The organism is Terasakiella sp. (genome assembly GCF_048267425.1).
Taxonomy (GTDB): Bacteria; Pseudomonadota; Alphaproteobacteria; order Rhodospirillales; family Terasakiellaceae; genus Terasakiella.
This window is the reverse complement of sequence record NZ_JBLWXN010000009.1, coordinates 57,672-115,342: the sequence shown is the minus strand read 5'-3', so window position 1 is coordinate 115,342 and position 57,671 is coordinate 57,672. Positions and strand designations below refer to the sequence as shown.

General features: G+C 48.2%; 57 protein-coding genes and 2 tRNA genes (2 of these 59 cut by a window edge). 39 read left to right on the top strand and 20 right to left on the bottom strand.

Going from position 1 to position 57,671, the window contains the following annotated elements; genetic code table 11:
* Positions 1-1,458 carry the 5' portion of an ATP-binding protein gene (locus tag ACN0VA_RS14160; RefSeq protein WP_417821784.1) on the bottom strand. Its footprint begins 654 nt before the window's first position, so the window shows 1,458 of its 2,112 coding nt (coding positions 1-1,458); it begins with the start codon at positions 1,456-1,458; its stop codon lies off the left edge, out of view.
* Positions 1,459-1,746: 288 nt separating this feature from the next.
* Here ACN0VA_RS14160 and rpsF point away from each other — a divergent pair, with 288 nt between their 5' ends.
* The 17 genes from rpsF to ACN0VA_RS14075 all read left to right on the top strand — a co-directional run bounded on the left by rpsF (position 1,747) and on the right by ACN0VA_RS14075 (position 18,250).
* Positions 1,747-2,112: a 30S ribosomal protein S6 gene (rpsF, locus tag ACN0VA_RS14155; protein ID WP_417821783.1), complete on the top strand. Its 366-nt coding sequence runs from the start codon at positions 1,747-1,749 to the stop codon at positions 2,110-2,112.
* Complete coding sequence (rpsR, locus tag ACN0VA_RS14150) at positions 2,106-2,345, top strand: 30S ribosomal protein S18 (RefSeq protein WP_229734246.1); 240 nt, start codon at positions 2,106-2,108, stop codon at positions 2,343-2,345. Before rpsF ends, rpsR begins: the two co-directional genes overlap by 7 nt.
* A gap of 51 nt (positions 2,346-2,396) precedes the next feature.
* Positions 2,397-3,374 carry a DUF2232 domain-containing protein gene (locus ACN0VA_RS14145; RefSeq protein ID WP_417821782.1) on the top strand — a complete coding sequence of 326 codons (978 nt, stop codon included), beginning with the start codon at positions 2,397-2,399 and terminating at the stop codon, positions 3,372-3,374.
* Positions 3,374-3,958 carry a 50S ribosomal protein L9 gene (rplI, locus tag ACN0VA_RS14140; protein WP_417821781.1) on the top strand — a complete coding sequence of 195 codons (585 nt, stop codon included), beginning with the start codon at positions 3,374-3,376 and terminating at the stop codon, positions 3,956-3,958. Before ACN0VA_RS14145 ends, rplI begins: the two co-directional genes overlap by 1 nt.
* 227 nt (positions 3,959-4,185) lie before the next feature.
* Positions 4,186-4,728, top strand: a complete 543-nt coding sequence (locus ACN0VA_RS14135) for a sugar dehydrogenase complex small subunit (RefSeq protein ID WP_417821780.1) — start codon at positions 4,186-4,188, stop codon at positions 4,726-4,728.
* On the top strand, positions 4,729-6,468 hold the full coding sequence (locus ACN0VA_RS14130) for a GMC oxidoreductase (RefSeq protein ID WP_417821779.1): 1,740 nt from the start codon (positions 4,729-4,731) through the stop codon (positions 6,466-6,468).
* A gap of 13 nt (positions 6,469-6,481) precedes the next feature.
* On the top strand, positions 6,482-7,969 hold the full coding sequence (locus ACN0VA_RS14125; protein ID WP_417821778.1) for a multicopper oxidase family protein: 1,488 nt from the start codon (positions 6,482-6,484) through the stop codon (positions 7,967-7,969).
* A 90-nt stretch (positions 7,970-8,059) separates the two neighbouring features.
* A complete protein-coding gene (locus tag ACN0VA_RS14120) occupies positions 8,060-9,724 on the top strand; it encodes a replicative DNA helicase (RefSeq protein ID WP_417821777.1) in 1,665 nt (554 codons plus the stop codon).
* Between the two features lie 18 nt (positions 9,725-9,742).
* Complete coding sequence (alr, locus tag ACN0VA_RS14115) at positions 9,743-10,786, top strand: alanine racemase (RefSeq protein WP_417821776.1); 1,044 nt, start codon at positions 9,743-9,745, stop codon at positions 10,784-10,786.
* A gap of 14 nt (positions 10,787-10,800) precedes the next feature.
* Positions 10,801-11,574: an MlaE family ABC transporter permease gene (locus tag ACN0VA_RS14110; RefSeq protein ID WP_188662172.1), complete on the top strand. Its 774-nt coding sequence runs from the start codon at positions 10,801-10,803 to the stop codon at positions 11,572-11,574.
* Positions 11,571-12,344, top strand: a complete 774-nt coding sequence (locus ACN0VA_RS14105; RefSeq protein WP_417821775.1) for an ABC transporter ATP-binding protein — start codon at positions 11,571-11,573, stop codon at positions 12,342-12,344. The genes ACN0VA_RS14110 and ACN0VA_RS14105 overlap by 4 nt, the downstream gene beginning before the upstream one ends.
* A 6-nt stretch (positions 12,345-12,350) precedes the next feature.
* Positions 12,351-12,947, top strand: coding sequence for a hypothetical protein (locus ACN0VA_RS14100; RefSeq protein ID WP_417821774.1), 597 nt, complete (start codon positions 12,351-12,353; stop codon positions 12,945-12,947).
* 204 nt (positions 12,948-13,151) lie between these two features.
* Positions 13,152-13,865 (top strand): substrate-binding periplasmic protein, encoded by a 714-nt coding sequence (locus tag ACN0VA_RS14095; protein WP_417821773.1) that lies wholly within the window; start codon positions 13,152-13,154, stop codon positions 13,863-13,865.
* A 73-nt stretch (positions 13,866-13,938) separates the two neighbouring features.
* Positions 13,939-15,324, top strand: coding sequence for a DNA repair protein RadA (gene radA, locus ACN0VA_RS14090; RefSeq protein ID WP_417821772.1), 1,386 nt, complete (start codon positions 13,939-13,941; stop codon positions 15,322-15,324).
* A gap of 27 nt (positions 15,325-15,351) precedes the next feature.
* Positions 15,352-16,029: a CvpA family protein gene (locus tag ACN0VA_RS14085; protein WP_417821770.1), complete on the top strand. Its 678-nt coding sequence runs from the start codon at positions 15,352-15,354 to the stop codon at positions 16,027-16,029.
* Positions 16,030-16,069: 40 nt separating this feature from the next.
* Positions 16,070-17,536, top strand: coding sequence for an amidophosphoribosyltransferase (purF, locus tag ACN0VA_RS14080; protein ID WP_417821844.1), 1,467 nt, complete (start codon positions 16,070-16,072; stop codon positions 17,534-17,536).
* Positions 17,537-17,539: 3 nt separating this feature from the next.
* Positions 17,540-18,250 (top strand): SDR family NAD(P)-dependent oxidoreductase, encoded by a 711-nt coding sequence (locus tag ACN0VA_RS14075; protein WP_417821769.1) that lies wholly within the window; start codon positions 17,540-17,542, stop codon positions 18,248-18,250.
* Positions 18,251-18,309: 59 nt separating this feature from the next.
* Here the strand turns inward: ACN0VA_RS14075 and ACN0VA_RS14070 are convergent, their stop codons facing one another.
* Together ACN0VA_RS14070 and ACN0VA_RS14065 are read right to left on the bottom strand one after the other, a co-directional pair.
* On the bottom strand, positions 18,310-18,585 hold the full coding sequence (locus ACN0VA_RS14070; protein ID WP_188662186.1) for a hypothetical protein: 276 nt from the start codon (positions 18,583-18,585) through the stop codon (positions 18,310-18,312).
* A gap of 181 nt (positions 18,586-18,766) precedes the next feature.
* Positions 18,767-19,528, bottom strand: a complete 762-nt coding sequence (locus ACN0VA_RS14065) for a FadR/GntR family transcriptional regulator (RefSeq protein ID WP_188662188.1) — start codon at positions 19,526-19,528, stop codon at positions 18,767-18,769.
* Between the two features lie 126 nt (positions 19,529-19,654).
* Here ACN0VA_RS14065 and ACN0VA_RS14060 point away from each other — a divergent pair, with 126 nt between their 5' ends.
* Positions 19,655-20,467 carry an N-formylglutamate amidohydrolase gene (locus ACN0VA_RS14060; RefSeq protein ID WP_417821768.1) on the top strand — a complete coding sequence of 271 codons (813 nt, stop codon included), beginning with the start codon at positions 19,655-19,657 and terminating at the stop codon, positions 20,465-20,467.
* Between the two features lie 8 nt (positions 20,468-20,475).
* Complete coding sequence (locus ACN0VA_RS14055) at positions 20,476-21,612, top strand: carboxylate-amine ligase (protein ID WP_417821767.1); 1,137 nt, start codon at positions 20,476-20,478, stop codon at positions 21,610-21,612.
* Positions 21,613-21,617: 5 nt separating this feature from the next.
* Here the strand turns inward: ACN0VA_RS14055 and ACN0VA_RS14050 are convergent, their stop codons facing one another.
* The 3 genes from ACN0VA_RS14050 to ACN0VA_RS14040 all read right to left on the bottom strand — a co-directional run bounded on the left by ACN0VA_RS14050 (position 21,618) and on the right by ACN0VA_RS14040 (position 23,932).
* On the bottom strand, positions 21,618-22,100 hold the full coding sequence (locus tag ACN0VA_RS14050; protein WP_417821766.1) for an RrF2 family transcriptional regulator: 483 nt from the start codon (positions 22,098-22,100) through the stop codon (positions 21,618-21,620).
* Positions 22,101-22,207: 107 nt separating this feature from the next.
* Positions 22,208-22,690, bottom strand: coding sequence for a carboxymuconolactone decarboxylase family protein (locus ACN0VA_RS14045; RefSeq protein ID WP_417821765.1), 483 nt, complete (start codon positions 22,688-22,690; stop codon positions 22,208-22,210).
* A 156-nt stretch (positions 22,691-22,846) separates the two neighbouring features.
* Positions 22,847-23,932, bottom strand: a complete 1,086-nt coding sequence (locus tag ACN0VA_RS14040) for a response regulator (protein ID WP_417821764.1) — start codon at positions 23,930-23,932, stop codon at positions 22,847-22,849.
* A 208-nt stretch (positions 23,933-24,140) separates the two neighbouring features.
* Here ACN0VA_RS14040 and ACN0VA_RS14035 point away from each other — a divergent pair, with 208 nt between their 5' ends.
* Together ACN0VA_RS14035 and ACN0VA_RS14030 are read left to right on the top strand one after the other, a co-directional pair.
* Entirely contained in the window at positions 24,141-24,386 is a 246-nt protein-coding gene (locus ACN0VA_RS14035) for a DUF2312 domain-containing protein (protein ID WP_188662202.1), read from the top strand.
* Between the two features lie 109 nt (positions 24,387-24,495).
* Positions 24,496-24,909, top strand: coding sequence for a GFA family protein (locus tag ACN0VA_RS14030; protein ID WP_417821763.1), 414 nt, complete (start codon positions 24,496-24,498; stop codon positions 24,907-24,909).
* A gap of 15 nt (positions 24,910-24,924) precedes the next feature.
* On the opposite strand, the gene ACN0VA_RS14025 is transcribed toward ACN0VA_RS14030, so the two are convergent.
* The 3 genes from ACN0VA_RS14025 to ACN0VA_RS14015 all read right to left on the bottom strand — a co-directional run bounded on the left by ACN0VA_RS14025 (position 24,925) and on the right by ACN0VA_RS14015 (position 26,324).
* Positions 24,925-25,860, bottom strand: coding sequence for a proline dehydrogenase family protein (locus ACN0VA_RS14025; RefSeq protein WP_417821762.1), 936 nt, complete (start codon positions 25,858-25,860; stop codon positions 24,925-24,927).
* Between the two features lie 152 nt (positions 25,861-26,012).
* Positions 26,013-26,138 carry a type B 50S ribosomal protein L36 gene (gene ykgO / locus ACN0VA_RS14020; RefSeq protein WP_069189558.1) on the bottom strand — a complete coding sequence of 42 codons (126 nt, stop codon included), beginning with the start codon at positions 26,136-26,138 and terminating at the stop codon, positions 26,013-26,015.
* Positions 26,139-26,247: 109 nt separating this feature from the next.
* Positions 26,248-26,324 (bottom strand) — tRNA-Val (locus ACN0VA_RS14015).
* A gap of 201 nt (positions 26,325-26,525) precedes the next feature.
* Between ACN0VA_RS14015 and ACN0VA_RS14010 the strand changes: the two genes are divergently transcribed.
* Both ACN0VA_RS14010 and ACN0VA_RS14005 read left to right on the top strand, forming a co-directional pair.
* Entirely contained in the window at positions 26,526-27,428 is a 903-nt protein-coding gene (locus ACN0VA_RS14010; RefSeq protein ID WP_417821761.1) for an N-formylglutamate amidohydrolase, read from the top strand.
* A gap of 178 nt (positions 27,429-27,606) precedes the next feature.
* Positions 27,607-29,184 carry an alkaline phosphatase gene (locus tag ACN0VA_RS14005; RefSeq protein ID WP_417821760.1) on the top strand — a complete coding sequence of 526 codons (1,578 nt, stop codon included), beginning with the start codon at positions 27,607-27,609 and terminating at the stop codon, positions 29,182-29,184.
* 119 nt (positions 29,185-29,303) lie between these two features.
* Here the strand turns inward: ACN0VA_RS14005 and ACN0VA_RS14000 are convergent.
* Together ACN0VA_RS14000 and ACN0VA_RS13995 are read right to left on the bottom strand one after the other, a co-directional pair.
* Positions 29,304-29,390: transfer RNA gene (locus tag ACN0VA_RS14000), tRNA-Leu, on the bottom strand.
* A 72-nt stretch (positions 29,391-29,462) separates the two neighbouring features.
* Positions 29,463-31,139, bottom strand: a complete 1,677-nt coding sequence (locus ACN0VA_RS13995) for a hypothetical protein (RefSeq protein WP_417821759.1) — start codon at positions 31,137-31,139, stop codon at positions 29,463-29,465.
* A gap of 180 nt (positions 31,140-31,319) precedes the next feature.
* Between ACN0VA_RS13995 and ACN0VA_RS13990 the strand changes: the two genes are divergently transcribed.
* Genes ACN0VA_RS13990 through ACN0VA_RS13975 form a run of 4 tightly spaced genes read left to right on the top strand, consistent with a single transcriptional unit; the run spans position 31,320 to position 34,489 of the window.
* The gene (locus tag ACN0VA_RS13990) at positions 31,320-32,123 is read left to right on the top strand and encodes a tetratricopeptide repeat protein (RefSeq protein WP_417821758.1); all 804 of its coding nucleotides are present in this window, start codon (positions 31,320-31,322) and stop codon (positions 32,121-32,123) included.
* Between the two features lie 7 nt (positions 32,124-32,130).
* Positions 32,131-33,261 (top strand): CaiB/BaiF CoA transferase family protein, encoded by a 1,131-nt coding sequence (locus ACN0VA_RS13985; RefSeq protein ID WP_417821757.1) that lies wholly within the window; start codon positions 32,131-32,133, stop codon positions 33,259-33,261.
* The gene (locus ACN0VA_RS13980; protein ID WP_417821756.1) at positions 33,254-33,769 is read left to right on the top strand and encodes a YdcF family protein; all 516 of its coding nucleotides are present in this window, start codon (positions 33,254-33,256) and stop codon (positions 33,767-33,769) included. Before ACN0VA_RS13985 ends, ACN0VA_RS13980 begins: the two co-directional genes overlap by 8 nt.
* A gap of 15 nt (positions 33,770-33,784) precedes the next feature.
* Complete coding sequence (locus ACN0VA_RS13975; protein WP_417821755.1) at positions 33,785-34,489, top strand: hypothetical protein; 705 nt, start codon at positions 33,785-33,787, stop codon at positions 34,487-34,489.
* Here the strand turns inward: ACN0VA_RS13975 and ACN0VA_RS13970 are convergent.
* On the bottom strand, positions 34,486-35,457 hold the full coding sequence (locus ACN0VA_RS13970) for a transglycosylase SLT domain-containing protein (RefSeq protein WP_417821754.1): 972 nt from the start codon (positions 35,455-35,457) through the stop codon (positions 34,486-34,488). The genes ACN0VA_RS13975 and ACN0VA_RS13970 overlap by 4 nt on opposite strands.
* 419 nt (positions 35,458-35,876) lie before the next feature.
* Between ACN0VA_RS13970 and ACN0VA_RS13965 the strand changes: the two genes are divergently transcribed.
* The 4 genes from ACN0VA_RS13965 to ACN0VA_RS13950 all read left to right on the top strand — a co-directional run bounded on the left by ACN0VA_RS13965 (position 35,877) and on the right by ACN0VA_RS13950 (position 39,235).
* On the top strand, positions 35,877-36,941 hold the full coding sequence (locus tag ACN0VA_RS13965; protein ID WP_417821753.1) for a saccharopine dehydrogenase C-terminal domain-containing protein: 1,065 nt from the start codon (positions 35,877-35,879) through the stop codon (positions 36,939-36,941).
* Complete coding sequence (locus ACN0VA_RS13960; RefSeq protein ID WP_417821752.1) at positions 36,942-38,447, top strand: aldehyde dehydrogenase family protein; 1,506 nt, start codon at positions 36,942-36,944, stop codon at positions 38,445-38,447.
* A gap of 84 nt (positions 38,448-38,531) precedes the next feature.
* Positions 38,532-39,080 (top strand): PhnA domain-containing protein, encoded by a 549-nt coding sequence (locus ACN0VA_RS13955; protein ID WP_417821751.1) that lies wholly within the window; start codon positions 38,532-38,534, stop codon positions 39,078-39,080.
* A 2-nt stretch (positions 39,081-39,082) separates the two neighbouring features.
* Positions 39,083-39,235 (top strand): hypothetical protein, encoded by a 153-nt coding sequence (locus ACN0VA_RS13950; RefSeq protein ID WP_417821750.1) that lies wholly within the window; start codon positions 39,083-39,085, stop codon positions 39,233-39,235.
* On the opposite strand, the gene ACN0VA_RS13945 is transcribed toward ACN0VA_RS13950, so the two are convergent.
* Positions 39,210-39,761: a DUF2493 domain-containing protein gene (locus ACN0VA_RS13945; protein ID WP_417821749.1), complete on the bottom strand. Its 552-nt coding sequence runs from the start codon at positions 39,759-39,761 to the stop codon at positions 39,210-39,212. The genes ACN0VA_RS13950 and ACN0VA_RS13945 overlap by 26 nt on opposite strands.
* Before the next feature lie 73 nt (positions 39,762-39,834).
* Positions 39,835-41,403: a helix-turn-helix domain-containing protein gene (locus ACN0VA_RS13940; RefSeq protein WP_417821748.1), complete on the bottom strand. Its 1,569-nt coding sequence runs from the start codon at positions 41,401-41,403 to the stop codon at positions 39,835-39,837.
* A 265-nt stretch (positions 41,404-41,668) separates the two neighbouring features.
* Here ACN0VA_RS13940 and ACN0VA_RS13935 point away from each other — a divergent pair, with 265 nt between their 5' ends.
* The 5 genes from ACN0VA_RS13935 (at position 41,669) to ACN0VA_RS13915 (ending at position 46,769) form a co-directional block, all read left to right on the top strand.
* A complete protein-coding gene (locus ACN0VA_RS13935; RefSeq protein ID WP_417821747.1) occupies positions 41,669-42,997 on the top strand; it encodes a substrate-binding protein in 1,329 nt (442 codons plus the stop codon).
* A gap of 92 nt (positions 42,998-43,089) precedes the next feature.
* Positions 43,090-44,106, top strand: a complete 1,017-nt coding sequence (locus ACN0VA_RS13930) for a branched-chain amino acid ABC transporter permease (RefSeq protein ID WP_417821746.1) — start codon at positions 43,090-43,092, stop codon at positions 44,104-44,106.
* A 4-nt stretch (positions 44,107-44,110) separates the two neighbouring features.
* On the top strand, positions 44,111-45,217 hold the full coding sequence (locus ACN0VA_RS13925; protein WP_417821745.1) for a branched-chain amino acid ABC transporter permease: 1,107 nt from the start codon (positions 44,111-44,113) through the stop codon (positions 45,215-45,217).
* A complete protein-coding gene (locus ACN0VA_RS13920; RefSeq protein ID WP_417821744.1) occupies positions 45,217-45,993 on the top strand; it encodes an ABC transporter ATP-binding protein in 777 nt (258 codons plus the stop codon). Before ACN0VA_RS13925 ends, ACN0VA_RS13920 begins: the two co-directional genes overlap by 1 nt.
* Complete coding sequence (locus ACN0VA_RS13915) at positions 45,990-46,769, top strand: ABC transporter ATP-binding protein (protein ID WP_417821743.1); 780 nt, start codon at positions 45,990-45,992, stop codon at positions 46,767-46,769. Before ACN0VA_RS13920 ends, ACN0VA_RS13915 begins: the two co-directional genes overlap by 4 nt.
* A 69-nt stretch (positions 46,770-46,838) precedes the next feature.
* Here the strand turns inward: ACN0VA_RS13915 and ACN0VA_RS13910 are convergent, their stop codons facing one another.
* Both ACN0VA_RS13910 and ACN0VA_RS13905 read right to left on the bottom strand, forming a co-directional pair.
* Entirely contained in the window at positions 46,839-47,486 is a 648-nt protein-coding gene (locus ACN0VA_RS13910) for a hypothetical protein (protein ID WP_417821742.1), read from the bottom strand.
* 156 nt (positions 47,487-47,642) lie between these two features.
* Positions 47,643-49,832, bottom strand: a complete 2,190-nt coding sequence (locus ACN0VA_RS13905) for an NADP-dependent isocitrate dehydrogenase (protein ID WP_417821741.1) — start codon at positions 49,830-49,832, stop codon at positions 47,643-47,645.
* A gap of 483 nt (positions 49,833-50,315) precedes the next feature.
* Here ACN0VA_RS13905 and ACN0VA_RS13900 point away from each other — a divergent pair, with 483 nt between their 5' ends.
* The 3 genes from ACN0VA_RS13900 (at position 50,316) to ACN0VA_RS13890 (ending at position 53,173) form a co-directional block, all read left to right on the top strand.
* The gene (locus ACN0VA_RS13900) at positions 50,316-51,542 is read left to right on the top strand and encodes an NADP-dependent isocitrate dehydrogenase (RefSeq protein WP_417821740.1); all 1,227 of its coding nucleotides are present in this window, start codon (positions 50,316-50,318) and stop codon (positions 51,540-51,542) included.
* A 134-nt stretch (positions 51,543-51,676) separates the two neighbouring features.
* A complete protein-coding gene (locus tag ACN0VA_RS13895; RefSeq protein WP_417821739.1) occupies positions 51,677-52,486 on the top strand; it encodes a substrate-binding periplasmic protein in 810 nt (269 codons plus the stop codon).
* Between the two features lie 249 nt (positions 52,487-52,735).
* Positions 52,736-53,173, top strand: a complete 438-nt coding sequence (locus ACN0VA_RS13890; protein ID WP_417821738.1) for a hypothetical protein — start codon at positions 52,736-52,738, stop codon at positions 53,171-53,173.
* Between the two features lie 42 nt (positions 53,174-53,215).
* On the opposite strand, the gene ACN0VA_RS13885 is transcribed toward ACN0VA_RS13890, so the two are convergent.
* From ACN0VA_RS13885 to ACN0VA_RS13870, 4 genes are all read right to left on the bottom strand, one after another.
* Positions 53,216-54,292, bottom strand: a complete 1,077-nt coding sequence (locus ACN0VA_RS13885; RefSeq protein WP_417821737.1) for a DUF6765 family protein — start codon at positions 54,290-54,292, stop codon at positions 53,216-53,218.
* A 143-nt stretch (positions 54,293-54,435) separates the two neighbouring features.
* Positions 54,436-56,304: an alpha/beta fold hydrolase gene (locus ACN0VA_RS13880; protein ID WP_417821736.1), complete on the bottom strand. Its 1,869-nt coding sequence runs from the start codon at positions 56,302-56,304 to the stop codon at positions 54,436-54,438.
* A 402-nt stretch (positions 56,305-56,706) separates the two neighbouring features.
* Entirely contained in the window at positions 56,707-57,036 is a 330-nt protein-coding gene (locus tag ACN0VA_RS13875; RefSeq protein ID WP_188661897.1) for a DMT family transporter, read from the bottom strand.
* On the bottom strand, positions 57,033-57,671 hold the 3' portion of the coding sequence (locus ACN0VA_RS13870; protein ID WP_417821735.1) for a LysR family transcriptional regulator. The gene runs 312 nt beyond the window's last position; only the last 639 of its 951 coding nucleotides appear in the window; the start codon falls outside the window, past its right edge — the gene reads right to left on this strand; it ends in the stop codon at positions 57,033-57,035. Before ACN0VA_RS13870 ends, ACN0VA_RS13875 begins: the two co-directional genes overlap by 4 nt.

The following is a 57,671-nucleotide window of genomic DNA, read 5'->3' as shown; positions in this document are numbered from 1 at the left end:
GACCCCCGTATCGGCAACAATGATTTTCAAGCAGTCCTCTTGAAGTTCCGTCGATATGCGGACTTCCCCTCCCGTTTTATTATATTTGATGCCGTTGGATAACAAATTCACCAAAACCTGACACAATCGCGTTTGGTCCGTTCTTAAATAAGGCAATGTTTCGGCTTGTGTCATATTGACAATCATCACCTTTTCGTCACGCGCGCGCGCCGACACAAAAGAAAGACTTTCCGCAAGCACCTCTTCAGCGCGCACGCAGTCCAGATCAATTTGCATCTCGCCAGCTTCAATTTTATTCAATTCCAGCAATTGATCAATTAACGCCAGAAGAAACTTGCCACCTGTGATAATCTGATCGACTGATTTCTTTTGTTTCTCCGCTAACGGAAACCGCCGCGATTGATTAAGCAACTGCGCAAAACCAAGAATCGCATTCAATGGCGTTCTCAGTTCATGGCTCATCGAAGACAAAAATTCAGATTTTGCAGCACTGGCCTGTTCAGCTGCTTCACGGGCTTCTTTCAAAGTCGCTGTGCGTTCTCGAACTCTTTGTTCCAGTTCGTTATTTGCCTCAATAACCTTGCGTTCGCTTTCTTCACGTTTTTCAATATTGGCCTTCAGCAAATCCAGCATGGTATTAAAGCGCCGTGCCAATATACTAAATTCATCATTTCCGCCAACAGGCAGTCGTTCATCAAGGTTTTCCGGTGAAATACGAGCCGTCAAATCACTTAAATCTTTTAGTGGCGATGTCATTCGCATGGCAATAATCACAGCAACGACACAAGCTAGAACAAAGGAGAAAGCAACAAAAAGAATTGTTATTTGTTCGGCTTGCAGCAATTCCTTTTCGAATGCATCACCTTCACGCTTGGACTCATTTAATGCGTCTTCGTGTAACTTAAACGCTTTGGCTTGAATCGTGCGAGATATCGGTTCCACATGTTCTTCAAAAAATTCATACAGTGTCGCCGGTGTTGCAACCTTGTCATTATACAGCACCATAAATTCATTGGTTGCTTTAATGAACTTGTCCGTAAGAAGCAATAAATGCGTCACTTCTGCCAATTCATCTTTTTCGAGATTTATTGCCTCTAAATCAGTATGATCATCGTGGCCAAGATTCTCCGATAGATCTTTTTCCACCACAGCGCGCCATTCGGCCCCAATTATCTGAAATTTTTCAAGATTCTGCTCAACTATTTGACTGGCCCGCGAAATTTCAACTTCTTTCGGATCAATCAATATTTCCAGCATCATTTCACGCAAATTGGATTTCACGCGTTGGACGGCGTAATTAAAGTTTGAAGAAAGCTCTACTTCCTTCACATTCACCTGAACCATTTTATCAATATGTTCACGGCTCGCCTGACTGGTCACCACCATTACTACAAATGGAAAACCCAAAATGCCGACCAAACATATAAAACTGATGATCAATTTGCTTCGAAGCTTCATATTTAACACTCGGTATTCTTATACGACGGCGTTCTTTATTCTTTTGATTAAGAGTATAACCATGTATATCCACAATTGAAAACAAAAGGAGGTACCAGCCTCAAAATTCTTACCTTCCTGCCCCGGCTGACCTGCGATTCATTTCCCTTGCATTCCCTACATTATTCTGTATATTCCCGCCTTTCAAACTGCCTCCTTGCCGGAATCTGTTGGTTCTGGCTATGCCTGCAAGAAATGCTCATGGGGAGTATTTTCAAGGGCTGAGACAATCCATAGGGAGTTATATCTATGGCGTTTTATGAAAGCGTGTTTATTGCACGTCAAGACGCTTCGGCTGCCCAAGTTGAGGGTTTGCAAGACTCTTTAGCGTCCGTTATCGAAGAAAACGGCGGTAAGGTCACGAAGCGCGAATATTGGGGCCTGCGCAACATTGCGTATCGCATGAAGAAAAACCGCAAAGGCCACTACGTTCTGTTCAACCTCGATGCTCCGTCTGCTGCTATTGACGAATTTGACCGTCAGCTGCGTCTCAATGAAGACGTGCTGCGTCACCTCGTTATTCGCGTTGAAGAACTCGAAGAAGAACCGTCTGTCATGATGCAAAAAGGTCGTGATGAGCGTCCGCGTCGCGGCAAAAAAGAGGGAGAATCCTAATGGCTGGTCGTCGTCCTTTCTTCCGTCGTCGGAAATCTTGCCCGTTCACAGGCGAAGGTGCACCGAAAATCGACTATAAAGATGTAAAGCTGCTTTCACGTTATACATCCGAACGCGGGAAAATCGTTCCGAGCCGTATCACGGCCGTTTCTGCAAAGAAACAACGTGAGCTGTCTCGCGCCATCAAACGTGCCCGTTTCTTGGGCCTGATGCCGTACGTCAGCAGCAACTAAGTTATTTAACTTGGTTTTTGCAAGGGCTCGTACCTTGCATAAAAGGAGCGCATGGAAATGCAACTCGGTGAAGATAAAAAACTCCCTTTCAATATGAAGGTCGTTTTCTTCGCTGTTGGCGGAGGCGCACTGAGCGCGATACTGGCTTTATCGCTGGTAACGGGTTCCGGTCTGGCTCTTATACTTGCATATCTGGCGCCTTTCCCACTGTTTTTGGTGGGATTGGGAAACGGAGGCAAACCTGCCGCCATTGCCGCCTTCGCGGGCATCGTATTTGCCATACTGCTGGGTGGTCCCTTATCGGGATCGGTTTTTGCAGTGATGAATACGCTTCCGTGTTGGCTTGCGATCAGGTTGGCTTTAACGTCCCGCACCCAAGATGGTCGTGAAGAATGGTTCCCGGTGGGCAACATTCTGGTGACTTTCGCGGGTTACGGCAGCGCGCTGTTTGTTATGGCTTTGATCTTTTTGATCACCCCGACAGACAGTATTGCACAAATGGTCAAAGACTTTTTGTCTACGCTCATTGGCACAGTCGCCCCTTCGCTTTCAGCGGAGCATAAAGAAGGTTTCGTCGATCAGATGAGCCTCTTCTTTCCGGCGATGGTCCTTGTTTCGTGGATGTTGATGACCACTATAAACGCCGTCCTGGCACAAGGTGTTTTGACCAAATCGGGCAAAGCGCTTCGTCCTTCCCCCAAATATGGGGAATTGACATTGCCGGACCTCGCATCCTGGGCGTTTGTGGCTTGTGCAACCGTTACTGTTGTGGCCAGCGGCGACATTGAATATGTCGCACGTAACCTGACAGTGGTAATGGCATTGCCGTTTCTGGCTTTGGGCCTGACTGTGGTTCACAAGCTGGTGCGCATGACCCGTTTTTCCGGTGCCTTATTGGCCGCCTTTTATTTGCTGTTGCTCTTATCCATATGGGTGGCGTTGCCAGTCATTGGATTGGGATTGATTGAACAATGGATCGGTTTGCGAAAAAGAATTCCTTCGCAGCCCCCATTTCAGGAGAATGACTAATGCAAGTTATCCTGCTTGAACGCGTAGAAAAATTGGGCCAGATGGGTGACCTCGTCACTGTTAAGCCCGGTTACGCTCGCAACTATCTGCTGCCGCAGAAAAAAGCGATGCGCGCTTCTGACGAAAACGTAAAATTCTTCGAAGCGCAAAAAGTACAATTGGAAGCCGCTAACCTGAAAGCCAAAGAAGAAGCAGAAGCTGTTGCTTCTAAACTTGACGGTCTTAAGGTTGCTGTTATCCGCCAAGCCGGCGATATGGGCCAGCTTTACGGTTCAGTGTCCACGCGTGACATTGCAACGGCCGTAAGCGCTGCTGGTTTCACCATCTCTCGTCAGCAAGTGACTCTTGATCGTGCACTGAAAACAATCGGCCTGCACGACGTTACTGTCAGACTTCACCCGGAAGTGGTTGTAACAGTTGTTGCAAACATCGCCCGTACAGAAGAAGAAGCAGCCATTCAGGCCGAAACAGGTTCTGTAAAAGTAGCTTCTGACGAAGACGAAGCGGAAGTCGAGGAAGTTGTCGAAGAAACTGCGGAAGACGCAGTAGAAGAGGCAGCGGCTGAAGAAGAAGTATCCGAGTAAGTTCGAATACTCTTTTCAAGGCTTTAAAAAAGTGCGTCCCTGATTTTATGGGGCGCGCTTTTTTTATTGGCCCGCCACACATCTAAAGGTTACATGCATTTATTTAGTGTAAAGAGAATTTATATAATAAATATTTGATATTATTTCACTTGCCTTCTTTCTTTTAATCTCTCCATAATAACCTAAAGTAATCAATAAAAGACAAAACTCAGGGAGGGATATTGCCAATGGCCTTGATCAGCCGTTCATTCACCTATTTATCACGTCGCCGTTTTATTCAGGGGATTGCAGGAACATCTGCTATCGCGCTGACAAGCGGTATTTCCGGCATTGCCCGCGCATCGGACATGATGCCTTTTTTAAAAGCATCCTCCCTTTTATGCGGGATCGAACTGGATCGTTCTTACATGCAATTGGGGGAGGATATATATCGTGCCCTCACGCAGGGAGCGACCCCACAAGACATCAAGAACTGGCACCGCCTTATTGACGTGCTTGCCAAACTACCCGCCAAAACAACAGAAAAACATCTTCATCAAAAACTGAAATCAATGGGGCCGCGTTATCTTGAAAAAGCGCGATTGCTCGCCCGTGTTTGGTACACCGGACGCATTGAACGCAAACCCGGGTCCTCGGCAGGCACATTCGAGGTCATCACCTATGACGAGGCCCTCGTCTGGCAAGCCTGTACCTTCACCAAACCACCTGTCACATGCGGTGGACATTTTGGATATTGGCAGCATCCCTATAGCGGGACGGGGAACATATAAATGAGCGATACAATGATCAAAGCGGATATCGAAGCCGATATCATCATCATCGGGGCCGGCCTGTTTGGCGGACTGATGACTTATGAACTGGCAAAAAAAGCAGACATACACAACAAAGACCTGAAGATTGCCATGATCGATTCAGGTCCGGTTGTCGACCGGGTTGAAGCCGTCCAACGCTTTAAAAAAAGCCCGATTAAAAGCGGGAACTCCCCTTATCCCAAAGAACCCTGGGCCCCCATTCCATCGGAAGAAGACCCAACCGATTATTATGTTCAGGATGGAAAAGGCGAAACCGATCCGCTGAAACGTGTTGCCTTTGGCGCACTTTATTTACGTAATGTCGGCGGAACATCCTGGCATTTCACCGGTCATGCCGAACGCATGTATCCACAGGATTTCAAACTGAAAACCGCCTATGGACGTGGTGAAGACTGGCCGATTTCCTATGAAACACTTGAACCCTATTACGCGCGTGTCGAACAGGCATGGGGAGTATCGGGCAATAACACGGTGGTGGCACCAAACCCGCATCCCTACCCCCTGCCCTATACGCCCTTAACCTATCTGGATCAGCAGGTCGATGTCGCCGCACAAAAGCTTGGGGATTCCGTCGGCCCCATGCCCCACTGTCGCAACGCCGTTCCCTATGACGGTCGCCCGCAATGTTGCGGCAATGCAAGCTGTCGCTTCGTCTGTCCCATCGGGGCAAAATACGATGGCAGTGTTCATGTGGAAAAAGCGCAAAACCTTGGGGCGAAACTCTATACCAATCACGTTGTGCGTCATATCGAAGTCGGCGCAGATCAACAGGTCGATCATATCCGCTTTCGAAATTATGAAGACCCGAACAACCCGGTGGACGGTATTGCCAAAGCCAAACTGTTTATCCTTGCGGCCCACGGCATTGAAAGCCCCCGCCTACTGTTAATGTCCAAAAATGAACATGCCCCGCATGGGGTCGCCAATTCCAGCGATCAGGTCGGGCGCAATTTAATGAGCATGGTCGGCATCAACGCGGGCGGTTATGCCCCGATGCCGGTTTACCCCTATCGCGGTCCCGTCAATGCAACAGGGGCTTTTTGGCAATTGCGCAACGGGGAATTTCGCAAAGATTTCGCCAGTATCGCCACCATCATCATCAATGGCGGGTTTGACCCGACCAACGGCCCCCTCAATGAGGCGGACCGCGCCATTAAAGAAGGCCGCTTCGGAACCGCTTTGCGCAATCAGGTCTTTAACGCGACGGCAACTCAGGTCTATTTCGACAATTCCGTCGAAGTTTTGCCCGACCCTGAAAACCGTATGACATTGGCATGGGATGAACGCGATGATACCGGGCTGCCACGTCCAAAAATCAGCTATAAAATCGACGAATATTCGGTCGAAGGCGTTTATATTTCATGGAAACGGGCATGGGATATGCTGTGGGCGTTGGGGGCCAAAACCGATATGTATGGTGATCCCCTGACCAAACCCACCCGCAAAGCCTTTGATGCTTATGTTGCCAAACACGGCATTGCCAGCGGTGCAGCCATGATCGCCGGAACCACACGGATGGGGAATGATCCAAAATCATCGGTAGTGGATCCCTATTGCCGCAGCCACGATCACAACAACCTGTTTATCGTCGGGACCGGCACGTACGTCACCAGCGGATCTGTTTCCCCCAGCCTGACGGCTGCGGCCATCAGTGTACGCAGTGCCGATCACATTTTCGAAACATTCCAGCAAGCATAAGGGACAAGGTACCATGAACGATAAACATACTTCATTCCTGAACATGCCGCGTCGCCGTTTCTTGCAAGGAATCGGTGGCGCCGGGGCAACTGCTATGGGGCTGGGGGCGTGTACAGCGACCCCCGGATGGATTTATACCGGTGAACCCTTGCGCCAGCCCAAAGTCGAACAATCCAAAGACGGAGAACTCAATACCAAAGTCATTGCCCGGATGGGGAATTTCAAGCTGGCAGGTAAAGACGTTTTCTTACGCTGCTATAACAACAAACCGTTGGGCAATACACTGGATGTGCGCGCAGGCGATACGTTAAAGCTCAGACTACGCAACGACCTGCCTTTCAGTCCCTATGACGGCCTATGCCTGACCAAACCCGACCCCAGTATCGACAACACACCACGCGGATTTAGCGTCACCAACATGCACTTGCATGGGCTGCATGTCTCCCCCAAAAAACCTGCCGACGATATCTTTATCACCCTACAATCAGGGGAACATTTCGATTACGAATACCATATTCCCAAGACCCATCCGCCGGGCACCTATTTCTATCATGCCCATGTTCATGGCTCGACCGCCATGCAGGTTGCCAGCGGTATGGCGGGTTGTCTGATTGTACGTGGTGAACTGGACGATATCCCGGAAATCAAGGCCGCGGAAGAAAAAGTCATTTTCATCCAGACCCAACGTTTTGACAAAGACGGCAAATGTGAAAGTTTCAGCATCTTAAACAACGAAGACAAGGCCTATATCAACGGGCAATATCAGCCTGTTATCCGCATTAAAAAAGGCCAAGTACAACGTTGGCGTCTGGTCAATGCCAGCCATATGGTGCCGTTCAACCTATCTATCCAGACTTATCGCTATACCACAACAATGCCGATGACATTGCTGTGTCGTGATGGCAACCCACTGCCCGCCACCAAAGAAATCGAAAGCCTTTATATGGTTGCGGGTAACCGGGCCGATGTGTTGGTCAAAGGGTTCGATCCCGGCACCTATTTTCTGGTGGGTGGCCCCGACTATGGCACACTGGCAACTGTAATTGTTGAAGACGAAGCCGTTCCCGATATGTCGCTATACGCAGGCCCCTTGCCCACCGCGCCGGAACTGGCCCCGATCCCGGAAAGTGAAGTTGCTTTCGGGCGCCGTCTTGATTTTGATTTTGTCTATGGAGAGCATCCCAAATTCACCATCAATAACCAGCCTTTTTCCTGTGACGATACATGGAAAGTTCCCCTGAATGCGGTGGAAGAATGGGAAGTTTACAACCATACTGCCTACCCCCACCCCTTCCATATCCATGTCAATCCGTTTCAGATTGTTTCCGGCGGCGGCATTGATCCGGGCACATGGTTGGATACGATGGAATTCCCGCCTTTCCAACGCATCAAGTTCAGAACCCGTTTTCTGGATTTCACAGGTAAGTATGTTTTCCATTGTCACAACCTGATGCATGAAGATATGGGCATGATGCAAGGGGTTGAGGTTATAGAAACCTGAAAACCGTTTTCTCAAAAAATCGTCGTCGGAAATGACAAACTCATGTAACAAATATATTCACTCTGTGAACAAGCATGTTATAACGTGACCATGACACATTCCGACGACGATATTCCTTTTGGCGGGGCTGACGAGCCACCGCTGGCCGATCCCGACGACTATGCCGCCGGTCCAGATGAAATGGGCCCGCAGGATGCGCCCGTTGACACCCCGGATATAGATCGCGATATCCAGTTGGCGGAGGCTGAAATCCAGCCACCAGCCACCCAGACGGAATGGCTGCCCGCACGTAAGAAAAATGTGCTGGAAATCGAAGGTTTCCGCACACCACCTTGTAACTTTGAAGCCGAAAAAGCCCTGCTCGGTGCCTTGATGGCAAACAACAAGGCTTATGATAAAGTCTCGGAATTTTTACGCCCGGAACATTTCGCCGACCCCATCCATACCAAAGTCTTTGCCGCCTGTATCGCATTGATGGAACGCGGACAAATCGCCGACCCGATCACACTGAGTAACTTCTTTGATCGGGATCAGCAACTCAGTGAAATCGGCGGGAACGAATATCTGGTGGAACTGGCGGCCTCTGCCGTAACCATCATCAACGCGGCAGAATATGGTCGTATTATTTACGATCTGTATATCAAGCGCGAATTGATCCATCTGGGCACAGAAATGGTCAATAAGGCCCATAGCGGTGATGTCACCACAAACGCCGTTGACCAGATCCAGACCGCTGAACAAGCGTTGTTCAATCTTGCCTCTATGGGGGAGGTTGAAGGCGGGTTTAAAAGTTTCCGCGATTCCCTGTTTGAAGCCATCCATCAAGCACAAATCGCCCACCAACGCGGCGGTGGCCTCGCGGGTGTCACGACGGGCTTGCGCGATCTTGATAAAGCTCTTGGCGGTCTACATAAATCCGACCTTCTTATCCTTGCGGGTCGTCCCTCTATGGGGAAAACCGCGCTGGTCACCTGTATCGCCTATAATGCGGCCTATGCCTATAAACGGTCCCAAGGCAAAGAAGGCGGCGTTGTCGGTTTTTATTCCCTTGAGATGTCGGCAGAACAGCTCGCAGGTCGTATCCTGTCGCAAGCTTGCGCGGTGAATTCCAGCGCCATGCGTAAAGGCGAGATGTCGAACGAGGAATTTGAACGCACCGTCGCGGCCTCGCAAGAATTGATGGATACCCCGCTTTATATTGATGACACACCGGGCTTGACGGTCAGTGCGCTACGCACGCGTGCGCGTCGTTTGAAGCGTCAGCATGGTCTAGATTGTATCATCGTTGACTATTTGCAGCTTGTCTCCGGTAGCCCGGAAACCAAAAACAACCGTGTGAACGAAATTTCGGAAATCACACGGGGGCTAAAAATGCTCGCCAAAGAACTGGAAGTGCCCGTCATTGCGCTGTCCCAGCTTTCGCGTGCTGTGGAACAGCGTGAAGATAAGCGCCCGCAACTGTCCGACTTGCGTGAATCCGGCTCGATCGAGCAAGACGCCGACGTGGTTATGTTCATCTATCGGGAATTTTATTATCTTGATCGAAGCGAACCTGTGAAACGCGAAAGCGAAGGCGACGATAAATATTCAGAACGTTACCAGATGTGGGAACAACGCAAGGAAGAGATGGAAAACAGGTCCGAAGTTGTCATCGCAAAACAACGTCACGGTCCACTGGCCAATATCCCGCTCTACTTCAAAGGTGAGTTCACCCAATTCGGGGATCTGGACGAAGAACATATCCCCGACTATTAACCCAAAGATGAGGCTTTGATGTTTGAAACCGCAGGCGGACTGCTGAGCATTGATCTCAGCATCATTCAAGCCAACTATCGCCGCTTGTGCGATGAATTAAACGGCAAGAATTGTTCTGTGGTGGTCAAGGCCGATGCCTATGGCCTGGGGATTGAGCCGGTTTCAAAAGCCTTGTGGGAGGCAGGTGCACGTACCTTTTTTGTTGCCCTGCCCGACGAAGGCGTCGAATTGCGCCATATCCTGCCGGACGCCGATATTCATATCCTTGGCGGCCTGTTTAAAGGCAGCGCAGATGTTTACACAACGCACAACCTTGTCCCTGTTTTAAACAGTCTTGAACAAATTCAGGACTGGCAAAACCGTGCCCGCGCCGATATTCAGGTCGATACCGGCATGACACGTCTGGGAATCGCCCCACAAGACATTGGGCAAATTCCATCTGGATTAAATACCGATGTGTTGATGAGCCATTTCGCCTGTGCCGATGAACGGGACCATCCATTAAGTATTCAACAAATCGAAACATTTACACAGGCGGTTCAACAGATTGAACATACACGGGCCAGCCTGTGTAATTCCGCCGGTATTTTCCTTGGAGAAAAGGCCCATTTCGATCTTGGACGACCGGGATGTTCCCTTTATGGGATCAACCCGACACCCCATACCACCAATCCCATGCAAAATCCTGTACACTTACAAGGCAAGGTCATACAAGTGCATGAGATTGACACTCAACAAAGCGTTGGATATGGTGCCACTTACAAGTTGCATGCAGGACAAAAACTGGCAACAATCGCCGTGGGTTATGCCGATGGTTACTTGCGCAGCCTCAGTTCCAATGCCGCCGTTTATGTGGAAGGACAGGCCGCACAAGTTATCGGTCGAGTATCGATGGATGCCATTGGCATTGATGTTAGTGGGATGAAATGCGAAGAAGGCCAGTACGTCGATGTTATCGGCCCGAACAATACGCCGGATGATTTGGCAAAATGGGCGGGGACAATCGGCTACGAAATTTTGACATCGCTGGGCCGTCGTTATAAGCGGATCTATAAGGGATAGGAACAAAACAAAAAATGAATTTTCTCCAACCTATCGGGCATTATGTTCTGAAATTTTTTGGCTCGGTCGGTCGTCTGGTTCTCTTTACCCTGACCGCCCTGTCCCATTGTATCCGCCCGCCATTCTATCCGCGCGCCATTCTGCGCCAGATGATTGAAATCGGCTATTTCTCGTTGCCTGTCGTCGGGCTGACAACCGTCTTTGCCGGGATGGTCCTTGCCTTGCAAAGCTACACCGGGTTTTCCCGTTTTTCTGCTGAAGGCGCGATTGCCAATGTGGTGGTGCTCTCCATCACCCGCGAACTTGGTCCCGTTCTGGCAGGTCTGATGGTCACAGGGCGGATCGGCGCCTCAATGGCTGCTGAACTGGGCACCATGCGTGTCACAGAACAGGTTGATGCCTTGACCACATTGTCCACCAACCCGTTCAAATATCTGGTTGTGCCCCGTATTCTGGCAGGCATCACCATGTTACCGATTTTGGTCTTGATCGGTGATATCATCGGTGTGTTGGGCGGTTATCTCGTTGCCGTTTATCAATTGGGCTTCAATGCGTCCAACTACATCCAGTCCACGTGGGAATTTATGGAAAATATGGATGTGGTCTCCGGTCTGGTGAAAGCGGCGGTCTTCGGCTTTATCATTACCTTGATGGGCTGCTATCACGGTTATACCTCCAAGGGCGGCGCGCAAGGCGTCGGCAAGGCGACGACGGATGCGGTGGTTTCCGCGTCCATCCTCATCCTGTGTTTCAATTATCTTCTCACCATGATGTTTTTTGACAAATGAGCGATATTCCAAAAATCCGCCTGCGCAATGTGCATAAAGCCTTCGGCCCGAAAACCGTTTTAAACGGCCTTGATCTGGATGTGATGCCCGGTGAATCCGTTGTCATTATCGGCGGGTCCGGAACCGGGAAATCCGTCACATTGAAATGTACCCTCGGCCTGATGGAACCGGACAGCGGCACCATTGAAGTCGACGGCGAAAATGTTGTTGGTTTGGGCTCGCGTGAGCGCGAACGGGTCAATCATAAATTTTCCATGCTGTTTCAGGGCGGGGCATTGTTTGACTCCTTACCTGTTTGGGAAAATGTCGCCTTTGGTCCCATTGCTGACAAGACCATCACACGCAAACAAGGCAAAGAACTCGCCATTGAAAAACTCGCCCAAGTTGGCATGCCGGCTGAGGTTGCCGATCTTTATCCCAGCGAATTGTCCGGTGGGATGCAAAAACGGGTCGGTCTGGCGCGTGCCATTGCCGGCGATCCTGAAATTATCTTTTTTGACGAACCCACAACCGGGCTGGACCCGATCATGGCGGATGTCATCAACGACCTGATTGTCAAAGTCACGCGCGAGCTGGGATCCACCGGCTTGTCCATCACACATGACATGGCAAGTGCACGCAAAATCGCGGACCGCATCGCCATGCTTTATCAGGGAAAAATCATCTGGCAAGGCCCGGCAGACAGCATTGATCATTGCGATAACCCCTATGTTCAGCAATTCATCAATGGTCGGGCTGACGGTCCCATTGAAATGGCGGTTCGAAAGTAACATCCCATGCGTCGCTTCCTGATTGCTTCCTCTGTTCTCCTTCTCTTGACAGGATGCTTAAACAGCTATCCCTTGGGAATGAGCGAAGAAGAATGGATGCGTTTAAGTCCCGATCAGCAATTTCAGGCCCGTAGTCAACAGGCCGAGATCGATGAACAAAAGCGCATGGAACGCGAAGCCCGCGCCGAAGCAGAACGTTTACGTCAGACTATGGAAGAACAAGCCTATCAAGATCGCATCGATCACAACTACCGCCATGCCCGGTACGGCGATGTCATTCAGTGCGTTCTGGAACAGTCTGTCATTGATTTCAAACCCGGTTGGCGCGATGGCGAACCTGTCGGCTTTACCTTGGTACGCGGTGAAGGCAAGCTCATTGATATACACTCTGCCCGCGATCAAAAGACCACATCCCTGTGGGTCGGCCTAGATGATAATGGAATGACCCTGCGCCTTTGTCGCAAAGAACCAACCGGGCATATGGGTAATAACAAATCCTGCACCGACATCGTTGGCACAACGCGTCAATACCACCGTGGCCTACGTCAGGCTTTTAATCATAATGATATGCGCGGGAGCCTTTATTGCACGCTCACAAGATAAGTGAACATACTTAAGTATAATTTGCGATGGCCCTTGTTTTGTGGACACGGTACACTTTCACACAAAAATGATAAACATACCGCCAGAAAAGAACTTAGGACCTTAAAAGATATGGTCAAACATACGAAGAAAGCAATTTGTTGCCTTCAAAAGAGGGCACGAGCGCTTTCACTTTTATTCATTTGCCTCGTATTAAGCTCACAGGTGAGTGCAAAAGATTTTGAAGTTCGTGTAGGTTTTTCGCATTTTCCACCTTGGCAAACCTCCAAAGGTAAAAACTGGACGGGCGGTCTGGACAAGCTCATTCTCGACAAGCTGGTCGTTGAGCTTGAGAAAAAGTACGATATTCACCTAACGATTATTCCTAAAAAATGCCCATTGAAACGCTGCCTGCGTGAATTACAGATGGGGGCGCTTGATCTGAAAACAGGATTGCTCAAACAAAAGAACCGAGAAGAATACCTTGCTTTTATCGAACCGCCATATCAATCCCATACCAATAAAGTTATCTATTACGATCCGGCCCGTATGAACGATATCAAACATATTTCAGACCTCTATGGATATCGCATCGGCGTTGCACGTGGGGCGACAATTTTTCCCGAATTCGATCAGGATAAAAGAATACAAAAAACTCCGACGAACGGAACCTCTAGCGGTCTACGACTTGTCTGTGCTGAACGACTTGATGCCTTTATCGGTACAGAACTGGTGATGGATTATATCCTTTCCAAGAAAGAGAATTGCACGCATTTGCGTAAAACCTCATTGATATATAAATCACAAACGGCAGGATATTTTGCCATATCTAAACTCTCTCCGCTCGTTGAAGTTTTGCCGCAGCTCAACAGCGCGATGGACCAGCTTGTCAAAAGTGGTGAAATTGATCGATTGGTTGAAACCTTTAAACGTAAATAATTCTCTCTTTCCTCCGCACCTGCGCTATGCCATAAACAGTATTCTAATTTCGGCGATAAGGCTTTCTTCTTAAATGGCAAAACCTAAAACATCTTTTGTCTGTCAGTCCTGCGGGGCGTCGTACAATAAATGGCAAGGACAATGCACGTCCTGTAATGAATGGAACACCCTGTCTGAAGAAGCCGTCCCGGAAAGTATCCCCAAGGGAATGGGCACCGCCAAAGGGCGTAAAATCGATTTTGTCAGTCTGGATGGAGAAGAAAAAACACCGCCGCGTCGTATCACGGGTATCGGGGAATTTGACCGTGTGTGTGGGGGCGGCCTTGTGCCCGGTTCCGTGATTTTGGTCGGTGGTGATCCGGGGATCGGGAAATCCACCATTTTGCTGCAAGTCATGGCATCACTGTCTAAGGATTACAATGCAGCCTATATTTCCGGTGAGGAAGCCATTGATCAGGTTCGCTTGCGTGCCCGTCGTCTTGGTCATGAAAAATCCAAAGTCAAGCTGGCTTCCGCAACCAATGTGCGCAACATTCTGACCACGCTGGAAGATGAAAAACCCGATGTGGTCGTGATTGATTCCATTCAAACCCTTTATATTGATACGCTGGACAGCGCACCGGGAACGGTCTCCCAAGTTCGATCATCCGCGAATGAATTGATCCGTCATGCCAAACGACAAGGATTTGTGCTGTTCCTCGTCGGTCATGTCACCAAAGAAGGGACAATCGCCGGGCCACGTGTGCTGGAACATATGGTGGATACAGTCCTTTATTTCGAAGGGGATCGCGGGCACCAGTTCCGTATTTTGCGCGGTGTTAAAAACCGTTTTGGCGCAACCGACGAAATCGGCGTATTTGAAATGACCGAGGGCGGCTTGCAAGAAGTGCCCAACCCATCCGCCCTGTTCCTGTCCGATCGTAAAGGCGATGTCTCCGGGTCCTGCGTTTTTGCCGGGATTGAAGGATCCCGCCCCATGTTGGTTGAGGTTCAAGCCCTGCTGTCCCCGTCTGCCCTTGCCACACCGCGGCGCGCCGTTGTTGGCTGGGATAGTTCACGCCTTGCTATGATCATGGCAGTGTTTGATACCCGTTGCGGCCTTGGCATGGGCGGCAATGATGTCTATCTTAACATTGCAGGTGGGTTGAAAATTGCCGAACCCGCCGCAGATTTGGCCGTGGCAGCCGCACTTGCATCGTCTCTCAGCGGGGTTGCTGTGCCGCAAGAAACGGTTATTTTCGGCGAAATCGGTTTATCCGGTGAAGTCCGCGCCGTCGGACAAATGGAATCGCGCCTGAAAGAGGCTGCAAAACTGGGCTTCACGCGCGCCATCATCCCGGAACGACAAAAACGCAATAAAAAAGATAAAGATAAAGGCCTGAAAGATAGTGGCCTTGAAGTTTGGGAGATCGGACACGTACAAGAACTGTTGTCTTTCTTCCCGATGAAGGATAAATAGACCCAAAGGAAAATGGAGCCTTATTGAATGGAAAACCTGCCCATCAGTATCACGGACATTGTTGTCTTTGTGATTCTGCTTTTGTCTGGACTATTGGCACTATCACGCGGATTTGTTCACGAAGTTCTTTCCATTGGTTCCTGGGTTGGTGCTGCCGTGGGCGCGCTTTACGGGTTTCCGTATGTTCGCCCTTATGTGCGCGACCTGATCCAAACTGAATTTATTGCAGATATTGTCGCGGGGGCAGGCACCTTTATCATTGCCCTGATTGTCCTGACCATTGTCACCAAACTGGTGGCGGAACAAGTTCAGGGCAGCGCCTTAAACCCATTGGATCGCAGCCTTGGCTTTGTTTTTGGATTGTTACGCGGTGTAATTATCGTTTGCCTGCTTTACGGGGCAATCGAATGGATGCTGCCCGCCGACAAACAGCCCAACTGGATGCGGGATGCGAAAACCATGCCCTTGATCGAGCAGGGCACCTCTTTTTTAAAGGGATTAGTCCCCAGCGATACAGCAGACGAAATTAAGAAAAAAGCAGATGATACCCGCGATAAAACCAATAACGCGATCGAACTGCAAAAAACCTTCGAAAAAATACTGACCCCGAACGCGAAATCGGATACAACCCCACCCACGGACCCACAAGGATATGACCAACAGGAACGCAACAATCTGGACCGTCTTATCCGCAACGCCCAATAGGGCCTTTGATGAGCATCGAGAAGCCATGACCGATATCGACCTGATGAGCACCAACCCTTTCGACGACGACAAGCTCCATGAAGAATGCGGCGTCTTCGGTATTTACGACCATAAAGACGCTGCCGCGCACGCTGCCCTTGGCCTGCACGCCCTGCAACACCGCGGTCAAGAAGCCTGCGGTATTTTTTCTTTTGACGGTCAACAATTCCATTCCCACAAAGGTATGGGACTGGTCGGAGACAACTTTTCTGAAAGTGCGGTGATTGACCAGCTTAAGGGGAACACAGCAATTGGCCATGTGCGCTACGCCACAACCGGCGGCACGGTCTTGCGCAACGTCCAACCCCTGTTTGCAGAATTCGAATTTGGCGGCCTTGCGATTGCCCATAACGGCAATTTGACCAACACGCAGGCCGTGCGTCGCACCTTGGTGCGCCGTGGTTGTATTTTCCAATCCGACATGGACACCGAAGTCATCGTACATCTTGTTGCCGTCAGCCTTTATGCAACGGTGGAAGATCGTATCATTGACGCGCTGCGCCAAATCGAAGGCGCTTATTCTCTTGTAGCGATGACCAAAGACAGCATGATCGGTGTGCGCGACCCCAATGGTGTGCGCCCCCTTGCCATCGGGAAATTGGATGATACCTATATTATCGCCTCTGAATCCTGTGCCTTTGACATTATTGGTGCCGATTTTGTGCGGGATGTGGAACCGGGCGAAGTCGTCATCATCAATAAAGACGGTATCCAGTCCATCAAACCGTTCGGCCCGCAAAAAGGCCGCTTCTGTGTCTTTGAATATATCTATTTTGCCCGTCCCGACTCCCTGATTGAAAACCGCAGCGTTTACGAAGTCCGTAAAGCCATCGGTGCAGAACTGGCCCGTGAAAGCGGCGTCGATGTGGATATGGTCGTTCCGGTCCCCGATTCCGGTGTTCCGTCAGCCATCGGTTATGCCGCAGAAGCCAATGTTGCGTTTGAGCTGGGTATTATCCGTAACCATTATGTCGGGCGGACCTTTATCGAACCCACGCAAGAAATCCGTCACCTGGGCGTGCGGATGAAACACAATGCCAACCTTGCCTCCGTTAAGGGCAAACGTATTGTTCTGGTCGATGATTCCATCGTGCGCGGAACGACATCAAAGAAAATTGTCGATATGATGCGCCATGCCGGGGCCGCTGAAGTTCATATGCGAATTTCCAGCCCGCCGACCGCATGGCCTTGCTTCTATGGTATCGACACACCACGCCGTGAAAAATTGCTGGCTGGTCAATATAGCGTGGAAGAAATGGCAAAAATCATCGGGGCAGACAGCCTTGCCTTTATTTCCATCGACGGTATGTATCGCGCAGTTGGCGAAGCCAAACGCAACAATGACAGCCCACAGTTCTGTGACGCTTGCTTCACCGGGGAATACCCGACCCGTCTGCAGGACCACGATGACGAGGTTGCCGACGATAAACAACCTTCCCTTCCCCTGTTGGCTGAGAAAGGCAAATAAGAAATGGCAAAAGCATTAGAAGGCCGTATTGCTGTTATCACTGGTGCTTCACGTGGGATTGGTCGCGCTGTTGCTTTACGATATGCCGCGGAAGGGGCGCATGTCATTTTGATTGCCCGCACCATTGCCGCCTTGGAAGAAGTCGACGACGAAATTCAAGCCTTGGGTGGAAAAGCGACATTGGTTCCCATGAACCTGCGTGAGTTTGATAAAATCGACCAGATGGGACAGGCCCTTTATGATCGTTTTGGAAAAATCGACATTCTGGTTGGCAATGCTGGCTTTTTAGGTGACCTCACGCCCATGTCCCATTTGAAAGTCAAAATGTGGAACGAGGTTATGGATACCAATGTGACGGCGAATTTCCGTCTTATTCGTTCTATGGAACCTTTATTGAAACAATCCGATGCCGGACGCGCCATCTTCCTGTCCAGTGGCACAACCAAAGCGCCACGGGCCTATTGGGCGGCTTACGCCGTTTCAAAGGCTGCACTTGAAAATATGGTGCAGACCTGGTCTATGGAATTAAATAAAACCAATATCAAAGCCAACCTGATTGATCCCGGTGCCACCCGCACCCGCATGCGCGCACAGGCTTACCCCGGTGAAAACCCGGACAGCCTGAAATCACCGGAGGTTCTGACAGACCTGTTCGTCGAACTTGCCCTTCCCACCTGTGACAAACAAGGCGAAGTGGTTCGTTACGAAGCATAAAGGCTTTTATTTTACAAGATTGCGATGACACCCTGATCCATGATCGGGGTGTTTTTATTTTAATGCGCGTTTTTACCTTCGTCCACGCTGTCGAGCAGGCTTTCGAAATCGCTGGCAACCGCAAGGCCCCATTCATCCACACATTTGGCAAGATAGCCCTGACCTTCTTTTTTGGTCATACGCACAGTTTTCTTGTCCTGACCGCCAATGTCTAGGCTTAAGATATCCAAACCGTCGCGATTGGTGACACGCACCCACTGCAACCAGTTTTTATTTTGTTCAAACCGGGCTTGAAACAAGGCCAGTTCTTCGTCAGTAAACATGAGTTTCGCCATGTTTAACCCTCCTGTAAAACAGTCAGATTTCGAAACTCCCCTTGGTGTACGACAGCTTCCTTTTATGATGACTCTATCGTTCATTGCTGCACTGCATAAATATATGTTGCAGCGCACCAATAATCAAGCCTAAAAAAAGAGGCCTTCGTATAAGGCCCCTTTTTTCGACGTTCTGAACGGGTTATTGGTCGATTTTACTGACCTCGGAATTCAGGCGTTCACGTTCATTCTCATAGGAATCGAGTACCCAGCTCAAATGCGAACGCATCGCCACCTTGGCTGCCAGACCGTCGCGTGATTTAATGGCTTCCAAAACATCTTTATGCTGGGCAAGGGCCAAACCATCCTCTGCCGGTTCCTGAAACAGGTCATATTGGTGAAATTCAAGACTGGAGGCAATGATATCGCGGATAACATCCATGATATGCATATAAACCGCACTGCCGGACGCACGCGCCAACATATAATGGAAATTAAACTCCTGCGAAGCCTTGTCTTTTGGGGCGGCAGAACCTTTTTGCTGGCGCTGTTTTTCCAAGGCATTGCTTAAATCAGCAATTTGATCATCCGTCGCCCGTTCTGCAGCACGTCGCGCAGCCCAGACTTCCAATAAGGCGCGAATTTCAGCCAGATCATGCAGGTTTTGTTCTTTTACTTTTGCCAGTTCACCCAACGGTGATGACATATCACCCGCAGCCGCAAGAATACGCGTTCCACCACCTTGCACGGCCTCCAAAAAACCTTGTGCTTTCAAACTTTGCAAGGCTGCACGCACCGACACCCGACTAACACCCATTTTTTCGGCAAGTTGTCGTTCACCCGGCAAGCGTTCACCTGGAGACAAATCACCATCGGCAATCATAGCCATAATACGGGCAGCAACACGATCGGACAGCAGGCCGCTTTTTGCCTTTGCGCTACCTGAATTCGATTTCTCCTCCATGACCTTCTCCTTTATCTATTCCCCATAGGCCCTATATATACCGACTTTCGCGCAGAAAGCAAAAGAACAGTCAATCTAGCGAACAATATTTATGAGTTTGTAGCACTCTCCTGTATAGTTGGAAAAATGAAGAACGAAAATGACATTACCTTCGAGCCGCTTCTCGGCGCGCACGATCCGAGCCCTTATGAAATCCTCAATCAGGATAGTAATACGCCCTTGTTGCTGATCTGCGATCATGCCAGCAACCGTATTCCTGAAAAGCTGGATAATATGGGACTAAGTGAAAAAGAACTGAGTTACCACATTGCCCTTGATATCGGTGCGGCAGGTGTCACACGTGCTTTGTCAAAAAAACTCGATGCACCGGCTGTCCTTTGTAACTATTCCCGTCTTGTGATCGATTGTAACCGCCAACCCGGTGACCCATCCTCCATCCCGGAAATCAGCGATGGGATCACGGTGCCTGCCAACCATTGCCTGAGTGAAAGCCAACAAGTCGAACGCAGCGAAGCCGTTTTCTGGCCCTATCACCATGCCATTACCGAAACAGGTGCCCATCTGTGGCGAAAAGGCACACCACCGGCCTTGTTTTCCATTCACAGCTTCACCCCGGAATTAATGTCGCGCACAGAAGACCGCCCGTGGCATATCGCTATTCTTTGGAAACGCGATCCCCGCCTTGCCAGTCCGTTGATTGAAATTCTAAGCCGCAAAACAGGCTTGATTGTTGGGGATAATGTCCCCTATTCCGGTTGGGAAGATGCCTATTCCATCGATTTACACGGCGCGGCCCCCGGCTTGCCCTACTGTGCCATCGAATTGCGACAGGATTTAATCGACACACCCAAGAAACAACAGGAATGGGGCGATATCTTAAGTAACGCCCTCTTGGAAATTTTCAAAGATCGTTCCATTTTCAACGTTAAACATTACTGAGGCAACTGATGTCCGTTCGTGAACCCAGCTGGACCATTGGCATAGAAGAAGAATATCTGATGGTCGATTGTGAGACAGGTAATCTTGCGACCCGGTCACTGGATGATCTCATGGCCGCTTTGCAAACAGACTTAAAAGATCTGGTGCGACCTGAATTCCTGCAATCCCAAGTCGAAGTCGGCACGCGTGTCTGCAAAGATGTCAAAGAAGCCCGCGCCCAATTGGCATGGCTTCGTCAAAGCGTTGCCGATATCGGACAAAAATTTGGTGTCGCCCCCATTGCGGCCTCAACCCATCCCCATGCGGAATGGGGGGAACAAACCCATACGGACGCCGAACGTTACCACACCTTTGCCCAAGATATGCAAGCGGTCGTGCGTCGTTTAATTATTTCCGGCATGCATGTCCATGTGGGGATCGATGATGATGATTTGCGCATCGACCTGATGAATCAGGTATCGTATTTCCTGCCCCATCTTTTGTGTCTCAGTACCTCATCCCCCATGTGGCGCGGGCACGATACGGGTTTAAAATGTTATCGCTTAAGTGTGTTTGACGAACTGCCGCGCACAGGATTGCCGGAACTTTTTGACAGTTATAGCGAATATCAAAAACACGTCGATGCCTTGATCGACGTCGGGATGATCAAGGATGCAACTATGCTATGGTGGGACGTGCGACCGGCTGTAAAATTCCCCACACTGGAAATGCGTATCACCGATGTCTGCACCACATTGGATGACGCCATTGGTATTGCCTGCCTTTTCCAATGCCTGTTACGCATGCTCTATCGCCTGCGCCGTAATAACCAGCGCTGGCGGACCTATCGTACAATGTTAATCGATGAAAATCGCTGGCGGGCTCAGCGCTACGGATTGGATGCAGGCCTCGTGGATTTCGGTAAAGGGACTTTGGTTAATTTCAAAGATCTACTGGAAGAATTGATAGAAATGCTTAAAGACGATGCAGAAGCCCTGAACTGCACAGAAGAATTGCACAGTTTGCGCGATATTTTGGCACGCGGCACTAGTTCACATCGCCAGATAAAAGTCTTTAATCAAGCCAAAGAAGACGGTGCGAATGATCTGGAAGCCTGTCAGGCGGTTACTCACTGGTTAAAGTCTGAAACCGTGCGTGGATTATAATATGCTTACTGTGACAGAAGCCATTCAGCACTTTTTTCCAGCTCTTCACGAGGGATATCGCGCAGCAATGTTTCTTGTAAATCCATCAAAGTAACCGCCCGCAACTGATCGCGCCAGGCCTCGTCTGCATTCCACATCACACGGGCAATCGCGCAGGGTTTGGCAGGTTTGCTTTTTTCTTCAAGACAAGGGTTATTCCCTCGGATTTCTGTACAGTTAAACGTATTGCGTCTGCCTTCTACGGCTTCGACAATATCTAAAAAACTGATTTCGCGGGCGGGACGGGCCAATCGATAACCGCCTTTTGGGCCAAGCGTACCTTCAACCAAACCGGCTTGCGAAATTGCTTGAAGTGCTTTGGACAAATACTCTTTCGGTACACCGTGGAACTCGGACAACGCTTTGGTGGAAATGCGTTTGCCGTCCGGTAAGGCGGCAATGACTGCACAACAATGTAACGCCCATTCCACTTGATTCTTTAAAATCATCGCTGTTTTCCCGTTTTCGATCGAAGTCTCCCTCTTTGTACCCAATATTCAATGCAAAAGAAAGACGATCCCCATTTCGCCGAGGATCATCCATTTCATATACTACGTTAAACCAAACCGGCTTTTGTCAAACCGAACGCCTCATCCGCCGAGCCCGGCGCGGCTTGGAACGGAACGGCCAAACGGTTCCAGCTATTGATCGCCATCACTGCGAAGTTCAGATCACATAATTCTTTCTCTGAAAAATGTTCCCGTGTTTCGGCATAAAGGGCGTCAGAAACACCCTCGCGCGACAAACGGGTCACTTCTTCCGCCCACGCCAAGGCGGCACGTTCGCGGTCCGTAAACAAGGCTGATTCCCGCCATGCCCCCAAATGATATAAACGCAATTCACGCTCCCCATGAATTTTGGCCTGCTTAACGTGCATATCCAGACAAAACGCACAGCCGTTTAACATGGAAACGCGAATATCCACGAGATGCAACAAAGTTTGATCAATGGAGGTTTCCTGCTTGGTTGCCATAGAAAACGCCGCCATCTTTTCCAAAATTGCCGGAGAGGTTTCAAAATGATTCAGTCGATTAGACATAGGGGGGATCCTTTTAAATATTAATTACGGATATTCTTTATCCTTAATTAATTATCAGATGTCAACCCTCTCCTTTTTTCATAGTCAAAACTTGAGAGATAAATAAAAAAAGGGCCGGAGAAAGCTCCGACCCTTTTCAATCAATTAAAATGTTGTTTACCAGCCTTGGTCCTGATCATCGACTTTCAGAACTTGTCCAGTTTTCTCTTTGACCGCTAACTGCAAACCTTGCAGCAATTCACGACCCAAGACACCGCCATCTCCCATGATTTTTTCACGCAAAACAGCACGCATGGCATCAATATGGGCTTTGACCACTTCAACGGCAGCATCCGTTTCCTTACAGCCTTCCACCGTACATTCGTAGAGCATCTTTCCGAAGATTGAAATCAATGGATAGCCAAAGGTCCCGCCTTGGCCCCGTAATTCGTGAGCAAGCAAGTTGATTTTATGGAAGTGATCTCCGCGTGCCCCCGGTGCCAAGAGGGCCTCGGTACAAAGGTTGGACAATTGAGACAGATATTCCAGCGCCCAATCATGGAAGCTTGCAGAAGATCGTTCTAATTCCTGTTCTGCCTGATCCAGCAAATCCTGTGGCAGGGAACCGCCACCTTTCATCCCCATCCCACCGACTTTATCTTTCAAACGGTTGGGAAGACGGAAATACCAAACGCCAGAATCCGTTTTAGCTTTCTTCTTTTCACCGGAATAAACGATTGTAATGTCATCTTCTGTGGTTTCGCGCCGTTCCACATTATTGGGTGCCGGTTCGTTGCGACGGCGACGATCCGGGCCGTGATAGTTATGTGTTGTAACAAACTGGCGTGGAAAATCGATCAATTCCATCAATCGTTTATAAACACTGTCCACCGAAAAAGGCTTGGCCAAAAATTCTGAAACGCCCATATCACGGGCCGCATGCACATAATCGTTATCTGCCGCACCACTCATCATAATAAAGGGCATAAACCGATTGGGCGATTCTTTTGCAGCACGCACCCAGCGCAATAACAACAAACCATTTGCCGGTGACATGATCAAATCAGAAATAATCAGGTCCACACCACCCGGATTGTTTGGTCCCCCAGCGGCCTTGAGAAAATCAATCGCCTGCACGCCGTTTTCACAGGTGACGAGTTTGCGAATTTCAAATGAGCGCAATAGATTCGCCATCGTATCGCGTACAAATGCATTATCTTCCACCAACATGACGGAAAGGCGTTCAAGATGATAACGAGCCACTGGACTTCAACCCCGTTTTGTTTTGCTTATCTCCTTTAATTGATTGCACAAAATCCAAGCCTGACGCAAGCGAAAGAGGTCGTCTCACCCCTTGAATAGCAATTTTTTTTTATCCTTTCGTATATGTCGAACAAACTTGCATGTCTCAAGCGAGCTGTTTATCTTCGGCACAACAGATTTATGACACAGACCAACAAGGGATCAAATTATGGCTGAAGTCGGCGGAATTGCAGGCGATCACCTGCGCTCTTTCATTGAACGTATCGAACGCCTTGAAGAAGAAAAAGCAGCCCTCGCTGCCGATATCAAGGATGTTTATGCTGAAGCCAAAGGAACCGGCTTCGACGTTAAAATCATGCGTCAACTTGTCCGCCTGCGTAAAATGGAAGACCATGATCGCACGGAACAAGAAGAGATTCTGGATCTATATAAACGCGCACTGGGTATGGAATAAGAACATATCCATACAAACTGCGACGGATAAAAGAGCTCTCCCCACACACGGGAGGGCTTTTTTTGTGATATATTCACGACATAAAAAAATCCACGCACGAGAGGTAACAATGACAGAGATACATCAAGGTTCCTGCCTATGTGGCGAGATAAACTTTGAAATTACAGGCGATTTTCAAAGTTTCTACTTATGTCACTGCACCCATTGTCGCAAAGATACGGGGAGTGCTCATGCTGCCAATCTCTTTTCTGGTACAGCAAAAATCAAATGGTTAAGCGGGGAAAAAACAAAAAGAACCTTCACCCTGCCCGGCACACAACACTGCAAAAGTTTTTGCACACAATGTGGCTCTGCCCTCCCCTATTATCTGGAAGGATTAAAATTACTTGTCGTCCCCGCCGGATCACTGGATAGCGATATCCCCCTCAAACCGGATAGCCACCTTTACTGGGCCAGCAAAGCAAATTGGGACGATGCTTTACACACGTTACCCCGTTTTGAAAAACGACCTGTCAAAAAATAACAGACATACTTTTGATCAACTCTCGCTGCGTTTTCGAAAATAAGGCCACCATTCCTTGCCGTAAGGAACCAGCACCCGCACCTTATAACCGTCGTCACGCAACTTGCGTTTAAGTGTATTGTTCACCCCGTAAGGGATTTCAAACTCGAAACTATCGGCACTCCAACCTTCCAGATTGGCTATCATCATAATCTGTTCGGCCACCTGATTATCTTCCAGTGCAAAAACAGGGGTCACTTGCTGGATCATCGCATCTTCGGACAACAAGATACGCGCCAATTTCATATAATTATCCAGAATCAAATCTTCATATTCCAGAGAATTCGCATCGTGCACTTTAAAAGGATGCATGGACAGGCGAATATTGCCCCCTTGGGAAATGATCGCCTTCACATCGTTCATACTGCGCATCAAGCCTGCCGGAATGGTCACACAGACAGGAACGTCAGATCGGCTTATGCCGCCATATAACGCCAGCAAGCGCTGCATCTGAATGCGTTCTGCGGCATGAAGGATAAGCATATTGCGTTCCCCCACACCATGACCGTCTCCATAGCCTTGACGGTCCTCAACATCGCGCACCGCAATCCTTTTGCCAAAGACTTGTGCCACTTGCCGACAGTGGACCTCGCCGCTTTTTCCTGATTTTAGATAACCCATTTCAGACGGCATCAAACTGAAACAGACTTCCAGACGTTCCTCATCCAAAATTTCCAACGTTTCAATCACCGTGGAAACATTTTCCTGGATAACCTCGATATCCTTCGACGCTTTACCCAGATGATGTAAACACACATGATATCCCATATCACGCAACTTTGCCGCCACTTCCACGGCTTCAACACCTGTGGTGGCCGGGACAAGTTTTTTTGCAATACCATGCATCAAAGGCGTATTTTGCGCCAGAAACCGAACAATAGAACTGCCTGCTATTTTTTTCTTCAAGCTCATAGGTTTATATAACTTCTTCCGCATTTCTCTTTATCAGGGTACGACCCCGTTTAGATTTGCGCAAGTCTGATCATAGCTTGAACGACAAAAAGCCGCATCCCAACCGGGTGCGGCTTTTTGTCGAAACGTCTTAATTAAAAGACCGTGTTAAATCAGCCCTGACGAGCCTTAAAACGCGGGTTCTTTTTATTAATAACATATACGCGGCCACGGCGGCGCACGACACGGCAGCCTTTTTCACGCAGCTTAGCGGATTTTAAAGAGTTGCGAACTTTCATAATCTCGTATCCTCAAACGCTTTGCCCATCTCCTCTGGATGAGCGGAGCCGGGAACATACGGAGATCACTGTGTTGAGTCAACAACAACAATCTCCAGATCGAAAAAAATGGTGGGTCGTACAAGATTTGAACTTGTGACCTCTGCCATGTCAAGGCAGCACTCTAACCAACTGAGCTAACGACCCATGTTTTACTCACTCCCGATACGGCAACTGAAGGATTACCCCGGAAGCGAGAGCGCTTTTAATCCGACAAACCGCACAAAGCAACCCCTTTTTTTCGTTTTTTTGTAGTTTTTGTTTTATTATTCTTACTTGCACCGTCTTTCTGGACGCGCTACTCAAACAATAGAGATATCATAGAATCGTAAGGAAATGGCGGAAATCATGGGCGCTTCCACAACAGAAGCATATGATCGTTTAGACGAGACATCAGGAGCCAAAGCATCCTTTATCATTCTGCATCCCAAAAAACAGACCACCCCTGTCGTCTATGCTTCACCTCATAGCGGCTGTTATTACCCTCAGGATTTCATCGAATCATCTCTTTTGAACCCGACCGCGTTGCGCCGTTCCGAAGATGCTTTTATTGATGAAATCTATGAAGCCTGCACCAAATTCGGCAGCCCCTTGCTGAAGGCCGTCTATCCGCGCGCCTATATAGATGTCAATCGGGAACCTTATGAACTGGATCCCAATATGTTCGATTCTCCCCTACCGTCATTCGTCAATACCGATTCACCACGCGCACAGGTCGGCTTGGGCACCATCGCCAAAATCGTGACGAACGGGGCCGATATCTATCGCAACAAATTGCATTTCCCCGTAATTGATGAACGTATCAAACGCCTGTACCACCCCTATCATGCTGCCCTGCGCCGCCTGATCGAAGAAACACGGGAACGGTTCGGCACCTGTTTACTGATTGACTGTCATTCCATGCCATCGGGTTCCCTCACACCGAACGGGGACTTTCAACGCATTGAGGCCGATATCATTTTAGGGGACCGTTTTGGCACCTCCTGTGACAGCTGGATTACAGAACGCACACAGCACGTGCTGGAAACACAAGGCTTCAGCGTGAAACGAAACCGCCCCTACGCCGGTGGGTTTACCACACAGCATTACGGCGAGCCTGCCCGCCAGACCCATGTTCTGCAAATCGAGCTCAACCGCGCCCTTTATATGGACGAGGATCACATCACCCCTTTACCACAATTAAACGACGTCAAAAGGCGTTTGCAGGCTGCCATAGAAGACCTGAATGCTTTGGCCAAAGCCTCTCTATAAAAACCTTTACTCAACTCTTTCTTGAGAAAAATAAACGCAGAATATCCTGAGGTTATAAGGCTTTTTATAACTTGATAAAAAACGCATAAGCGTCACAATCCTGTCATACGGCCCATGCTAGCTTTCATTCCTGTTTCTAAGTTCTAACTTTCTAATTCAGATCCAAACAGAGGATGAAATGAAAACCTTTAAACGTGCCCTTATTGCGGCCACTTTTGCAGTATCCTTGCCGACAATGGCACACGCAGCCAACATTAAAAATGTTATCCTGATGATCGGTGATGGCATGGGGCCACAACAGGTCGGGCTTTTGGAAACCTATGCCCAATATGCCCCGAATTCCATCTATAAAGGGAAAAACACCGCCATTTATAAAGTCGCCGAAGAAGGCGTCATCGGATCATCTTTGACCAACCCGACAGATGCGATCGTTGTCGATTCTGCCTGTTCCGCCACGCAACTGGCAACAGGGATATACACCGGTTCCGAAGTTATCGGCATTGATGCAGACGGCAACCACGTTGAAACTATTTTGGAAAAAGCCAAACGTCTGGGCAAGGCAACCGGGATCATTTCCGATACACGTCTCACGCATGCGACACCCGCAGCCTTTGCTGCCCATCAGCCGCACCGTTCACTGGAAAACGACATTGCCGTTGATATGTTAAAGACAAATGTGGATGTCATGCTGTCTGGCGGGATCCGCCATTTCATCCCGAAATCCACCAATGACAAGGGCGACGTTTACAATCAACTGGTGGAATTGACAGGTGGTTCCATCAAGCTGAAATCCAAACGTAAAGACGAACGTAACCTGTTGCTGGAAGCACAAAAAGCAGGCTATAGCCTTGCCTTTAATAAAGACCAGTTGGCTCATTCAAAAGGCGATAAACTTCTCGGATTGTTTGCTTATTCCGGTATGGCCGATGGTATTGAATACCGTCAGACAAAAAATGACGCCAAACGCACACAACCGACCTTGGCTGAAATGACACAAAAAGCCCTGAACGTTCTGGAAAAAGACAAAGACGGTTTTTTCCTGATGGTCGAAGGCGGCCAGATCGATTGGGCCGGTCATTCCAACGATGCGGGCACCATGCTCAATGAAATGGTTAAATTCGACGAAGCCGTTGCCAGCGTCCATGACTGGGCGAAGGGCCGCGATGATACTTTGGTCATCATCACCGCTGACCATGAAACCGGTTCCTTTGGTTTCAGCTATTCTTCAGCCAACCTGCCCAAGGCACAAAAACGTCCGGGCAAGGCGTTTGAAAACCGCGACTACAAACCGAACTTCAATTTCGGCAGCTTTGATATTCTGGACAGTCTTTATAACCAGAATATGAGCTATGGCACCCTATTTTCCAAGTTCGGCAAACTTGATAAAAAAAATCAAACACCTGCCATATTTGCAAAAATGGTCAATGACAGCTCCGATTTTGATATTACCGAACAACAGGCCGCACGCGTCCTGACGGATAAAGAAAACCCGTACCATGTGGAAGGCCACGGCTACCTAAAAGCCAAACAGGTTCCCGCCATCCACGATTTCGACGCTTATTTCCCCTATAATGACCGGGGCAACGTACTGGCGCGCGAACAGGCCACTAAACAAAACATCGTTTGGGGCACGGGCACCCATACAGCCGTTCCTGTCAATGTCTTTGCCTGGGGTCCGGCCGAAACCATCTTACCCGTCGCCAAGATCATGCATCACTCCGTTCTGGGGCAATATATGATCGATCAAATCAAATAAACCACCTGCCCATCCTAAAAGGGAAGGCTTCTCTCAAAACTGAGAGAGCTTTCCCTTTTTTAATGTCATTGGAAAAGCAAAAGGCTCAGCCCTTTTGGGGCTAAGCCTTTGAAATTACTTGGTGCGGGCGGGCGGACTTGAACCGCCAAGACCAAAAGGTCGGCAGATTTTAAGTCTGCTGTGTTTACCGATTTCACCACGCCCGCACAAAGTATGTGCGCCTTCGCGAAGAAAGCGCGCACACATTATCGCCGCCGATCCAATATGGCAAGAGTGTTTTACTCCTGAAGGCCAGCTTTTTTTAACATGGCGTGTAATTGGGTAATCACCAGCTCTTTCTTTTTCGTGGTTTGCACATCTTCGGTGAATTTTTCAACAAAGTTTGGCTGGCGTAAATGTTCCTGTACGCGTTGGCGCACCCAGTTTAATGTCCGTCCTTCAATCAACAAGCCAGACGCGCAAAACTGCAAAAGAGCTGTCGCACGTTGAAACAAGGTATCTTCAGGGCTATCCATTTTATCGATAATGCGTTCTTCGTTCAGATAATCAAAAATCAGGTCATCCAGCCAACTTGCAAACGTCTCGTTCATTTTATTGGGTAATTTGATCGCCAGCGCAGATTTTTGCAGTCCGGTTAAAATCTTCAATTTACGTTTCAACGGCAGTTTATAATGGACAATATCATGCACATGTTCTGGTCCTTCCATAAACTGCGGTAAGAACTTACAAACAATATCCGCGCAATCTTTACCAAATGGGGATTTGGACAGCGTCAACAGAAAACGAAGTTGCAGGATCGGCGCTTTAAGGTTCTCCATAATATATTCAATAGCTTCGCTCGGATTCTCAAGATTACGGTCCCGATTAAAACTGCGGGTACCACACATGGCGAGGGCTTCTGCCATTCCTTCCCCGCCAAGGATGGAGCCGTTTTTTGCAATAAACAAAGGCAACAACTGCTTAAAAGCGTGTTTTTCTTCATGTATATCGCCTTTGGTCAAGGATGAACGACTGCGTAGCATTTGTTCCACCCGGTTTGCCAAACGACTGCGGCTTTTCGCCATCGGCAGTTTTGTCATTAATTCACTGACACGTTGCAGACCCGGCGTATCCCATTTACGGGCCTCATAACGCGCAATACAAAGTTTCGTCAAAACATCAATAGCATTATAGCGATCCGGTTGCTGCCCCAGCATTTCTACAATCGCATTGGGAATGGCAAAAAACTCACTGAGGATTTCATCCAGAAAGAGGGCCGTATTTTCATGTAAGGCTTCAATATCGGCTTTACCCAATAATTCAAAGAGGACGACAAATTTTCCCTCCCACGATGGCGACATCATGGTGGACTTGCTCAGCGAAAGATTAACCCGGTAGCGTATGGCCGGATCATTTAAATCCCCTGCATTGGCGATATATTCGTTCAGTCCATCATTTTGCAGATTATCAAAACCGGACCCCCGTGCCTTTTCTTTGGCTTGATCAAAAAGATCAAATATCTTTTCGCGGCATTCCTGTTCATTCTTTTTAGCTTTAACCGCCTGAAGAGTCGCCAAATGTTCCACCGCGCTGGCAAAAAGTGCATCATCACAGAATTTTTCGAGCAAACGATGGTTATGCATCAATTCTGTGGGCGTAAATGTCATCTGGTCGCAATAATCGCGCAACATTCGACTCAGTGCCAACATGGATTGTGGTAAAAACAGATCATCCACGGTTTCATAGACCGGACAATCTGTAATGTGCCCCAAACCAGCTTTGCGTTTGATCGAATTTACATTTTCATTAAAAACGATCTTGTCTTCGCCCTCGCCTTTTTTAATCACCTGAGCTTCATCGACGACTTTTTGCTTGAGCAATTGACGAGACTGTTTAACCGCAGCAGCTTCACTATCTTTATAGGAATGTAGGCTCCACCGGTTCCCGCTTTTAACTTGAATAACGTATTGCGCCACGTTTTATTCCTAATTCGGTTTCTCTTTCGATTAAGCATATCAGGAGCTTCATAAGCTGTCACCTCGTTGCGCAAAAGTTTTTTAGGATTTATTAGGGCTTCCCCTGTAAAATACGACTGCACCATTGGGTGTAAAATTGGGAAAATACATTTTACATGTACGGAAATTGAGGAAAACGCTGTGACGATATTTCGCCTTGCCTTAACGGTTGCCAGTTTAACGATTTTAAGTGCCTGTGCAGATCTCCCCTTGCCAGAACCCTTGACAGAAACAGTGGCCGGGCAATCAACCAAGGCTGAACGATTAAAAGAAATATCCGAACGCATGCGTTGGATGGCACCGGAAAAGGCATGGCATTATAATTGTTTGTTTCTGAAACCCATTGCGCAGTTAAACCAAGACGAACAAATGCTCGCTCTCGTAAACTCGAAAATTCTATCCATTGCCCATTTCGAGGAAAAACGACTGGCCTACCGCTCTGCCGGTTCCTTATATCGTCGTGCTGCCGATCAAGGCATCGCCTATGCAAATGCCAAACTTGGCAATATCCTCATCGCCGGCAAAGGCGTTTCCCCCAATCCCATCGGCGGCACACAACTGGTTCAACAATCGGCACAACTGGATTGCGCCTTTGGACAATATCGATATGGCGAATTGTTAAGCAAGGGAATAGGTGTGAAAGCCAATTTTATCGACGCATGGGCATGGCTGGAACTGGCACGCCGCCAAGGTTATGAAGACGAGCAAAAACTACAGAACAAAGTTGAAGGCTTCCTTGGTCCGGTCCAGTTACAACTGGCAAATCAAAAAGCCGATACACTGCGCCAACAGTTGGATATTTTTAACAAAGGACCACAAAGTCAGCAGTTGATCCAATGTGTAACGCCGCGCAGCAAAGAACCCTTTATCACCCGTATGCGCGCGTGCCACGCCATGAGTGGTACCCACGTCGGCAGCCTGATTGATTACAGACAGAATAAATAGGTTAAACGTGACAAAACCATTAGATGGATTACTGGTCGTTGCCTTGGAACAGGCCGTCGCCGCCCCTTTATGTTCAGGACGGCTTGCTGATGCTGGTGCACGCGTTATTAAGATCGAACGATCCCAAGGGGATTTTGCGCGCCATTATGATTATGTCGTGCATGGTGAAAGTGCAAATTTTGTCTGGCTGAACAAAGGGAAGGAATCGCTGGTACTGGATATTAAGCAGCCCGACGATGCAAACCTATTGGAACGCATTCTGGCGAAGGCCGATGTCTTCATCCAGAACCTCGCCCCCGGTGCCGCCCAACGCGCTGGGTTTGGCAGTGACGATTTGCGTCAACGCTACCCCCGCTTAATCACCTGTGATATTACCGGATATGGCGAAGAGGCAACATTAGCAAGGATGAAAGCCTATGACCTGCTTGTTCAGGCAGAAACGGGTTTATGCAGCCTGACCGGTGGGCCAGAATCTCCGGGGCGCGTTGGCGTCTCTGTTTGTGATATTGCCGCTGGTATGAATGCTTATCAAGGTGTCCTGGAAGCCATCATTCAACGTGGTATTACAGGTAAAGGAAGCGGGTTATCCGTCTCCCTTTTTGATGGAATGGCAGACTGGATGACCGTACCATTATTATTTCAGGATTATACCGGGAATGCCCCTAAACGGGTGGGTTTGCGCCATCCCCGTATTGCCCCTTACGGTGCCTTTGAAACAAGTGATGGCAAACAAATTGTAATTTCCATTCAAAATGAACGGGAATGGGCCAGATTTGCCGATGACATATTGGGGCACCCGGAATGGGCAACCGACGGCCCCTTTTGCAGTGCTGTCTTACGCGTGGAAAACCGTACAGAACTGGACAAAATCGTCACCGACACTTTTGCAAAATTCACAAGCGATGTCATTTGCGAAAAACTATTGCGCTCGCAGATTGCCTTTGGTCGTCTGAATGATGTAAAAGGGCTTTCCACCCACCCCGCGTTACGCCGCATTCGTGTTGATAGTCCCAGCGGGCCGATTGACCTGCCCGCCCCGCCCGTTAAAGTCACTGGACAAAACCGGGAATACGGACCGATCCCCGAGATTGGCAGTCATTCGGACCGCATCAGAGAAGAGTTTGCAGAAAATGGTTAATTCCGTCATTATCGTCCTTGGTGCGGCTTCCACCAAAGAGGCAAGGCCCAGCGCAGCCCTTTTGCGCAGAACCCGCAGTGGCTGCGAACTGGCCTTACAAAAAGACGATCATGACCTTTTACTGTGTGGCGGTCAAACCAACAGCCACCATTTTGTAAAAGAAGCCGAAATCATGGCCAAAATTGCAGCGCAACACGGGCTGGACGACAAACGAATTGTACAAGAGGGCCAATCACGCAATACATTTGAAAATGCAATTTTTGCCAAACGTATGATTAAAGAAAAAGGCTGGCAGAATATTACAGTTGTCAGTGATCGTGTACATCTCTTGCGCGCCCGTATGGTCTTTGGCGCTTTGGGTATCAAGGCGCGTTTTGTCACCGCACACGCAGACCCTAAAATTGGATCGGGTCTCTTGATTGCCACACTCTATGAGGTTCCCGCTTTGCTTTGGTATGCAATTCGGATATTAAGTGGACATCACAAACCTTACTTGAAAAAATCTTAAGGGACGATTGAACGTATGAACGCCTTAAAACCGTTTATTTTGACGGCATTCTTACTCGCCTGTACCGGACAGGCTGTACAGGCACAATCGTGCAAACCCATCAGTCAGTTTGAAGGATTGTTTTTTGATGCCGGGGCATTCGTGGGCGATCAAAATATGGAAAGAAGTCTCGAAAACGCCCTCGTCGAAGGCGTTGAAAAAGTCGTTCTTTTCCCGGCCCCTGTTACCCAGCCCGCCAACCGTCCCCGTGCCTTGGAAAAGGTGTTTCCTGATCTGGTGCTCCGTGGTGCTTCTCCTTGGAGCAAGGCATCCCCGGTCATTTGGCCGGAGCCACTGGATATCACAATGTTCGGTTCCCTCGCCGATGAAATGGCGCGACATCCAGATCGCACTTATCTAATTTCTCACCTATCGCGGTTTGACCCGAAACATTTATCCAAACTCTTGGACAAGGCCCCAAATCTATGGCTTGGCCTAAGTTGGGAAGATTTAAAAATTTTAAATAAACAATGCGCGAACGGCCCGTTGCAATCCCTTGTGGATCAAGCCGACGGCCGTCTTGTTTTTGCCTCCTTCGGGCAAGATCGTCATTGGCAAAATTACAAGAAAACCATTCAGTCCTTGCGCAACTATATCGCCTTACTCAGTGAGGAAAAAAGCGAGGCAATCGCATTTCGTAATGCTGAACGTCTCTACAAAGTGGCCGTCAACGCGCCTTAATCCAACAAGGTATGGGTTGTCGTTGATGTTGCGTTTTGTTTCGCCTGAGCCAATAGATCCGGGTTTGCCTTTGTACGACGCCATTTTTCCAACTGACTGGCGCGACGTTTTGCAAAATCAAATTGATTGAGCTTTTGCTGCCCTGCAGACATGCTCGTAAGTGTTCTTTTGGCTTTCTGTTCGCGAAGAGCCCGACTACGCGCTTGGGTGACCGATCCGCCCATATGTTGGCGATATTGCGCCAAACGGTTTGCAATAACTTGTGCCTTTCCCAAATCTTCGCGCTGTTTCGTAATGCGCGTTCTAAAATTATTATTCAGCATCGCAATACGGGTATGGTCTACGGGGACAACCAATTTCACGTCGTCCGGCTGTGTCTTGATCTGCGCGACTTGAACACGATCCTCATGGGCTTCACGATTGGCATAATTCCAATAGGAAAGAACCTTTTCGCGATAATACATATTCTTTGTCGGCTCAGACGAATGATACCGCCCGGCAGCCGCCGACCATGATTTTTCCTCTTTAAACAAGCGAGTCAGGAATTGCGCGGCATATTGCGCATTCTGAAAAGGGTCAAAGGCCTCGTTTAAATTTTGAAACGCATCCGGGTGATAACGCAAATTGATTTGCATACACCCAACATCAATATTCTCGACCCCTTGGCTTTGCAATTTTTGCACATGCGCAATCGCTTGCCCTTTTGTTGGGAAATATTCACCGGCCCCACCGGAGGCAACTGTCCACGGCCAGGCAATATTTACCTTGTCCTCTTCTAGCCAGCGCCCGGACTCTGTCAATGAAATGGCACGCAACAAATTAGGTGTAATCTGATATCGGCGTTCAATTTCACGGGTAGCCATTTTACATAAGTCCATGTTTTTGTTTAGCTTAACTTCCGCCTGTACAGAGGATGTCCAAGCCATACCAACAAGAAGAAACAAAGACAAAAGACTATATTTTTTCATTTTCTTAGCCCAAGGTTGAGAAATTCATACCAAATAACAAGCAATCCTTATGCCAACTCATTGAATGTTAGGCGTACAAACAACTTAAGCCTTATAAAAAATTAAAAATAAATTAAAATACAGTTGATTTTCACTTTTGGATATGCTTTATACTGCTTTCAGCAATTACATTATTAACTGTTTAGATGTTAATTGCTTTCTTGGACGTTTCCTCCCAAACTATTACAGGCTCATCTACGGATGGGCCTTTTTTTTATTCTTAATTTATTGGCATTCCTAAATATGAAAAAAGGTAAAAATAACTAAAATCAAGTTATTTTTATTTCTGCTTTAAAACGGAAATCGGACCACTCCCTCCCCTTTAATCTTTCCTCACATCCCCCCATATCAAAAGGATAAACGGGCGAGGAGGATGACCAATGCATAAGATCGCTTTATTGGGACTTGGGAATGTTGGCACATTGGCCGGTATTTTATTGCAACAAGCTGGATTTCACGTTGTCGGTTTCGATCAATTTACGCCCCGTCAAGAACTCCCTTACCCTACCATTGAAACAGACCTGAGCAACGCCGAACAGTTAAAAAAGGAACTCAAAAGTTTTGACGGGGTCCTTTCTGCCCTTCCATATGCCCTCAATCCATTGGTTGCTCAAATCGCCCATGATCTGGATTTACACTATTTCGATCTGACAGAAGACGTGCACGTCACACAGAAAGTACGAGAACTCAGCCAAACCGGTAAGCGTTTAATGGCCCCACAGTGTGGCCTTGCACCGGGTTTCATTTCCATTGTCGCAAGCCACCTCAGCACCCCGTTTGACCGGGTGCGCGCCATTCGCATGCGGGTCGGGGCGCTGCCTCAACACCCGACGGGGCTTTTAGGCTATGCGTTCAATTGGTCCCCCGAAGGGGTGGTCAACGAATATCTGAATGACTGCGAAGTCATTGAAGAAGGCCAACATAAATGGGTTTCACCAATGGAATGGATCGAGACCCTGCACGTGAATGGGCGCAAATACGAAGCCTTCACCACATCGGGCGGCTTGGGCACCATGTGTGAAACATTTAAGGGACGGGTGGAAAATCTTGATTACAAAACCATCCGCTATCCCGGACATGCCCAGTTGATGAACTTCTTTTTCCATGAGTTGCTCATGCGGGAAAGACGCGAAGAAGCCGGCAAAATTCTCACCAACGCCAAACCGCGTGTGGATGACGATATGGTTGTCATTCATACCTCTGTTGAAGGAGAAATCGCCGGACATTTGCAAAGGCGTGAATTTGTGCGCACCTACTACCCAAAACCAATTTACCACGACATGCGCCGCGCCATCGCCTGGACAACCACCGCATCGGTCTGTGCTGTTATCGAAATGGTCAGAGACGGCACCTTACCCCAAACGGGTTTCCTCAAACAGGAAGATATTTCACTGGATGCCTTTCTCAATACAAAATCCGGCGCACTCTATCGGGAGGAAAGATAAATGCCCCACCTTCGCAATATTTTAGAAGACTTGGAACTGCCCATTGACGGCAATGGTGATCTCAGTGTCATCAGTCCCATTGATGGCTCCACCATCGCCAAAGTCTTCCAAACGCCCTTGAACGACATTAGTCAAATAGCAGAACGATCACAGGCGGCTTTCTTAAAATGGCGCAATATCCCGGCCCCACGCCGGGGAGAACTGGTCCGCCTGTGGGGGGAAGAATTGCGTGCCTGTAAAGAACAGATCGGTGCACTTATTTCCTTCGAAGTTGGCAAAATTCTGCAAGAAGGCTTGGGCGAGGTGCAAGAAGCGATTGACATTTGTGACCTCTGCGTCGGGCAATCACGTCAACTCTTTGGTAAAACCATCACCAGCGAGCGCCCAGAACATCGCATGATGGAACAATGGCATCCCCTTGGCCCTGTTGCCATTATCACCGCTTTCAACTTTCCCTGCGCTGTCTTTGCATGGAATGCTGCAAATGCCTTGATCTGCGGCGATCCCATTATTTTAAAACCATCGGAAAAATCACCTCTATCCGGTATCGCTACCCTCAATGCGCTGCTGCGTGCCATTGATAAATTCGGGGACGAGGCCCCCGACGATCTCGCCCAAGTCATCATCGGCGGCACAACACACAGTAAATCCCTCGTCAGTAATCCGCATATGGCCTTGGTCAGTGCAACCGGATCAACCGATATGGGCCGATCTGTTGCCCTCAGCGTTGCCCAGCGCTTTGGTCGGCGTATTCTGGAACTCGGCGGTAACAATGCCATGATCGTCACCGCACATGCCAACCTTGACCTTGCCGTTCGTGCCATTGTTTTTGGGGCGGTCGGAACCTGTGGGCAACGCTGTACCTCCTTGCGCCGTATTTTTGTTCATTCCAGCCTCAGCAAAGAATTGCTCAACCGGATTGAGCAAGCTTATGCCAGCCTGAAAATCGGCAATCCATTAAACGAAGATACCTTGGTTGGCCCCTTGATTGACAAGGCTGCATTTGAAAAATTCCAATCCACCCTAAACCGGGCAAAATCCGAAGGTGGTGAAGTGCGCAGCGGCGGTGAACGGGTTTTACAAGACGTCTATTCAGAGGCCTATTACGTCAGCCCCGCCCTTGTGAAAATGCCAACCCAAACCGCTATCATGCGCGAAGAGACCTTCGCCCCCATTCTGTATATCGTCGATTATGACGATTTTGATACCGCCATACATTTGCATAATGATGTCCCACAAGGCCTATCCTCCTGCATTATTTCTGACAATATGCAGGAGGTTGAATATTTCCTCGGTACCAACGGATCAGACTGCGGAATTGCCAATGTCAACATGGGCCCAAGTGGTGCCGAGATCGGAGGGGCCTTCGGTGGTGAAAAAGAAACGGGTGGTGATCGCGAAACCGGATCAGACGCCTGGCGTAACTATATGCGCAGGACAACCAACGCCATCAACTATTCCCATGACATGCCATTGGCGCAGGGGATCAGCTTCGGGCAAGATTAAATTTTGCCCCTCCCCTATGCAAAACGCGAATTTCCTGCTAAAAGCGCGCCATCATTTTACATTATTAAATAGGACATTGCGACCATGAGCCTCGCTTCCCAATGCGACCTGTGTTCCAGCACGGACGCACTTTCAACCTTTGACGTTACAGCCGAGGAAACCATCACGGTCTGCGATACCTGTAAAGGCCAGATTGAAAATAACGACACAATGGATGTCCATCATTGGCGTTGCCTGAATGACAGTATGTGGTCACAGGAAAGCGGCGTCCAGATTATGGCTTGGCGTTTGCTGACCACATTGGCACAGAAAGGCGAAGGTTGGGCACAAGACGCGCTTGATATGCTTTATCTGGAAGATGATGTCTTGCAAAAAGCCAAAGCAGGCATGGCACAAGATGCCGATGATGATGACGACGTCAAACATATCGACAGCAATGGTGCGGTGTTAGAAGCGGGCGACACGGTCATTTTGATCAAAGACCTGAATGTAAAAGGCGGCGGATTTACCGCCAAACGCGGAACAGCTGTGCGCAACATCTCATTGGTTCCCGATAATGCAGAACATATCGAAGGCCGTGTCAGTGGACAGCAGATTGTTATTTTGACAAAGTTCGTGAAGAAATCCACTTAAGCATGAAAAAAGCAACCCCGCCCTGCAAACCCGCAACACAGGCACGATGCAAGCGTCTGAAAATCGGTCAATGTATCGAATGCGAAAAAACCAAACCGAAGCAGGGCGGAACGCGTAAAACAGAAGAAATCAGCCTGCAAACTTCAAAACAGTAATGCTTTCTTCCTGCATAACATCCATGCGGATTAGTTCGTTGATGGCCTCGTCACACAGGTTCGGGGCATCTTCGTTCGCGACTTCCCAGCTCCAGTGATTGTCCTTAAGAATAATACGTCCCTTGCCCGCGTTGACATAATCGACAATCTCGCGTTCCAGCTTTTCAAGATCCCCCATATCAACCCCATAAATTTGGGTATGAATTTTGATCCCCGCTTTGTTGGCTTCGCGCAACATACAGCTCGCACCCGGGCTTTTTCCATCCCACAACAAGATCAGCGCATCGGCATAATTGGCCATATCTCGGTTACGCAGCTCACCGGCAACACGGCCATGCGTCAACCAATCTGCGGGAAACGGTCGCACAGGAACCCCGTTGGCCCGCCCCCATTCCTCGCCCATGACATCTACGCCACGACATGTCCCGGATACGACTTCCGTAATCTCGAAACCGGATGCGGCAATGGTTTGTTTCAAGGCTTCCTTATCTTCAATTTGACGTGAGCCTGCAATAATTGTTTTCATCTCTCCCCCTCCTTACAGACTGAAATGAGTGGCCTTTATATCATAACTGAAAATATTCAGCACCCCCTATTGGTCACGACAAGATCGGCGCTTCCTCGCGATGGGCACAATTTTGCCAACTGCATAAACGGCAGCTTAAACCGACCCGATCACTCAATTTCTCAGAACTCATATCCAGTCCATCAGCATAAACGGTCTGTTCAGCATGCAAAGTCTCACAGGCCAACATCGTGGCCTTGAGAACACGCGGCTGAGAATAGCCATGCTGGTCGGAGGCCTCAGCCTTTGCAAAAAACAAAAACCGTTCTTTATTGGGGAACAACGTAATCTGACGCACAATGCGCCCCGGCGTTTGGAAAGAACTGTATATATCCCACAAAGGACACGCATTCCCGTGGCGGGGAATGGGCAGACGCGGCAATGTCAAACGTTTGATAATGCGGCCTGCCGGATTAATATGCATCAGGGCAAAAGGGATCCCTTCCGATTTCGGTTTTCGCAAACTGACCAGACGGCTGGCGGCCTGCAAAAAACTGACCGTGTATTTACGTGACAAAACATCCACGTCATAACGTTCACGCACCGCATCTTCGAGAAATTCATCATAGGGCATCAATAAAGCGCGTGCCGAATACGAAATCAACGCAATGGCCGCGAGTTCCTGAGCCGCCGGCGAGATCAAAAAATCGGATTTTCGAATTTCTTCAGAGATCAAATCGGCCAAGGACAATTCAACCAACAAACAGGCCATTTCATAACGTCGTGTAAGGGCGGATGCATAAGACGGCACACTTAACACGCGTTTGGTCGGGTTGTAGCTGCATTGATGCAATTTACCGACAAAGCCAATTTCACGATCTTTTGAAAAAGTCACTTTCACATCAAATTTTCGTTCCAGAAAATCCTGAATGACACGTTCCGTATCCCCGCCATGAAAATCCGCCTCCGCCAACATATCCGCCGCCGCATTTTCCAGTGTTGGAAAAAACCCCTGATGATCCATGACAAAATCATCCACTTCTTCAGCAGGTGTCATGGATCGGGTTTGGACTTTTGCATTATCCAGAAAATTGCCCAGCCCGGCAGCAACCCCTGCCAATTTTTGACTTTCTTCGGAAAGAATAGATAAAAACCGTGCACGATCAGCGTCCTTCATATCCAGTGCCGTTCCCAGAATTTCAGAGGAAGAACGGATCGAAGTCGCATTCGTCAACATCTGGAAAATGGCATCATCAATATAAGGCGCATAATTGAGACGTTCCGAAAGTGCTTTGATTGTTTGCCCCTGATCCACATACGTGCGGTAGAGAATTTTTAAAGCCCGTGCCCAGCGCGGATGCTGCCCGACAAGATTCGGCGCTGTCGCATGCGTTAAATCCATGTTCTGAAATAGAGGATCCGTGGTCAGTTCATTTAAATCCATAATCAGGCGACGATCGCTTTCCCCATCCAGCGAACCGATGTCAAGCCCGAGCTCCTGAGAGATGCGCTGCAACAATTTGCCACCAATCGCACGTTTATTGTTTTCAATCAGATTAAGATATGACCCCGAAATGCCCAAGCGTTCCGCCAGTTGTGCTTGCGTAATACCAACCTGTTTTCGTTGTTTTTTGATTTTCAATCCAATAGGGGCACGGGCCATTACCTGTCTCTCCGGTCAAAAAAAATATTGCGGCGCAATGTCAATAATTTACAACTTCACACAAAATCATTTTATAAAATTGACAAAAAAATAACGTTACGTCAAAGGCTTATTGTTCTTTTTAAAAATTACATGTACTTCTATTAAATAATTACAAAAGTACCGTAAGGTCGAAAATAGCTTAGAATTGACGGATAACACTAAATCATACCGGAAATTCTTAATGATAAATGTCAACCAAACAGGGAGTAAGACTTTGGTAGATATGAAAGTAAATCGTCGCTCGTTTATGAAGGGTACAGCGGTTGCAGCAGCAGGCGTTGCAGCACCGTCATTCTTTACACGTAACGCATGGGGCGCTGACTTCGTAAACAACCCGGGCAGCAACAAGTCCATCACTTTGGGCTTTAACGTGCCACAAACCGGTGCTTACGCAGACGAAGGCGCAGACGAGCTGCGTGCATACAAACTGGCCGTAAAACACCTGAACGGTGAAGGCGACGGCGGTATGCTCAACACCATGAAACCGCTGTCACTCAAAGGCAACGGCGTTCTGGGTAAGAAAGTAGAATTCGTAACGGGTGATACACAGACAAAATCTGACGCGGCACGTTCTTCTGCAAAACGTATGATCGAAAAAGACGGCGCATTGATGATTACCGGTGGGTCTTCTTCCGGTGTGGCAATTGCCGTTCAGTCTTTGTGTCAAGAAGCTGGCGTTGTTTTCATGGCTGGCCTGACACACTCCAACGATACAACAGGTAAAGACAAACGTCGTTATGGTTTCCGTCACTTCTTCAACGCTTACATGTCCGGTGTTGCACTGGGTCCGGTATTGAAAGAAGAACTGGGTACTGATCGTCGTGCCTATCACCTGACAGCCGATTACACATGGGGCTGGACGCAAGAAGAATCCATCAAAAACACCACAGAAGGTCTGGGTTGGGAAACAGTTGCAACTGTGAAAACTCCGGTTGGTGCAGGTGACTTCTCTCAGTACATCACCCCTGTTCTGAACTCCGGTGCGGATGTGTTGATCCTGAACCATTATGGTAAAGACATGATCAACTCGCTGACACAAGCGATTCAGTTCGGCCTGAAAGACAAGCAAGTGAACGGCAAGCAGTTCGAAATCATCGTTCCGCTGTTCTCTCGTTTGATGGCACAAGGTGCTGGCGACAACATTAAAGGTATTCTGGGGACAACAGGTTGGAACTGGGCATTGCAAGATGCTGGTTCACAAGCCTTTGTTAAATCCTTCGGTCAAGAATACGGCTTCCCGCCGTCACAGGCTGCTCATACTTGCTATTGCCAGACTTTGCTCTATGCAAATGCTTGTGAAGTTGCAGGTACATTCTATCCGCCGGAAATGATCAAAGCACTCGAAGGCTTTGAATTTGACGGCATGGGTAACGGCCCGACCCTTTATCGTGCAGAAGACCACCAGTGCTTCAAAAACGTTCTTGTGGTACGTGGTAACCAAAACCCGTCTTCTCAATTCGACCTTCTTGAAATCGTTAAAGAAGTTCCGAGAGAAGTTGTCACTTACGACGCCAAAATCTTTGGCGGTGAATTAGGCCCGTACAAAGTCTAATTTCAAATGACAGTGAATGGTCGCTTTCTGTTTCAGAAGCGACCATTCTTTTAAAAAAACAAATTTAATACCGATTTTTGGAATTGAGAGCTATGGAAGCTGTTTTCTTACAACTTCTCAACGGTCTTGATAAGGGGGGCGCTTATGCGCTGATCGCACTTGGTCTGACCCTTATCTTCGGGACACTTGGCGTAGTTAACTTCGCCCACGGCGCGCTCTTCATGCTGGGTTCTTTCTGCGCGGTTTCGCTGCAAAAAGTATTGAGCATGTCAATGAAAGTGCGCGACGAAAGTGTTACCTTTTTCGAGGCCTACAAAGAAGTCCCTTACTTGGAAATCTGGTTTGGCGATGCAGGTAAGGCCCTGATCGACTGGACCGTCCCGCTTGCCCTTCTGATTACAATCCCCATCATGCTTGGTGTCGGATATGTGATGGAACGCGGCCTTATCCAACGCTTCTATAAGCGCACACACGCAGAACAAATTCTTGTCACCTTCGGTCTCGCCATCGTTCTTCAGGAACTGGTTAAAGCCTATTTCGGTGCCAACCCGATCCCGACACCGGCGCCTGATATTGTTTCTGGTTCCGCCCACGTCGGGGCTTGGTTCGGCCTGAGCGATGCGATCGTTTATCCGTGGTGGCGTTTGATTTACTTCCTCTTTGCCTTCGCTGTTGTCGGTGCCGTCTTCGCCTTCTTGCAATTAACCACCTTCGGGATGGTTGTACGTGCCGGGATGGCGGACCGTGAAACCGTGGGATTGATCGGCATTGATATCGACAAGAAATTCACCACCGTCTTCGGCCTTGCTGCCGTGGTAACCGGTCTGGCCGGTGTGATGTATACCCCCGTCCTGCCACCGGATTATCATATCGGTATGGAATTCCTTGTTCTTTCCTTCGTCGTTGTTGTGGTCGGCGGTATGGGCTCCCTGCCCGGTGCGGTTGCGGCTGGTTTCTTGCTCGGTATCCTGCAATCCTTTGCATCGATGACTGAAATTAAATCCATTCTGCCCGGTATCGACCAGATCATTATTTATCTCGTCGCGGTGATCATTTTGTTGGTCCGTCCGCGTGGCCTGCTGGGTCGTGAAGGCGTGATGGAGGATTAAGCATATGAACATGAAAGACAATATCCTTGTGCTTATTTTCGGTGCGGTCATTCTGACCATGCCACTATGGGCCGGCATTGTAGGCGCAGGTTATCCTGACCTGTTGCAGAAATTTGCCATCTTCGGTCTGTTTGCCATCGGGTTTAATATCCTGTTCGGCTTTACCGGCTATCTCTCCTTTGGTCACGCTGCCTTTCTGGGCATTGGTTCCTACACAGCCATGTGGTCCTTTAAACTGTTAACGATGAACGCAATCCCGGCCATTTTATTTGCAACTGCCGTTTCCGGCTTGTTTGCACTGGCAATCGGGTTTGTTGCGCTGCGTCGTTCCGGGATTTACTTCTCCATCCTGACATTGGCTTTTGCCCAAATGTGCTACAACATGGCCTATTCGGTTTTAACGCCCATCACCAATGGGGAAACCGGCCTGACTTTGACAGCCACAGACCCACGCATTCTGGACGCAGCAACAACCGAAGGCTTACCTTCAACCGAAGTGTTCGGCATGGGCTTAAGCGGTTACAACGGTTTCTACTTCTGTGCGGTTATTCTGATCATTGGTTTCTATATTTCCGTGCGCTTGTATCGGTCTTCTTTCGGCCTGATGCTACTGGCTGTAAAATCAAACCAGAACCGCATGAAATACACAGGCTTAAACACCAAACCTTACCTGCTTTCCGCTTTTGTGATTTCAGGGATGTATGCGGGCCTCGCCGGTGCCTTGATGGTCGTGATTGACCCGCTTGCCGGTGCGGAACGGATGCAATGGACAGCCTCTGGTGAAGTCGTTTTGATGACAATCCTTGGTGGTGTCGGAACTATTCTTGGTCCGTTCATCGGCGCGATTGTGATCAAATATTTCGAAAACATTTTCTCCGCCTTTAACGATGCCGTTCTCAATCAGGTTTTTGGTTTCCTACCCGACTTCATCCAAGGGATCTGGGTTTCCTTCGCCAGCCTGTTTGTCGGTAAAGGGTGGCACCTGACACTGGGCGTTCTGTTCATGTTGATCGTGATCTTTCTTCCCGGTGGGGCAATGGAAGGCTTCCGCCGCATTGCCGCCAAGTTCAAAAAAGAAAAAGAAGCCCATAGCGCAGGAGGAGCAGAATAATGTCATCTATTCTTACTGTTGAAGGCGTTAATAAAAACTTCTCCGGCCTGAAAGCCCTTGACGATGTCAACCTTGTTGTCGAAGAAGGCTCCGTTCATGCCATTATCGGCCCGAACGGTGCAGGGAAATCCACCTTCTTGAACTGTCTGGTGGGGCGTTTGGTTCCCGATACAGGAACCGTTCTTTACTACGGCAACAAGCCGGAAGGCGAAACCCTGTTCGGTCTGCCACCGCACGAGATTAACCAAAAAGGTATCTCTCGTGTCTTCCAAACGCCGGAAGTTTTTGAAGACTTGACCCTGTTTGAAAATGCCATGATCCCGGTTATGGCCCATTTGGACGGATCTTATCGCTTCAATTCCTGGGGCGGAGTTTTATCACGCGGTGAAATTGCCGACGCTGCAGAACATATCCTGTCCGATGTCGGTTTGCTGGAAAAACGTAACATGCATTCCGGTTCCCTTTCACGCGGTGACAAACGTCGTCTGGAACTGGCCATGTGTCTGGCGCAAGATCCAAAACTGTTGTTGCTGGATGAACCGACCGCCGGTATGGCGCGTGCCGATACCAATAACACCATCGATCTTTTGAAAAAGATCGGCGAAGAACGTAAAATTACAAAAGTCATCATCGAACACGACATGCATGTTGTGTTCTCGCTGGCAACAAAAGTAAGCGTTCTGGCACGGGGACACATCATCGCGGAAGGCGCACCTCAAGAAATGAAGGGCGATCCGCGCGTACAAGAAGCCTACCTCGGAGGGGCACATCTATGAGTGATAAAATCGCACAATATAGCGGTCCGCTTAAAAAAACCCTGCAGCCGATTAAATCGCAGGGGACCGATCCGGCTTTTTTCTCCGTATGGGATGTCCATGCCTACTACGGCGAAAGTTACATCGTGCAAGGGGTCAGTTTCGACATTCACGAAGGTGAGATCGTCGCCCTTTTGGGACGAAACGGCGCGGGAAAAACATCCACACTGCGCGCGCTTGCCCGCACGGATGACCCACAACTTCACCACGGTGAAATCTGGCTCGACCATGAACCGCTTCACGACATGAAATCGTTTCAAGCCTCACGCGCCGGTCTGGCCCTTGTGCCGGAAGATCGTCGCATCATCCCAGGCCTGACCGTTCAAGAAAACCTTGAACTGGCGCAGATCGAAGGACGTAAAGGCTGGTCGATCGAACGACTGTACGAACTGTTCCCCCGTCTGGGTGAACGTCATAATCAGATCGGGGTGACTTTGTCCGGTGGTGAACAACAAATGCTGGCTGTTGCCCGTGCATTGGCCAAAGATATCAAGTTGTTATTGCTGGATGAACCTTATGAAGGTTTGGCCCCGGTTATCGTTCACGAGATCGAAAAAACACTGGAAGATATTAAAAAGCTCGGTATCACAACGATCATCGTGGAACAAAATGCGATTGCCGCACTACACTTGGCTGACCGCGCCATTATCATGGATGCAGGCCAAATCGTCTTTGATGGAACCGCGCAAGAAGTTCTTGATAACGCAGAATTGCGTCAGGAATATCTGGCAATCTGATTAATCAAACGATCAAACCAAGACCTGACAGGCCCGTCCCCTCCCGAGACGGGCCTTTTTTTCATAACTTCACCGGAAAACCTGCTTCACATTCCCGACAAAACGTGACAGCGATCCTGTAATATCATCCACAGATACACTGTCTTTACGCCCCACGGCCTTACCGACTTCGCGCATGCCCATATAGGTCATAATCACCGCAGCAGCCCAACCGACCATTTGTTCATAAAGGCTGTTCAACACATCGCCCATTTCAATTAAACCAAGCGATGTCGAAGGGGTTCCAAACGCCGCATTAAGCACGTTATAAACCGCAATCAATGAATTGACCCCAACGATGGCAAGCGGCGGCAACACAACAGAAACAACCATCCAGCGCACCGCCCAAGGGCGTGTCGTCATCCGCATCAAGGCGACTTGGGCACGCGCCTGCGGGGGAATTGCATTCAAAATTTCTGCATCCAAGTGCCCACCTTGCTGGGCCAATCGATTGGTGATCGTTTCATAAAACGCCAGTTCTGATTTCATGCGCTCCATAAATTGCGCCCGTTCCGGCTCACTTAATTTATCAACCTCTTCACGCAATTCATCCGGTGAACGCGCGTTGACGCTTTCCCCCTTTATGTCTTCCACAACTTGTTTGCCGACATCAAACAAATCAACAGCCCCTTTCATTGCCGCAAAAATTGCCGGCAATGCCGCTAAAAACGCAACCATATCCTACCCTTTCTTTAAAGAACATTTAAAGAATATAGGACTATTATCCTTTATTGCAAGAGGTATAGAAAAAGCCCCGAAGTTTCCCTCGAGGCTTTTTCAAACGATAAACGAATATTCAATATCGCGCGCTCAATTCACGCAACTTGAATTTCTTTAACCGATAATATCGTTCAATGTTTGAGACGGACGCATAACAGCAACACGTTTGGCCTGATCCTGATGGTAATAACCACCCAGATCAGCTGGTGCACCTTGGCAATCAATCAATTCTTTGCGAATTTGATCTTCGTTTGCCGCCAGTTTTTCAGCCAACGGTGCGAAGAATGCTTTCAGGTCCGCATCTTCATCTTGCGCAGCCAGTGCTTCTGCCCAGTAAAGCGCAATGCAGAAATGAGACCCACGGTTGTCATGTTCACCCACTTTACGGCTAGGTGACTCGTTCTTATCCAACAATTTGGCCGTCGCTTCGTCCAGTGCCTTACCCAACAACGTCGCCTTGGCATTGCCATTCACATTGGCAAGATGTTCCAAAGATGCCGCCAATGCGCAGAACTCACCAAGAGAGTCCCAACGCAGGTGATTTTCAGCAACCAACTGCTGAACGTGCTTCGGTGCAGAACCGCCCGCGCCTGTTTCAAACAAGCCACCACCATTCATCAACGGAACAATAGACAACATCTTCGCAGACGTGCCCACTTCCAAGATCGGGAACAAATCTGTCAAATAATCACGCAGAACGTTACCTGTTACAGAAATAACGTCTTTACCGTCTTTGATCATCTGGCAGGAATGTGCCGCCGCATCAGACGGGGCCATAATACGAATGTCCAAACCGCTTGTATCGTGATCCGGCAAGTAAGCATTAACTTTCTTGATCAGTTCCGCATCGTGTGCACGGTTTTCATCCAGCCAGAAAACAGCCGGTGTATTGCTCAAACGCGCACGCGTCACTGCCAGTTTCACCCAATCGCGGATCGGTGCATCTTTTGCCATACAGGCACGCCAGATGTCGCCTTCTTCCACGTTATGTTCGATCAGGCTGTTGCCTGCTGCATCAACAACCTTGATCGTACCATCAGCAGGTGCCGTAAATGTTTGCGGGTGAGAACCGTATTCTTCGGCTTTTTGTGCCATCAGACCCACGTTGGGAACAGAACCCATTGTAGAGGGGTCGAACGCGCCGTTTTCTTTACAGAAATTGATCACCGCATCATAAACACCGGCGTAGGAGCTGTCCGGAATTACACATTTGGTGTCGCCTTCGTTGCCATCCGGACCCCAACCTTTGCCGCCTGCTTTGATCACAGCTGGCATAGAGGCATCGATAATCACATCGCTGGGGACATGCAGGTTCGTGATGCCCTTATCGGAATTCACCATGTACATGTCGGGCTGTGCGTTCAAGCATGCCTCGATATCAGCTTCGATTTCAGCCTTTTTATCCGCCGGCAGGGATGCGATTTTAGAAACCACATCGCCAAAACCGTTGCTGGTATCCACACCCAATTCTGCGAATGTGGCTGCATGTTTTTCAAAGACCGGAGCAAAGAACACTTCCACACAATGACCAAAGATCACCGGATCGGAGACTTTCATCATGGTCGCTTTCATATGAAGCGAGAACAGAATGCCTTGTTCTTTGGTTTCTGCAATTTGTTCCGCCAAGAACTTACGCAAGGCCTTAACAGACAAATATGTCCCGTCCAGAACTTCACCGGCTTGCAACGGCAAGCTTTCTTTCAAGACCTGCTCAGTCCCGTCTTTGCCGACAAAAACGATCTTGCCTTGTGTGGCTGCGTCCAATGTTACAGATTTTTCATTTGATGCAAAATCATCCTGCCCCATTGTAGCAACGTGGGTTTTGCTGTCTTTTTCCCATTTGCCCATGCGGTGCGGGTTTTTCTTGGCAAATTGTTTAACCGCAAACGGTGCGCGGCGATCGGAGTTCCCTTCGCGCAGAACCGGGTTTACAGCAGAACCTTTTACTGTGTCATATTTCTTGCGGGCTTCTTTTTCCGCATCTGTTTTCGGGTCTTCCACATAATCGGGAATGTCAAAACCATGATCCTGCAACTCTTTAATCGCAGCAATCAACTGGGGAACAGAAGCCGAAACGTTCGGCAATTTAATCACGTTGGCTTCGGGCTTTTTCACCAATTCACCCAACTCAGCCAAATCGTCGGAATGCAAATCGAACAACGCAAGGATACGGGCCGCCAAAGAGATGTCCTTTGTGCCTACCTCGACGCCAGCCGCACCGGCAAATTTCTGGATGATCGGCAGGAAAGAACCGCTTGCCAGTTCCGGCGCTTCATCGACGATTGTATAGATGATGTCAGTCATTTTGTTTCAAAACTCCCAAAAGCCTTAAAGGCAAATATTTAATTTCGTGGTCGTATTTGTAGTATCTGGACCGCCGCACCGCAACAAATTTACAGTTTTTTTCGGTATTACCAGTTCAGAACACCTTTTAATCCTTCAAAATCAATCTTCTAGCAAAATCAGGCTCAGAAGATCCAAAAACTACAAAAAAAACGGTTAAATTTTTCATGGCTTTTTTCATTATATTTAACCTCGACAAGGCTGTCGATTCTGCCTCCCCCGCCGTCTCAATTCACACGTTTTTACCCGATACATTTGTATTACCACTACGATAGATTTAAGAGACTTTCCTTTGTCTACAACCCTTTGTAAAACATAGAAAAACTGTCTCTTTGGTCATACCAAAACTTTCCTTGCCAACCTATTTACACAAGCGTATCGTCGCCTTAATGACATTGGAGACTTCGCTGTCGTCCATCCTTGTTCCTCCAGGAGATATCGCACATGAGCAAAATTAAGGTCCAAAATCCGATCGTCGAACTCGACGGCGACGAAATGACCCGCATTATCTGGCAGTTCATCAAAGACAAACTGATCCTTCCCTATGTCGATGTCGATTTAAAATACTATGACCTCGGCATGGAAAACCGCGATGCAACGGATGACCAAGTCACCATTGATGCCGCCAACGCCATTAAGGAGCATCGCGTTGGTGTCAAATGCGCGACCATCACCCCGGATGAAGCCCGCGTGGAAGAATTCGGCCTCAAGAAAATGTGGAAATCGCCAAACGGCACATTGCGCAATATTATTGGCGGCACCGTCTTTCGCCAGCCGATTATCTGTAAAAACGTCCCGCGCCTTGTCCCCGGTTGGACCAGCCCGATTGTCATTGGTCGTCATGCCTTTGGGGATCAATATAAAGCCACTGATATGCGCGTTCCCGGTCCCGGCAAACTGACCATGACGTTTGAACCGGCAGATGGCGGCGAAGCCATCACCCATACGGTTTATGAATTTGAAAGCTCCGGCGTGGCGATGTCCATGTACAACGTGGATGAATCCATTCGCGGTTTTGCCCGTGCCAGTTTGAACTACGGCCTTGAACTGGGGTGGCCTGTCTTCCTGTCCACCAAAAACACCATCATGAAAGCTTATGACGGACGTTTCAAAGACATCTTTGAAGAAATCTATGAAACTGAATTCAAAGAACAGTTCGAACGTGCCGGTATCATGTACCAACACCGTCTGATTGACGATATGGTTGCTTGTGCGATGAAATGGTCCGGCGGTTTCGTCTGGGCCTGTAAAAACTACGATGGGGATGTTCAATCCGATACCGTCGCACAGGGTTTTGGCTCCCTCGGTCTGATGACCTCCGTTTTGATGACACCAGACGGACAAACGATTGAAGCCGAAGCCGCACACGGTACGGTCACCCGTCACTATCGCATGCATCAGGAAGGCAAGGAAACTTCCACCAACCCGATTGCCTCCATCTTTGCATGGACACGGGCTTTGAAATTCCGTGGTCAATTCGACGGCACACCGGCACTGGAACGTTTTGCCGATGATCTGGAAAAAGTCTGTATTGAAACAGTTGAAAGCGGTCATATGACCAAAGACTTGGCTTTGTTGGTCGGACCGGACCAATCCTGGTGCACAACCCAGCAATTCCTTGACCATATTGATGCCAACCTGAGAGATAAAATGGCCCGTCGCCCAGGGTAAACACCATTGAGGCCTCTCTTCAGTTTTGACGAGCTCTACATAAAGCCCGGGACATAAAAATGTCTCGGGCTTTATGTCTAAATGTGGTAAAATTATATCTCGAGATAGCTGCGTTAAAGGTGATCAAAATCGATATGAAATGGAGCATCTTACTATTCATTTTCACTATCTTTTGCGGGCAGAGCGCTGAGGCATGCACATTGGTAATGGGCTACCGGACGACCCCTCGCCTCCCTAATATTGAAGCAGTTCCTAATAATTCTGGAATTTATCAAGACCTTTATAGCATCGCTGCAAAAAAAATCGGCTGTAAACTTGAAATCGTTCGTTTGCCGAAAAAACGCGTACTATTAGGCATGGCCGAAGGACGGATAGATTTTTATCCCGGTTTCACCTTCACAAAAGCCCGTACAAAAAATACGTTCTTCTTCGAAAACGGCATGCGGTCCAAGATGGTTGGATTAAGCCGCGCTGATATGCCTGAAGTACATTCCCTTGAAGAAATCCGAGGGAAAATATTTTTGCGTCCTTTAGGCGCGCCAGGAGTGGATGCACAAAAATATGGTTTTATTCTACACGAAGTTCCAGAACTTGATTACACACAAGCCATAAAATTATTACAGAAAAAGCACGCAGACTTTTTTATGGACCATTATTTAAATTTAAAATTTTTCATGCAAAATCATCCTGAGCGAAAGCAATTTCGGTTTCATATGAATTGTTGCGGTAAGGATGAAGCCTTTACAATTGGCTTTTCCAAAAAATCAAAATTCTATGAAGAAGAACCCAATTTATCTTTTGATGAAAACAAACCTTTAAATTACAATAATTACCCAGTTCAACTGAAAAAAGGTTGTATTGCTTATCGCTTACAGCAAGCCCTTCGCGAACTTTCGAAAACAGGTGTTACTGACGCGATAATTCAAACTTACTATAGAAGTTAAAACAAAACCGCTTCGCTTCCATTTGCAAGTATTTGACGCTTCCTTGAAATACTCGACAGCTGATAAAATCATTATAATTTAACATTTAAAATTAAAGACACCTGCCATATGACACGACTTTATGTTTTTCCATGTTTCATTTTCTTGTCATTGTGCCTTTTTACTTCCGCACACGCAGAAAACAGCTATGCGATTTCTGAAGAGAGCTATCAGGGACATATCCAAATATTCGGCCATGTCGGCTTTCTCATGCGCTTGACACAAAAACAGGCTTTTAATGTTTCTATTCACAACCATACCAACCAGCAATGTCAGATTTCAGACGATCTCTTACGCGCGCCCCTTCTCACTGAATTAAAACTCAGTGATTATCAAACAGCCCCTTCCGCCCCCTTCACTTTACATTTGGAACTCATTGGCGGCATGGCCCCCCACGATAACTGTCTGATCAGCTATGACCTCAGCCTACTTCGCAATTATACCGGTCATACGGATGGTCAGGAAGAAGTGCAAAATTCATACGATTACATACACGCTATTCCTTTATTGGAAGTCAAAGGCCTTATGCACACTCGTCCAGACACAACAGAACAAAAATTGGTAGAAGGTGTTCAGAAAGCCGGAAAACGCCTGCTCTATAACTTAGGCCAAATCCAAAAAATATACGCGTTGCCCCAAAAACATTAACGCCCTTCCCATCAAAAAAAAGGCAGATCAAAGCAACCTTTATCAACCAACTATCAAGCCATGCCTTGGTAAAATATCGCGTAGACTTGTCTGTCGATGAAAGGCTGCTGCTTGAAAAAATTGAACCACGGGTTTTTGCGTCGCAAAGCTCCCGTCCTCAAGAGCACGAAGTTTTACAAACTCCATGAGCCATTCATCCCCCGCATAATCAGGCATTTCTTCCGAAACTCCTGTTGCCTGCCCACTGGCGAGAAGATCACACCATGCTTTTTCCCGGTCCGCACATTTTCCCTGTGTTTCAATAACTGCCTGAATAGCATCACGCACTTCGTCAAAAGGCCGAGGTGCAAAATGTTCTGGGCTTCCTTGCCCATACTCTACAAATAAATCATATAACCTTTCGCAAGCTTCCAAAAAGGTTTGTCGATTATCGCGCATCTGTACCCGGCCTTTTGCATCTTCCCATTCCAGACTCCATCTCAAATAGGGACGATCCGGGTAAGTTGCCGCCCCACCATGTCCCAATGCACCAGAGAGATTACCACCTAAAAACCCCTTAATGTTAGCCAACCATCCGCCATGTTCGCCATTTTCTTCAAAAAATCGTTTTTTCTTATTTTCAACATATGTTTTTGTTTCCTTGTCCAAATCATACGTTTTGAGCTCGCCTTCAATACGATTCAAACGAGAACTCACCCCTGAAAAGTCATAATGAGCGAAGGTATCCGCATATACATGGGCCGTCACCCCAATTAAAGCATCGCCAAACGGCACTGTTTTAGCTTTTTCAACATTGGTTTTCACCATTTCGCGCGCTAGCAAACTGTCTTTGCGGCATAGCAATTTTTCCGTAAAGGTTTCACCTTCACCACCTGGATAAAAATGGAACGGCACCCAAATACGACGTTGATCATGGGGATCCAAGTTTTTCACATGAAGAATATGATGTGCGGTGGCTTCCACGTCCAACATAGAGGCATCCAGAAAAGTAACGGACGCATTCGCCCCCGCATCGTCTACAAATTGCGAAGCTGTTGCAATTGTATGAGCAACAGCTTCGTTTAAGCCCGCGCAACGCGCCAAGACATATACCCCATAATAATGCATATCCTTTTGCATGTACGTCATCCCCCCTCTAAATTATATAAGTACTTATAATTGTAAATTGTAACATAAAATATTCTATGCGGGAATAAAAAGCTCCTAAATCAAAAAAAAGGGCGACCACGAAAGCCGCCCTGTCGAGTTTGGGTAAATCCAATTTATTTTTCTAGAACGTAAGTTCCCGGGGCGCGTACCAAGGGCGCATGTTGGTTGCTGCCCAGTTTATAAGGGGCCGCTTTTTCTTCACCCGATCGCGTCCCCAGCCAACCGGCCCAATGATCCCACCAAGACCCTTGTGCCTTGCTCGCCCCTGCCAGCCACTCCTCTGAGGTATTAGCACCTTTCGCATTGTGCATGTAACTTGCCTTCGGATTTCCCGGCGGGTTGATAATGGCTTGAACGTGACCACTGGAATGCAGAACAAATTCAGAGTCACCACCAAAGAATTTGGCAGAATTAAAACATCCTTTCCAGACGCTGATATGATCTGTCTGACCACCCACCATATAGATATCACAATCAACTTGTTTCAGATCAATCGGTTCGCCTTTTACCGTCAATCCACCCGGAACTTTCAACAAGTCCAGCGAGAAAACATCCAAGAGGTCTTCGTGTAGTTTTGCCGTGACGCGGGTGGAATCGTTATTCCAGAAAAGAATGTCAAATGCCGGTGGTTTTTTACCCATCAGGTAGTTATTAACCCAATAGTTCCAGACCAGATCATTGGGGCGCATCCATGTGAAAACACGGCCCATTTCTTCACCGTCCAACACCCCTTTATAACGCGATTTCATCTTCGCCATTGCAATGGCTTCGTTCGAAGCAAACAAGCCAAGAGACTGTTTCTCATTGCTGTCCAAAACCGCAACAACCATCGTTGCCGACTTGACATATTTTTTCTTTTTCGCCGCTAAGTAACCCAACAGAGCCGCCATCGGAATAGCCCCGGTACAAGCTGCATACAGGTTGATTTCATCCATCAAGGTAATGGAACGGATGGCCTCAATCCCTTCTTCCAATGCGGTGACATATTCGTCCAGCCCCCAATGACGATGTTCGCGTGTCGGATTACGCCAGCTGACCATAAAGACCTGAAAACCATTGTTGACCAGATATTCCACCGCGCTTTTCCCCGGCGCGAGATCCAATAGATAATATTTATTAACGACAGGCGGGATAAACATTATCGGGCGTTCATGCACCAAGGGGGTGGTCGGGGCGTACTGGATCAATTCCAAAACATCGTTGCGATAAATCACATCACCGGGTGTGGCCGCAATATTTTCACCGACTTGAAAGGCTGACTTGTCCACCTGAGCCGGCAACCCATTATTTTCAGACATATCCTTGGCAAAATTTTGAAACCCTTCTATCAGGCTTTTACCACCGGTTTCGCGTAACTTTTCCAGTGCTGCCGGGTTGCTCAACAGATTATTCGTCGGGGATAATGCATCCGTCACCAACGAGGACAAATAACGTGCACGCTGGGCATCCTTGTCTTCCAGTTCAACATGATCGATCATATTGTTGACCGCACGTGACCATGCCAGATAGCCATGCATCGCCATCTTATGCATCGGGCTACGGTCCCACGCATCATCGCGGAAACGGCGATCTCCTTTTTCCACTTCCAGTGCCTCAGGGTTGGCGACTGCTGCGCTCAACTCTTTTGCCAGCTTGTTGGTTTCCTCCAGAACGACACTGGGTTTACAGATAACCTGCCCGCTCACTTTGGAAAACAGTTTCACCATATCTTGCGGCGAAACGCCCCCGACGAAAGGAGAGTTCAGTTTGACCTTTTCATCTTGTGCTTTTTTGTCTGCCAATCCCTTTGTCTGGTTCGAAGCCGGAGAATTGACATTGCGCACCATCTCAACCCATTGGTTCGCCACGGCGTTGGGCAAACTATAAAGCTGTTGCATGCCATTCATGTAGTTTGACAAGGCGGTGTTGCCATCAAACGAGGAGGCCAAAGGCTTAGCAGCTGCATTCTTAGGCGTATTTTTAGTCGGTTTGTAGTTCCACATGTTTATTACCCTTACTGGAGTTCATTTTTATTCTTATTATTCTGAATAATGCCGATTTCTCAGCGACTTAATTAAAGCTTTCCAGAAACCGAACACCATAACTACAGATAGGGTTTTGTTTTATTTTTAAAATTTAGAATTGATATATCTGCTTCTTATACGATGTATGCCTGTAAAGCAGGGCGCGAGCTATCACAAATGTGATCACCTATCAATTAAGTATAAATACCACTATACGAATGTAGATAATATGTACCTATAGAAGTATTTTCTAACAACTCTAGGTTTATATTTTCATAAATTTCAATCACTTATCACAGTCGTGATACAGTACGAAAAAGCATGTTTTGAAACCTAAGACATGTCATCTCGATACAAATAAATTGAATTTTTTATGATTTTTTAGTGGCCAACCGACTTGGAAAAGCCGTTTATCAGGATTACACCCGATACAATTAAACCGATTCCCAGTATGGCGGGCAGGTCTGGAATTTCTTTATAAAAGACGATTCCAGATAAGGTCACCAAGACAACGCCGATCCCCGACCATATGGCATATGTGATCCCTATCGGCAGGACACGCAAAGTCAGCGTCATAAAATAGAACGCACAGCCATAACCCACCACAACAATCACACTCGGCCAAAACCGACTGAATTCTTGCGACGCTTTCAACGCGCTGGTTCCAATAACTTCGGCTAGAATAGCAATTGCCAGATAAACATATGTCATAAAGAGACCTCAACGGGTGGATTAATGCGTGTGCAGTTTTTACAAACGTTTTTCACCAATGCCCTCAGCCACTTGCGCGCTGGGTCATTATGAAAACGTTCATGCCAAATTTGTGAGATTGTGAAATTCGGTCCCTGTAATTCATCCGGTAAATCCTGTACGGCCAAATCATGCCCCTTAACGCGATATGCCAACCGGGCCGGGATCGTTGTAATCAAATTCGTCGTGGCAATAACAGAATGTATCGCCATAAAATGCGACAGTCGAAGTGCAATCTTTCGGGACAACCCCACTTGCACCAAACGCCTGTCAATCTCGCCACCCCCGCGCCCGGTAATACTCAATAATGCATGCGAACAGGCGGCAAAATCTTCCAACGATAAGTTCTTTCCCGCCAACCGATGCGTCTTGCGTAATAAACATACGAAATGATCTTCAAACAGCGGTTGGGCATAGGCCTGATCAAAGGCAGGGCCATCATTTAAAACACCAAACCCAAGATCAATTTTCCCCGTCTTCAAATCTTCCATTGCGGTCGCACTCAATTGTTCGACCTCAATTGTTACATGGGGGGCTTGCGTATAAATTTCTTCTAAAAGGGAGGGTAAAATTAAATGCGATACATAATCCACACC

Coding starts and splice junctions, on each gene's coding strand:
- rpsF (WP_417821783.1), top strand. CDS start 1,747: ATGGCGTTTTATGAAAGCGTGTTTATTGCACGTCAAGACGCTTCGGCT.
- ACN0VA_RS14145 (WP_417821782.1), top strand. CDS start 2,397: ATGGAAATGCAACTCGGTGAAGATAAAAAACTCCCTTTCAATATGAAG.
- rplI (WP_417821781.1), top strand. CDS start 3,374: ATGCAAGTTATCCTGCTTGAACGCGTAGAAAAATTGGGCCAGATGGGT.
- ACN0VA_RS14135 (WP_417821780.1), top strand. CDS start 4,186: ATGGCCTTGATCAGCCGTTCATTCACCTATTTATCACGTCGCCGTTTT.
- ACN0VA_RS14130 (WP_417821779.1), top strand. CDS start 4,729: ATGAGCGATACAATGATCAAAGCGGATATCGAAGCCGATATCATCATC.
- ACN0VA_RS14125 (WP_417821778.1), top strand. CDS start 6,482: ATGAACGATAAACATACTTCATTCCTGAACATGCCGCGTCGCCGTTTC.
- ACN0VA_RS14120 (WP_417821777.1), top strand. CDS start 8,060: ATGACACATTCCGACGACGATATTCCTTTTGGCGGGGCTGACGAGCCA.
- alr (WP_417821776.1), top strand. CDS start 9,743: ATGTTTGAAACCGCAGGCGGACTGCTGAGCATTGATCTCAGCATCATT.
- ACN0VA_RS14110 (WP_188662172.1), top strand. CDS start 10,801: ATGAATTTTCTCCAACCTATCGGGCATTATGTTCTGAAATTTTTTGGC.
- ACN0VA_RS14105 (WP_417821775.1), top strand. CDS start 11,571: ATGAGCGATATTCCAAAAATCCGCCTGCGCAATGTGCATAAAGCCTTC.
- ACN0VA_RS14100 (WP_417821774.1), top strand. CDS start 12,351: ATGCGTCGCTTCCTGATTGCTTCCTCTGTTCTCCTTCTCTTGACAGGA.
- radA (WP_417821772.1), top strand. CDS start 13,939: ATGGCAAAACCTAAAACATCTTTTGTCTGTCAGTCCTGCGGGGCGTCG.
- ACN0VA_RS14085 (WP_417821770.1), top strand. CDS start 15,352: ATGGAAAACCTGCCCATCAGTATCACGGACATTGTTGTCTTTGTGATT.
- ACN0VA_RS14075 (WP_417821769.1), top strand. CDS start 17,540: ATGGCAAAAGCATTAGAAGGCCGTATTGCTGTTATCACTGGTGCTTCA.
- ACN0VA_RS14070 (WP_188662186.1), bottom strand. CDS start 18,585: ATGGCGAAACTCATGTTTACTGACGAAGAACTGGCCTTGTTTCAAGCC.
- ACN0VA_RS14065 (WP_188662188.1), bottom strand. CDS start 19,528: ATGGAGGAGAAATCGAATTCAGGTAGCGCAAAGGCAAAAAGCGGCCTG.
- ACN0VA_RS14060 (WP_417821768.1), top strand. CDS start 19,655: ATGAAGAACGAAAATGACATTACCTTCGAGCCGCTTCTCGGCGCGCAC.
- ACN0VA_RS14055 (WP_417821767.1), top strand. CDS start 20,476: ATGTCCGTTCGTGAACCCAGCTGGACCATTGGCATAGAAGAAGAATAT.
- ACN0VA_RS14050 (WP_417821766.1), bottom strand. CDS start 22,100: ATGATTTTAAAGAATCAAGTGGAATGGGCGTTACATTGTTGTGCAGTC.
- ACN0VA_RS14045 (WP_417821765.1), bottom strand. CDS start 22,690: ATGTCTAATCGACTGAATCATTTTGAAACCTCTCCGGCAATTTTGGAA.
- ACN0VA_RS14035 (WP_188662202.1), top strand. CDS start 24,141: ATGGCTGAAGTCGGCGGAATTGCAGGCGATCACCTGCGCTCTTTCATT.
- ACN0VA_RS14030 (WP_417821763.1), top strand. CDS start 24,496: ATGACAGAGATACATCAAGGTTCCTGCCTATGTGGCGAGATAAACTTT.
- ACN0VA_RS14025 (WP_417821762.1), bottom strand. CDS start 25,860: ATGAGCTTGAAGAAAAAAATAGCAGGCAGTTCTATTGTTCGGTTTCTG.
- ykgO (WP_069189558.1), bottom strand. CDS start 26,138: ATGAAAGTTCGCAACTCTTTAAAATCCGCTAAGCTGCGTGAAAAAGGC.
- ACN0VA_RS14010 (WP_417821761.1), top strand. CDS start 26,526: ATGGGCGCTTCCACAACAGAAGCATATGATCGTTTAGACGAGACATCA.
- ACN0VA_RS14005 (WP_417821760.1), top strand. CDS start 27,607: ATGAAAACCTTTAAACGTGCCCTTATTGCGGCCACTTTTGCAGTATCC.
- ACN0VA_RS13980 (WP_417821756.1), top strand. CDS start 33,254: ATGGTTAATTCCGTCATTATCGTCCTTGGTGCGGCTTCCACCAAAGAG.
- ACN0VA_RS13975 (WP_417821755.1), top strand. CDS start 33,785: ATGAACGCCTTAAAACCGTTTATTTTGACGGCATTCTTACTCGCCTGT.
- ACN0VA_RS13970 (WP_417821754.1), bottom strand. CDS start 35,457: ATGAAAAAATATAGTCTTTTGTCTTTGTTTCTTCTTGTTGGTATGGCT.
- ACN0VA_RS13965 (WP_417821753.1), top strand. CDS start 35,877: ATGCATAAGATCGCTTTATTGGGACTTGGGAATGTTGGCACATTGGCC.
- ACN0VA_RS13960 (WP_417821752.1), top strand. CDS start 36,942: ATGCCCCACCTTCGCAATATTTTAGAAGACTTGGAACTGCCCATTGAC.
- ACN0VA_RS13955 (WP_417821751.1), top strand. CDS start 38,532: ATGAGCCTCGCTTCCCAATGCGACCTGTGTTCCAGCACGGACGCACTT.
- ACN0VA_RS13950 (WP_417821750.1), top strand. CDS start 39,083: ATGAAAAAAGCAACCCCGCCCTGCAAACCCGCAACACAGGCACGATGC.
- ACN0VA_RS13945 (WP_417821749.1), bottom strand. CDS start 39,761: ATGAAAACAATTATTGCAGGCTCACGTCAAATTGAAGATAAGGAAGCC.
- ACN0VA_RS13940 (WP_417821748.1), bottom strand. CDS start 41,403: ATGGCCCGTGCCCCTATTGGATTGAAAATCAAAAAACAACGAAAACAG.
- ACN0VA_RS13935 (WP_417821747.1), top strand. CDS start 41,669: ATGAAAGTAAATCGTCGCTCGTTTATGAAGGGTACAGCGGTTGCAGCA.
- ACN0VA_RS13930 (WP_417821746.1), top strand. CDS start 43,090: ATGGAAGCTGTTTTCTTACAACTTCTCAACGGTCTTGATAAGGGGGGC.
- ACN0VA_RS13925 (WP_417821745.1), top strand. CDS start 44,111: ATGAACATGAAAGACAATATCCTTGTGCTTATTTTCGGTGCGGTCATT.
- ACN0VA_RS13920 (WP_417821744.1), top strand. CDS start 45,217: ATGTCATCTATTCTTACTGTTGAAGGCGTTAATAAAAACTTCTCCGGC.
- ACN0VA_RS13915 (WP_417821743.1), top strand. CDS start 45,990: ATGAGTGATAAAATCGCACAATATAGCGGTCCGCTTAAAAAAACCCTG.
- ACN0VA_RS13910 (WP_417821742.1), bottom strand. CDS start 47,486: ATGGTTGCGTTTTTAGCGGCATTGCCGGCAATTTTTGCGGCAATGAAA.
- ACN0VA_RS13905 (WP_417821741.1), bottom strand. CDS start 49,832: ATGACTGACATCATCTATACAATCGTCGATGAAGCGCCGGAACTGGCA.
- ACN0VA_RS13900 (WP_417821740.1), top strand. CDS start 50,316: ATGAGCAAAATTAAGGTCCAAAATCCGATCGTCGAACTCGACGGCGAC.
- ACN0VA_RS13895 (WP_417821739.1), top strand. CDS start 51,677: ATGAAATGGAGCATCTTACTATTCATTTTCACTATCTTTTGCGGGCAG.
- ACN0VA_RS13890 (WP_417821738.1), top strand. CDS start 52,736: ATGCGCTTGACACAAAAACAGGCTTTTAATGTTTCTATTCACAACCAT.
- ACN0VA_RS13885 (WP_417821737.1), bottom strand. CDS start 54,292: ATGCAAAAGGATATGCATTATTATGGGGTATATGTCTTGGCGCGTTGC.
- ACN0VA_RS13880 (WP_417821736.1), bottom strand. CDS start 56,304: ATGTGGAACTACAAACCGACTAAAAATACGCCTAAGAATGCAGCTGCT.
- ACN0VA_RS13875 (WP_188661897.1), bottom strand. CDS start 57,036: ATGACATATGTTTATCTGGCAATTGCTATTCTAGCCGAAGTTATTGGA.